This is a genomic window from Bacillus sp. EB106-02-03-XG38, assembly GCF_058792175.1.
This window is the reverse complement of sequence record NZ_JBYTED010000001.1, coordinates 469,157-526,827: the sequence shown is the minus strand read 5'-3', so window position 1 is coordinate 526,827 and position 57,671 is coordinate 469,157. Positions and strand designations below refer to the sequence as shown.

The 57,671-nt window shown below is 34.7% G+C and carries 52 protein-coding genes and 1 pseudogene (2 of these 53 running past the window's edge); 13 read left to right on the top strand and 40 right to left on the bottom strand.

Features of this window, described 5'->3' with window-relative positions; all coding sequences use genetic code 11:
- From sfp to AC3WTI_RS02560, 9 genes are all read right to left on the bottom strand, one after another.
- On the bottom strand, positions 1-505 hold the 5' portion of the coding sequence (gene sfp / locus AC3WTI_RS02600) for a 4'-phosphopantetheinyl transferase Sfp (RefSeq protein WP_087956412.1). The gene continues 245 nt to the left of window position 1, outside the view; the window shows 505 of its 750 coding nt (coding positions 1-505); the start codon lies at positions 503-505; its stop codon lies beyond the left edge, outside the window.
- 33 nt (positions 506-538) lie between these two features.
- Complete coding sequence (locus AC3WTI_RS02595) at positions 539-1,981, bottom strand: MDR family MFS transporter (RefSeq protein WP_097841484.1); 1,443 nt, start codon at positions 1,979-1,981, stop codon at positions 539-541.
- Entirely contained in the window at positions 1,981-2,205 is a 225-nt protein-coding gene (locus tag AC3WTI_RS02590; RefSeq protein WP_087956410.1) for an MbtH family protein, read from the bottom strand. Before AC3WTI_RS02590 ends, AC3WTI_RS02595 begins: the two co-directional genes overlap by 1 nt.
- A complete protein-coding gene (locus tag AC3WTI_RS02585; RefSeq protein ID WP_097841483.1) occupies positions 2,202-9,353 on the bottom strand; it encodes a non-ribosomal peptide synthetase in 7,152 nt (2,383 codons plus the stop codon). The genes AC3WTI_RS02590 and AC3WTI_RS02585 overlap by 4 nt, the downstream gene beginning before the upstream one ends.
- A gap of 33 nt (positions 9,354-9,386) precedes the next feature.
- A complete protein-coding gene (locus tag AC3WTI_RS02580; protein WP_097841482.1) occupies positions 9,387-10,280 on the bottom strand; it encodes an isochorismatase family protein in 894 nt (297 codons plus the stop codon).
- 24 nt (positions 10,281-10,304) lie between these two features.
- Positions 10,305-11,921 carry a (2,3-dihydroxybenzoyl)adenylate synthase gene (locus tag AC3WTI_RS02575; RefSeq protein WP_097841481.1) on the bottom strand — a complete coding sequence of 539 codons (1,617 nt, stop codon included), beginning with the start codon at positions 11,919-11,921 and terminating at the stop codon, positions 10,305-10,307.
- A 12-nt stretch (positions 11,922-11,933) separates the two neighbouring features.
- A complete protein-coding gene (gene dhbC, locus AC3WTI_RS02570; protein WP_097841480.1) occupies positions 11,934-13,133 on the bottom strand; it encodes an isochorismate synthase DhbC in 1,200 nt (399 codons plus the stop codon).
- A gap of 25 nt (positions 13,134-13,158) precedes the next feature.
- Complete coding sequence (gene dhbA / locus AC3WTI_RS02565) at positions 13,159-13,929, bottom strand: 2,3-dihydro-2,3-dihydroxybenzoate dehydrogenase (RefSeq protein ID WP_097841479.1); 771 nt, start codon at positions 13,927-13,929, stop codon at positions 13,159-13,161.
- A gap of 632 nt (positions 13,930-14,561) precedes the next feature.
- Positions 14,562-15,764, bottom strand: coding sequence for an L-lactate MFS transporter (locus tag AC3WTI_RS02560; RefSeq protein ID WP_097841478.1), 1,203 nt, complete (start codon positions 15,762-15,764; stop codon positions 14,562-14,564).
- Between the two features lie 462 nt (positions 15,765-16,226).
- Between AC3WTI_RS02560 and AC3WTI_RS02555 the strand changes: the two genes are divergently transcribed.
- Positions 16,227-16,412: a YkvS family protein gene (locus AC3WTI_RS02555; RefSeq protein WP_097841476.1), complete on the top strand. Its 186-nt coding sequence runs from the start codon at positions 16,227-16,229 to the stop codon at positions 16,410-16,412.
- A 58-nt stretch (positions 16,413-16,470) separates the two neighbouring features.
- Here the strand turns inward: AC3WTI_RS02555 and AC3WTI_RS02550 are convergent, their stop codons facing one another.
- Positions 16,471-16,770 carry an ArsR/SmtB family transcription factor gene (locus AC3WTI_RS02550; RefSeq protein WP_097841475.1) on the bottom strand — a complete coding sequence of 100 codons (300 nt, stop codon included), beginning with the start codon at positions 16,768-16,770 and terminating at the stop codon, positions 16,471-16,473.
- 329 nt (positions 16,771-17,099) lie between these two features.
- Here AC3WTI_RS02550 and AC3WTI_RS02545 point away from each other — a divergent pair, with 329 nt between their 5' ends.
- A complete protein-coding gene (locus AC3WTI_RS02545; protein WP_097841474.1) occupies positions 17,100-17,273 on the top strand; it encodes a hypothetical protein in 174 nt (57 codons plus the stop codon).
- 123 nt (positions 17,274-17,396) lie between these two features.
- Here AC3WTI_RS02545 and AC3WTI_RS02540 read toward each other — a convergent pair whose 3' ends face one another.
- The 4 genes from AC3WTI_RS02540 to AC3WTI_RS02525 form a co-directional block, all read right to left on the bottom strand.
- Entirely contained in the window at positions 17,397-20,486 is a 3,090-nt protein-coding gene (locus AC3WTI_RS02540; protein WP_097841473.1) for an SbcC/MukB-like Walker B domain-containing protein, read from the bottom strand.
- Complete coding sequence (locus tag AC3WTI_RS02535) at positions 20,483-21,640, bottom strand: exonuclease SbcCD subunit D (RefSeq protein WP_097841472.1); 1,158 nt, start codon at positions 21,638-21,640, stop codon at positions 20,483-20,485. Before AC3WTI_RS02535 ends, AC3WTI_RS02540 begins: the two co-directional genes overlap by 4 nt.
- Before the next feature lie 15 nt (positions 21,641-21,655).
- The gene (locus AC3WTI_RS02530; protein WP_097841471.1) at positions 21,656-21,895 is read right to left on the bottom strand and encodes a DUF2584 family protein; all 240 of its coding nucleotides are present in this window, start codon (positions 21,893-21,895) and stop codon (positions 21,656-21,658) included.
- A gap of 183 nt (positions 21,896-22,078) precedes the next feature.
- On the bottom strand, positions 22,079-22,336 hold the full coding sequence (locus AC3WTI_RS02525; RefSeq protein WP_048528963.1) for a hypothetical protein: 258 nt from the start codon (positions 22,334-22,336) through the stop codon (positions 22,079-22,081).
- Positions 22,337-22,650: 314 nt separating this feature from the next.
- Between AC3WTI_RS02525 and AC3WTI_RS02520 the strand changes: the two genes are divergently transcribed.
- Both AC3WTI_RS02520 and AC3WTI_RS02515 read left to right on the top strand, forming a co-directional pair.
- The gene (locus tag AC3WTI_RS02520; RefSeq protein ID WP_097841470.1) at positions 22,651-23,706 is read left to right on the top strand and encodes an enoyl-CoA hydratase/isomerase family protein; all 1,056 of its coding nucleotides are present in this window, start codon (positions 22,651-22,653) and stop codon (positions 23,704-23,706) included.
- A gap of 173 nt (positions 23,707-23,879) precedes the next feature.
- Entirely contained in the window at positions 23,880-24,512 is a 633-nt protein-coding gene (locus AC3WTI_RS02515; RefSeq protein ID WP_087956397.1) for a LysE family translocator, read from the top strand.
- Between the two features lie 76 nt (positions 24,513-24,588).
- Here AC3WTI_RS02515 and AC3WTI_RS02510 read toward each other — a convergent pair whose 3' ends face one another.
- From AC3WTI_RS02510 to AC3WTI_RS02480, 7 genes are all read right to left on the bottom strand, one after another.
- Entirely contained in the window at positions 24,589-26,049 is a 1,461-nt protein-coding gene (locus AC3WTI_RS02510; protein ID WP_000633357.1) for a CoA-acylating methylmalonate-semialdehyde dehydrogenase, read from the bottom strand.
- Positions 26,050-26,085: 36 nt separating this feature from the next.
- Positions 26,086-26,976: an NAD(P)-dependent oxidoreductase gene (locus tag AC3WTI_RS02505; protein ID WP_087956396.1), complete on the bottom strand. Its 891-nt coding sequence runs from the start codon at positions 26,974-26,976 to the stop codon at positions 26,086-26,088.
- Between the two features lie 16 nt (positions 26,977-26,992).
- A complete protein-coding gene (locus tag AC3WTI_RS02500; RefSeq protein ID WP_087956395.1) occupies positions 26,993-28,702 on the bottom strand; it encodes an acyl-CoA dehydrogenase FadE in 1,710 nt (569 codons plus the stop codon).
- A 152-nt stretch (positions 28,703-28,854) separates the two neighbouring features.
- Positions 28,855-29,763, bottom strand: coding sequence for a methylisocitrate lyase (gene prpB, locus AC3WTI_RS02495; RefSeq protein WP_000312630.1), 909 nt, complete (start codon positions 29,761-29,763; stop codon positions 28,855-28,857).
- An 18-nt stretch (positions 29,764-29,781) separates the two neighbouring features.
- A complete protein-coding gene (prpD, locus tag AC3WTI_RS02490; protein WP_087956394.1) occupies positions 29,782-31,218 on the bottom strand; it encodes a 2-methylcitrate dehydratase in 1,437 nt (478 codons plus the stop codon).
- 98 nt (positions 31,219-31,316) lie between these two features.
- Entirely contained in the window at positions 31,317-32,438 is a 1,122-nt protein-coding gene (mmgD, locus tag AC3WTI_RS02485) for a citrate synthase (RefSeq protein ID WP_142286511.1), read from the bottom strand.
- Positions 32,439-33,092: 654 nt separating this feature from the next.
- The gene (locus AC3WTI_RS02480) at positions 33,093-34,238 is read right to left on the bottom strand and encodes an MFS transporter (RefSeq protein ID WP_087956392.1); all 1,146 of its coding nucleotides are present in this window, start codon (positions 34,236-34,238) and stop codon (positions 33,093-33,095) included.
- A 238-nt stretch (positions 34,239-34,476) separates the two neighbouring features.
- On the opposite strand from AC3WTI_RS02480, the gene AC3WTI_RS02475 reads away from it, so the two are divergent.
- Complete coding sequence (locus AC3WTI_RS02475; RefSeq protein ID WP_087956391.1) at positions 34,477-34,758, top strand: hypothetical protein; 282 nt, start codon at positions 34,477-34,479, stop codon at positions 34,756-34,758.
- A 70-nt stretch (positions 34,759-34,828) separates the two neighbouring features.
- Here AC3WTI_RS02475 and AC3WTI_RS02470 read toward each other — a convergent pair whose 3' ends face one another.
- Positions 34,829-37,342, bottom strand: coding sequence for a PBP1A family penicillin-binding protein (locus AC3WTI_RS02470; protein ID WP_087956390.1), 2,514 nt, complete (start codon positions 37,340-37,342; stop codon positions 34,829-34,831).
- Between the two features lie 469 nt (positions 37,343-37,811).
- Here AC3WTI_RS02470 and AC3WTI_RS02465 point away from each other — a divergent pair, with 469 nt between their 5' ends.
- Positions 37,812-38,018, top strand: coding sequence for a KTSC domain-containing protein (locus AC3WTI_RS02465; RefSeq protein ID WP_000423628.1), 207 nt, complete (start codon positions 37,812-37,814; stop codon positions 38,016-38,018).
- Positions 38,019-38,081: 63 nt separating this feature from the next.
- On the opposite strand, the gene AC3WTI_RS02460 is transcribed toward AC3WTI_RS02465, so the two are convergent.
- From AC3WTI_RS02460 to AC3WTI_RS02440, 5 genes are all read right to left on the bottom strand, one after another.
- Positions 38,082-38,294, bottom strand: coding sequence for a YqaE/Pmp3 family membrane protein (locus AC3WTI_RS02460; RefSeq protein WP_087956389.1), 213 nt, complete (start codon positions 38,292-38,294; stop codon positions 38,082-38,084).
- A 201-nt stretch (positions 38,295-38,495) separates the two neighbouring features.
- A complete protein-coding gene (locus AC3WTI_RS02455; protein ID WP_097841469.1) occupies positions 38,496-39,155 on the bottom strand; it encodes a DUF6944 family repetitive protein in 660 nt (219 codons plus the stop codon).
- A 186-nt stretch (positions 39,156-39,341) separates the two neighbouring features.
- The gene (locus AC3WTI_RS02450; RefSeq protein WP_370452597.1) at positions 39,342-40,070 is read right to left on the bottom strand and encodes an SDR family oxidoreductase; all 729 of its coding nucleotides are present in this window, start codon (positions 40,068-40,070) and stop codon (positions 39,342-39,344) included.
- A 111-nt stretch (positions 40,071-40,181) separates the two neighbouring features.
- Positions 40,182-40,382 (bottom strand): hypothetical protein, encoded by a 201-nt coding sequence (locus AC3WTI_RS02445; protein ID WP_097841468.1) that lies wholly within the window; start codon positions 40,380-40,382, stop codon positions 40,182-40,184.
- Positions 40,383-40,423: 41 nt separating this feature from the next.
- The gene (locus AC3WTI_RS02440) at positions 40,424-40,759 is read right to left on the bottom strand and encodes a hypothetical protein (protein ID WP_097841467.1); all 336 of its coding nucleotides are present in this window, start codon (positions 40,757-40,759) and stop codon (positions 40,424-40,426) included.
- Between the two features lie 210 nt (positions 40,760-40,969).
- Here AC3WTI_RS02440 and gerPF point away from each other — a divergent pair, with 210 nt between their 5' ends.
- A complete protein-coding gene (gene gerPF, locus AC3WTI_RS02435; RefSeq protein ID WP_033659688.1) occupies positions 40,970-41,185 on the top strand; it encodes a spore germination protein GerPF in 216 nt (71 codons plus the stop codon).
- A 215-nt stretch (positions 41,186-41,400) separates the two neighbouring features.
- Here gerPF and AC3WTI_RS02430 read toward each other — a convergent pair whose 3' ends face one another.
- The 4 genes from AC3WTI_RS02430 to AC3WTI_RS02415 all read right to left on the bottom strand — a co-directional run bounded on the left by AC3WTI_RS02430 (position 41,401) and on the right by AC3WTI_RS02415 (position 45,014).
- Positions 41,401-41,736 (bottom strand): YolD-like family protein, encoded by a 336-nt coding sequence (locus AC3WTI_RS02430; protein ID WP_097841466.1) that lies wholly within the window; start codon positions 41,734-41,736, stop codon positions 41,401-41,403.
- Positions 41,737-42,240: 504 nt separating this feature from the next.
- Complete coding sequence (locus AC3WTI_RS02425) at positions 42,241-42,462, bottom strand: hypothetical protein (RefSeq protein ID WP_087956383.1); 222 nt, start codon at positions 42,460-42,462, stop codon at positions 42,241-42,243.
- Positions 42,463-42,954: 492 nt separating this feature from the next.
- Complete coding sequence (locus tag AC3WTI_RS02420; protein WP_097841465.1) at positions 42,955-43,806, bottom strand: peptidylprolyl isomerase PrsA; 852 nt, start codon at positions 43,804-43,806, stop codon at positions 42,955-42,957.
- A gap of 194 nt (positions 43,807-44,000) precedes the next feature.
- Positions 44,001-45,014 carry a glycoside hydrolase family 25 protein gene (locus tag AC3WTI_RS02415; RefSeq protein WP_087956381.1) on the bottom strand — a complete coding sequence of 338 codons (1,014 nt, stop codon included), beginning with the start codon at positions 45,012-45,014 and terminating at the stop codon, positions 44,001-44,003.
- A gap of 279 nt (positions 45,015-45,293) precedes the next feature.
- Between AC3WTI_RS02415 and AC3WTI_RS02410 the strand changes: the two genes are divergently transcribed.
- A complete protein-coding gene (locus tag AC3WTI_RS02410) occupies positions 45,294-45,488 on the top strand; it encodes a hypothetical protein (protein ID WP_097841464.1) in 195 nt (64 codons plus the stop codon).
- An 833-nt stretch (positions 45,489-46,321) separates the two neighbouring features.
- Here AC3WTI_RS02410 and AC3WTI_RS02405 read toward each other — a convergent pair.
- The 6 genes from AC3WTI_RS02405 to AC3WTI_RS02380 form a co-directional block, all read right to left on the bottom strand.
- A complete protein-coding gene (locus AC3WTI_RS02405; protein ID WP_087956379.1) occupies positions 46,322-46,903 on the bottom strand; it encodes a complement C1q domain-containing protein in 582 nt (193 codons plus the stop codon).
- Positions 46,904-47,039: 136 nt separating this feature from the next.
- The gene (locus AC3WTI_RS02400; protein WP_087956378.1) at positions 47,040-47,576 is read right to left on the bottom strand and encodes a C1q-like domain-containing protein; all 537 of its coding nucleotides are present in this window, start codon (positions 47,574-47,576) and stop codon (positions 47,040-47,042) included.
- Positions 47,577-47,818: 242 nt separating this feature from the next.
- Positions 47,819-48,130, bottom strand: coding sequence for a hypothetical protein (locus tag AC3WTI_RS02395; protein ID WP_087956376.1), 312 nt, complete (start codon positions 48,128-48,130; stop codon positions 47,819-47,821).
- A complete protein-coding gene (locus tag AC3WTI_RS02390; RefSeq protein WP_097841462.1) occupies positions 48,112-49,134 on the bottom strand; it encodes an anti-sigma factor in 1,023 nt (340 codons plus the stop codon). The genes AC3WTI_RS02395 and AC3WTI_RS02390 overlap by 19 nt, the downstream gene beginning before the upstream one ends.
- Positions 49,124-49,624, bottom strand: a complete 501-nt coding sequence (locus AC3WTI_RS02385; protein ID WP_097841461.1) for a sigma-70 family RNA polymerase sigma factor — start codon at positions 49,622-49,624, stop codon at positions 49,124-49,126. The genes AC3WTI_RS02390 and AC3WTI_RS02385 overlap by 11 nt, the downstream gene beginning before the upstream one ends.
- Positions 49,625-50,221: 597 nt before the next feature.
- Complete coding sequence (locus AC3WTI_RS02380) at positions 50,222-50,473, bottom strand: DUF3947 family protein (RefSeq protein WP_087956641.1); 252 nt, start codon at positions 50,471-50,473, stop codon at positions 50,222-50,224.
- Between the two features lie 374 nt (positions 50,474-50,847).
- On the opposite strand from AC3WTI_RS02380, the gene AC3WTI_RS02375 reads away from it, so the two are divergent.
- Positions 50,848-52,848, top strand: coding sequence for a YVTN family beta-propeller repeat protein (locus AC3WTI_RS02375; protein WP_492304297.1), 2,001 nt, complete (start codon positions 50,848-50,850; stop codon positions 52,846-52,848).
- Between the two features lie 187 nt (positions 52,849-53,035).
- Here AC3WTI_RS02375 and AC3WTI_RS02370 read toward each other — a convergent pair whose 3' ends face one another.
- Both AC3WTI_RS02370 and AC3WTI_RS02365 read right to left on the bottom strand, forming a co-directional pair.
- Positions 53,036-53,389 (bottom strand): hypothetical protein, encoded by a 354-nt coding sequence (locus AC3WTI_RS02370; protein WP_087956372.1) that lies wholly within the window; start codon positions 53,387-53,389, stop codon positions 53,036-53,038.
- Positions 53,390-53,972: 583 nt separating this feature from the next.
- Positions 53,973-54,116, bottom strand: coding sequence for a hypothetical protein (locus tag AC3WTI_RS02365; RefSeq protein ID WP_179192005.1), 144 nt, complete (start codon positions 54,114-54,116; stop codon positions 53,973-53,975).
- A gap of 156 nt (positions 54,117-54,272) precedes the next feature.
- On the opposite strand from AC3WTI_RS02365, the gene AC3WTI_RS02360 reads away from it, so the two are divergent.
- The 4 genes and pseudogenes from AC3WTI_RS02360 to AC3WTI_RS02345 all read left to right on the top strand — a co-directional run bounded on the left by AC3WTI_RS02360 (position 54,273) and on the right by AC3WTI_RS02345 (position 57,272).
- Entirely contained in the window at positions 54,273-54,881 is a 609-nt protein-coding gene (locus AC3WTI_RS02360; RefSeq protein WP_097841460.1) for a hypothetical protein, read from the top strand.
- Between the two features lie 601 nt (positions 54,882-55,482).
- Positions 55,483-55,785, top strand: a pseudogene (locus AC3WTI_RS02355) (hypothetical protein); the annotation flags it as partial.
- Entirely contained in the window at positions 55,782-56,096 is a 315-nt protein-coding gene (locus AC3WTI_RS02350) for a thioredoxin family protein (RefSeq protein WP_000658777.1), read from the top strand. The pseudogene AC3WTI_RS02355 and the gene AC3WTI_RS02350, both read left to right, overlap by 4 nt.
- Before the next feature lie 294 nt (positions 56,097-56,390).
- A complete protein-coding gene (locus AC3WTI_RS02345) occupies positions 56,391-57,272 on the top strand; it encodes a cation diffusion facilitator family transporter (RefSeq protein ID WP_492304296.1) in 882 nt (293 codons plus the stop codon).
- Here the strand turns inward: AC3WTI_RS02345 and AC3WTI_RS02340 are convergent.
- Positions 57,262-57,671, bottom strand: partial view of a phosphatase PAP2 family protein gene (locus tag AC3WTI_RS02340; protein ID WP_000833365.1) — the 3' portion only. Its footprint extends 226 nt past the window's final position; only the last 410 of its 636 coding nucleotides appear in the window; its start codon lies beyond the right edge, outside the window — the gene reads right to left on this strand; its stop codon occupies positions 57,262-57,264. The two genes, AC3WTI_RS02345 and AC3WTI_RS02340, sit on opposite strands and share 11 nt — an antisense overlap.

Below are 57,671 nucleotides of genomic sequence, written 5' to 3'. Positions count from 1 at the left end.
GAGTCCAATATGTTAAAAAACCTTCAATTTTCTGTTCATCTCGTAATTTCATAATTTGCGCTATTTCAATGTCCGTTAATACACCCTCTGCCATTTTCATAACATCTACATTTGGGCTTATTTGTTCAACATCAACGCCTACAGGTGCAGATTTTGTAAATGCAACAACAATCCACTCACCCGAATGAGAAACAGATAACTGCGGCATGCCTTCCGGTAATTGTGGTCTGCCATGTTGTAACTTACATACTGGGCACATTCGGTCAATCGGTACTTGAACTGGCGACATAGAAAGTATCTTTCCAAGAACTAATCTACTAATTACACAACCTATTATAAATCGTGCACGATCTGCCGAATGGTGATATGAATTTGCTTTCTCTCGTTCAACGTCATTTAGTAAATTGTAATGCCATGATTGTAAATCTGAAATTCTTCCCCACCATATTTGACAATCATTCTCATTAAGAGTTGGTATAGAATCTACAACTTTACTTTCTATCATGTAAACTCTCCTTTATGCAACGAATATCCATTGTTATTCATTGACAAGTGCTTTCTGTTTTTTTGATACAGATAACATTTTTTCTTTCTTCTTTGACATTACCTCTTTATCTGAAATCCGTAAAGAAAATAGTAATGCTACAAGTAAAAACATTGCTGATCCAATTAATGCAGCCTGATATGGTAAGAAATCTGAATGAGCATTATTTTGTACACTATTGTTTCCAAAACCGGCTAGTATACTAGCTAAAACAGCGACCCCTATTGCAGATCCTAATCGATTTTGCACATTAAATATAGTAGTCGCTCTCCCCATAGAAGGTGGCGCTATATTGTTAAATGCAGAAAATTGGACTGCTCCAACAGACTGACCTAAGAAAATACCTATGCTAAACAATAATGCCCGTATTTGCCATGGATTCGTATCGTGATTTACAAAACTTAATAAAACGAAGATAATCGCCGTACAAATTAAGCCAATAGAAATTACTTTACGAGCTCCTAATTTCTTATATGACCATGGTACAATTTGTGACGATATCATTAATCCAATCGCCTCCGGGAATGTCGTAAGACCTGATTCTAGTGCGGAAACTCCTATTACATTTTGATACATAAGCGGAAAAATAAATAACATTCCTAGCAAACCAGCGGATGAAAACAATGAAATAAGACTCATTTTTCTAAAGACTGACTCTTTTAATAAGCGTAAATCTAACATCGGTTGCTTTACTCTAAGTTCTACAATGATAAACAATACAACGAATACAATCCCAGCTATCCCAGTACTTATAATTTCTGGGGAAACCCATCCTTTTGATGGTCCTTGACTGAGCGCATAGATAAGCATCGAAAACCCTGGTGCTGAAAGAATAAAACCGAGAGAATCAAAGCGACCAGCTGATTTTTCAATATGCTCTTTTAAAAATAGTAGACCGAATAGTAACACTCCTATTCCAAATGGTACATTAATATAAAATGACCAGCGCCAAGACATTTGATCTACAAAAAAACCACCAATAATTGGTCCTACTGCTGGTGCCACAGCAATTGGTAACACAATAAATCGAGAAATTTTCGGTCTCTCCTCTGGTGAAAATGTTCGAAATAACATCGCCATCCCAACTGGTGTTAAAAGCCCCCCGCCAGCACCTTGCATAATACGAAAAATATTCAATGAAGTAATATCGTTCGCTACTCCGCATAATGCAGACGCAGTTGTAAATACGAAAAGAGCAATTAAAAATACCCTTTTTGTACCGAAGCGATCTCCTAACCAACCGGAAATTGGAAGGAAAACAGCTAGGCTAACTAAATACCCAACATTAACTGTCCCCATTGCGGATGGCGGCACTTGTAGTTCTTTACTTATCGTTTGGAGTGCTACATTCACAATTGTTGCATCCATTGCAGCCATAAACATCGCTGTTATATATACGATGCTTACAACTACTTTTGGATTTATTTTTGCCTTCATTATCGTTTTCCTACTAATATTTTTTCGCCAACTTGATTACTTTTTGGATTCAAATCTTCCCAGTTATTTTCAACATATTGTAAACAATCATTTCTACTAGCCTCTTCATGTACAACATTCCAACCAATAGGTACGTCAAGAAAGACAGGCCAGAGAGAATACTGGCCCTCCTCATTTTTTAATACTCTATATGTGTAATTATCATTTTCAAATGGATTCGTCATACTGTACTTACCCCTTTCTTATCCTGCAAATATTTCGCTAATACTTGTCCAATTTCTGTAAGTGGTCCTGGTTGACATAAATCTTTATGTCTACAATCAATATCGTATTGTACAATTTGCCCATCTAAATAATTTAGCCACGTATTTGGAGAAATAGGATCAAACCAGTCTGGTATAACAGTAGATCTAAAGAATAAAATATCTCCGTTATAAACTTTCGGTACATATTTCCCTAACAATCCTACCGAATTTACATATGTTTCTTTCAAGTTCAAAATAGTCTCTTCTTCAAGACTTGCTAATGCACTTCCATCTTTACGAAGTATTTCTACTGCACTTTCCATCGTAAGTGGTTTACCATCCATGTTATCTGGATCGTATCCCCCTAAAGCAAGTAATGCGATTAATGCTTCTTCTTCAGTAGGTGCTTCCGTATTCGGTAAAAAGTGACCAGGATAAGAATCTAGCATAACGAGTAAGTCTACTTCTTCCCCTTCATTTTGCAGTTGCGCCGCCATTGCATGCACAACATTTCCTCCAAGTGACCAACCGAGTAAACGATATGGTCCGTGAGGCTGTACTTCACGAACGTGTTTTAAATAATCCGCTGCCATTTCCTCTAAACTTTTTGGAAGTTCTTCATTTTTAGCGATACCACGTGCTTGGACACCGTAGATTGGATAATTTGTTCCTAAAGATTTCATAAGTCCTGCATAGCACCAACTTAATCCACCTGCTGGGTGTACACAAAATAGTGGCAATTGTTCTCCGCCCGATCGTAATGGAAGCAACACATCGAGTGCACTTTGACCATTTCCCATCTCAAGTCTCTCAGCTAATCCCGCAACGGTTGGTGCTGCAAATAAAGTGCCAATGTTTAGTTCCACTCCAAGCGCTTCTTTCATGCGGCTCATAAGCTGCACTGCAAGGAGTGAATGGCCACCAAGATCAAAGAATCCGTCATCAATTCCAATTTGAGGTACACTTAGCACTTCTGTAAACAAGTCACATAACATTTCTTCTTGTGGTGTTCTTGGACCACGACTAGAAGATGATGCGATAAATTCTGGAGCTGGCAATGCCTTTCTATCTAATTTACCGTTTGGAGTTAAAGGTAACTCATTTACTACTACAAAAGCGTATGGAATCATATAATCTGGTAAACTACCACTAGCAAACTGACGCATTTCATTCGTATCAATTGCTTCATTATTTGATGAAACGATATAAGAAACTAACCGTTTATCCCCTGGTTGATCTTCACGTACAATAACGGCTACTTGCTCAACTTTAGGGTGCTTCATTATGACCGCTTCTATTTCCCCTAATTCAATTCGGAATCCACGAATTTTTATTTGATGATCTGCACGTCCTATATAATCTAGCGTCCCATCTTGACGCCAACGTGCTAAGTCTCCTGTGCGATACATTCTTGTACCTGGCTTACCAAATGGATCTGCGATAAAGCGCTCAGCCGTTAATCCTGCTCTTCCTAAATAACCACGAGCAAGCCCAGCACCTGCAACATACATTTCTCCCACTACTCCAGGTGGCACTGGTTGTAAATAGTTGTCTAATACGTATACTTTAAGGTCTGGTATACTGCAACCAATTAAACTATTCGCGCGTAAAGAAACAATATTCTCATCTAACTCAATATAACTAACATGTACTGTCGTTTCTGTAATACCGTACATATTAATAAGCTTTGGTGCGTTTTGAGGATGTCGACTATACCAATCTTCTAATCGACTTAACTCAAGTGCTTCTCCTCCAAAAACAACATATCGTAAAGATAATCTTTGACCAATTTCTTCATTTTCACGATCCGCTTGCATCAATTGATAGAACGCTGATGGAGTTTGGTTTAAAACAGTAACCTTTTCCTTAACAAGAAGTTGTAAAAATTCTTTCGGCGAACGACTTACAGTATGTGGTACTATGACTAGACGCCCTCCGTATAATAAAGGTCCCCAAATTTCCCAAACCGAGAAATCAAAAGCATAGGAATGGAACATCGTCCAAACATCATTTCCGTCAAACTGGAACCAATGATCAGTTGCTCCTAAAAGTCTCACTACATTTTGATGAGGTATCATAACGCCTTTCGGTCTGCCCGTTGACCCTGACGTATAAATAACGTAAGCAATATGTGATGGAGATAATGGCTTAATTCGTTCCACTTCATCAATATTGTCTTCACTATATTTCTCAACCTCTGCTATTACTTTTACATTATCAACTAAAACTTTTAGTGCCTCATTACATTCAATTTCCACTTCTGAATTCGTTAAAACACATGATGGTTTCGCATCGTGTAGCATAAATGAAATACGGTCTGCTGGGTAATCTGGATCTAACGGAAGGTATCCAGCACCAGCTTTAAGAACAGCTAATAAGCTTACAACCATATTTAATGATCTTGGCATCGCTAAAGCAACGAGTTGATCAGGACCAATCCCTTTTGCTATTAGGAATCGAGCTATTTTATTTGCTTTTCTATTTAACTCTTCATATGTTAATTTCTTATCTTCAAAGACAACAGCAATAGAATTTGGATTTATATGAGCCTGCTTTTCAAATAATTGTGGCAATGTCATTTCTGGTGCAATTTGAAAACCACCATTCCACTTTTCTAACACTTTATTTTTCTCTGCTAACGTTAATATTTCTAATCTACCAATTGATTGATCCGGATTCTCTGCTACATCATCTAATAACAAAATGTATCGTTCTATTAATTTTTGCACCGTTTCACGTTTATATAAATCAGTACTAAACTCTAATAATCCGTGTAAACCGTTTGGATTACCATCAACGCCGTTACTCTCGCTAATTTCAAATGTTAGATCAAATTTCGCAGAGCCGACGCTTTGAATTTCAAGGTTCGCTTCTATATCAGGAGCATCAAAGGTTGCTTCTGGCGTATTTTGGAAAGCTAACATAATTTGAAACAGCGGATGACTATTTCGAGTACGTACTGGGTTTAACACTTCAACAAGTCGTTCAAATGGAACATCTTGATTTTCATAAGCTGCAAGATTTACTTGCTTCACTCTATTCAATAATTCTTTAAAACTTGGATCTCCTGATGTATTTGTACGCAACACTAATGTATTTACAAATAAACCGACTATGTCAGAGAGTGCATCATCGTTCCTTCCAGCAATCGGACTTCCGATTGGTATGTCAGTACCTGCACCTAATCTTGTAAATAGCGCACTTAGTCCTGCTTGCAATACCATAAACAAACTAACTCCATTTTTCCGTGCAAGCTCTACTAACCTACTATGCATACCTGCATCTATATGAAAATGAATTGTTTCTCCTCGGTAACTCGTTTCAACTGGACGCTGGTAATCTGTAGGTAACTCCAATTGATCAGGTAGTCCCTTTAGCTCTTTCTTCCAAAACTCTAATTGTGTTGAAATGAGACTCTTTTCTGTAGTTTCATCACCTAACAATTGCTGTTGCCAAAGTGCATAATCTGCGTATTGCACTGGAAGTGTTTCCAGCTGTGCTCTTTCACCTTGACATCGAGCTTTATATGACGTTGTAAAATCTCTCGTTAACGGTTGTAATGACCAGCCATCCCCTACAATATGGTGCAATAGAATTAGCAATACATGTTCGTTTTCATTCACTGTAAATAGTTGCAAACGAACTGCTGGTTCAACATCGAGGTTAAAGCTATACCTTACCGCCTCTGCAAGCACATTTTCTAATTCCTCTTTACATGTTTTTGTTTTAATCATTTCTAGATTTAAATTTTCCATATCTAAAATTTTCTGATAGGAACTACCTAATACGTTAGGGAAAATCGTTCTCAGTGTTTCATGTTTCTCGACTACATCATAAAAAGCACCTTGCAATGCTTCCTCGTTCAACTTTCCAGACAAACGAATGACTAACGGAATATTATAAGTAGGGCTTGGACCTTCTAAACAATTTAAGAACCATAACCTACGCTGTGCAAATGAAAGTGGAACTTCATTTGGTCTGCTTACTTTCTTAATAGCTGGTCTTGCGCTTTTTGCTCCATCCAGTTGCTTCGCTAGTTCAGCAACAGTTGGCGATTCGAATAATTTTCCAATTCCTAATTCAACACTTAACGTTTCACGAATTCTTGCCATTAAACGAGATGCAAGAAGCGAATGGCCTCCCATTTCAAAGAAATTATCATCAATGCTAATGCGAGAAACACCAAGTACTTCTGCAAATAAATCACATAATATTTCTTCTTTCGGATTTCTAGCAACTCTCTCCTTGTTCATTTCATTAAAATCAGGAGCTGGTAACTTCTTTCTATCAACCTTTCCATTTGGTGTTAATGGTAATTCTTCTAACAACACAAACGCTGATGGTACCATATAATTCGCTAAACTTTCTGAAATATAAGAACGGATTTCTAAAAAGTTAATAGGATCCTTCTCTTCGGCAACGATATACGCAATGATTCGTTTATCATTTGGGCGATCTTCTCGTACCATTACTACTGCTTGCTTAATATTTTCATGCCTTTGCAATACCATTTCAATTTCAGCTAATTCAATTCGGAAACCACGGATTTTTATTTGATGATCTGCTCGGCTCATGTATTCCAGCACACCATCGTTACGCCATTTCACAAGATCACCCGTGCGGTACATGCGCTTCCCTCGTTCTCCAAAAGGATTTGCAACAAATCGTTCAGCCGTTAACTCTGGTTTTCCTAAATAGCCGTTTGCAAGCCCCTCCCCTGCAATATATAATTCACCAATTACTCCAGGTGGGACTGGTTGTAATCCTGCGTCTAATACATATACATCTGTACTCCAAATCGGTTTTCCAATAGGAGGTATACCACTTTCTCTTTCATCGATGTTCATGACAGTAGACCAAATCGTCGTTTCAGTTGGTCCATATAAGTTTGTAATAGTACAACCTAATTCTTTTAATGTTTTTGCTAAATGAGATGGAAGTGCTTCACCACCAACAAGCACTTTTAGTCCTTGTAGCTTCTCTGGATATTCCGTTAATAACGCCTGCCAAAGCGTCGGTGTAGCTTGCATAATTGTCGCTCTTTCTTCTTGCAACAATGCCGTTAACGCAGAAGGTTCTTGAATTACTTCTTTTTGTGCGATTGTTAAACTTGCCCCACTAATAAGAGGCAAATAAATTTCGAGAGCTGAAATATCAAACGCAAATGTTGTAACTGCTACTAAATGATCGTTTTCATGTAATGAAAACATATCGTCCATGGCCAATAAAAAATTACTTAAAGCTTTCATAGGAACAATTACACCTTTTGGATTGCCAGTTGAGCCTGAAGTGTAAATTGTATAAGCTGGGTTTAAAAGTGATTCATCATTTCTAAATGGTAGATCCATATGAGAATATGCTTTTAATACTATTTTTGTTTCTTCGCTATCTAATTCGATTTTTTTCATATCATTTTCTATAACTAATGCAGATGAATGTGTGATGATACACACTGGTTTTGCATCATTTACAATATAATTGATTCGTTCAGCTGGATATTCAGGATCTATCGGTAAATACGCTGCACCAGCCTTTAAAACTGCTAGCATACTAACTACCATTTCTATTGATCTTGGAAATACTAAAGCTACAAACTGATTTGGACCTATTCCTTCTTCTACTAAATAGTGTGCTAGTTTATTTGCTCGTTCATTTAGCTCATTATACGTAAAGTCTAATCCGTTACACGTAACCGCTATTTTACTTGGATTTTTTTGTACTTGTTTTTCAAATAATATAGGTAAAGGGATTAACTCTTCAGCTTCTTTAGTTTCATTCCATTCGAATAAAACTTTTTGATTTTCTTCAGGAAGAGTAATGTTTATGCTTCCAATCGACGCATCTTTTTCATAATCATTTATCACTAATTCTAATACATTCATAAATCTTTCTTTATGCAATGCTAGTTCCGCGCCATTATATACTTCCGGATTCGCATCAAAATGAATCATTAACTCATTTTCATCGAAACGTTTATAAACATTTATCGATAAATCATCGACAGGTCCTGCTGATAAATTATGTGTAATACCACGATTCCCAGCAAAGTTAAGCCCATAATCAAAAGGCATAACATTCACTAACGGCCCGAATAACCTTTGATTTTCACCTAGTAACTTTAAGTCTCTTCTTAATTCCTCATGACGGTATTTATGATGACGACGTACGTCTCGAATTTCTTTAGAAACTTGCTGTAATAAATCCGCAACAGTTATATTTGGTGTTACAGTGAGACGAAGTGGTACTAAATTCATTACCATACTCGGTGTATAAATAGATGCAGAACCTAGGCGCCCCATCATCGGTAAACCTAAAACAATATCATTTGCACCTGTTAATTTATGCATATATATACTTGTTACAGCGACAATAAATTCTGGCCAACTTGTTAGCGAAATATTAATATCGTCTAGTAAAGTTTTCGTGCTAGAACTGGATAAATAAGCTGTTTCTCGTAAAAATCCATTTGATGTTCTCGGTGCTCGTTCTGCTAAGCTTACAACTTCTGGTTCATCTGCAAACTTTTCTAGCCAAAAAGCGCGGTCTTCCAGAAATTGTTTAGAATCACGATACTCAATATCTTCTTGTACAATCTTTGAGAGAGAACCAAATGGCTTCTCTTTCTTATTTGTTTCTTCTATAAGTGTTGTATACTCTTTCGCTACTTTTTGGCTAAGAAGTGAAAATCCATAGCCATCCATCACAATGTGATGGATGCGCTGATACCAAAAGAAACGATTATTTTCAACTTGAATAAGTGCTTCAGTAAATAATGTATCTGTTTTCAAATCGACTGGCATAGATAAATCATTTTTCATCCATACTTTAGCAGCTTCTTCAGGATTTCCTTCTTTACGAACGTCAATAAAATGCATATGGAAATTTGACGATTTCTCAATAACTTGCCATGGGCCAATTTCATCCTCTTCGAAGCGAACATGAAGTGCTTCTGTTTCCATTACAACTTTACGTACAGCTAATTCAAAAATGTCTTGATGAATATTTCCGTTTATTTCTACATATTCCCCAGTATTATAAATTGGATTAAGCGGATCTAATTGTTGCGCAAACCACATACCAGACTGCGCAGATGATAACGAATGACGAATCTTTTGACTGTTAGGCATTCTTTACTACCCCTTTATTATGTAGTCTATTTGTTACAGCACCTGTGCTGTTTGTGAAGATAGTAAACTGTACCAACCTGCAACAGTTGGATGTTCTGCTAAATCTGCAAAAGTAATTTCTTTCCCTTCACGACGCCACTTCTCTACTAAACTCATAATTCTGACCGAATCAAGCCCTCTATTTAATAAGTCCTCATCAATATCAATACTCTCTACTGGCTCACGAAGTAGTTGTGCAACTAGTTCATGCACTTCCTGTATAGTGATTCCTTCACTCTCATCATCTTTTACACTTTGTAAATCGTTTAACAGTAGGTTTGTTGATGTCGTTACTGCACATCTATTAGATGCATACTCCAATGCTTGTTTATGATGCTCTAGTGAAAAATCAGCAACTGCATCTGCTACAAAGAACGGCTCTATACCATCCATAAATGCTTCACAAGCTGTTAAAAGACAGCCAATATGCGCATAAATACCGCAAATAATGAGTTGATCTCTTCCTTGTTCATTTAAAATTTCTAATAGATTTGTCTTTTTAAATGCACTATATCTCCATTTTGTTAGGAATATATCATCCTCATCAGGAGTAAGTTCATCAACAATTTTCTTTTTATCTGGTCCAGCAGGTATACCGTCACCCCAAAAGTCTTGTAATAAACCTCGTTGTTCTAACGTTTGCCCACCAGGTTGTGCTGTATAAACAACTGGTATACCAAGTTCCTTACATTTTTCTCTTATTACCTTAATATTTGAAATGAGTTCTACTTTTGGCGATTCTTTATCGCTATATGCATCAAGAAAATATTCTTGCATGTCATGGATTAAAAGAACCGCACGTTTTGGATCTGGCGTCCAGTTCACTTTATTTTTTGGTAGTTCGGATTCAACTGGCATTTTGTATACTGAAATAGATGGGATAGCCATCTAATCACTTCCTTCCGATTTTTATTATTGTTTTACTGTAATAAGTTTTTCAGCAATGACTTTACGTAGTTCTTTTTTGCTGACTTTTCCGACTCCTGTTTGCGGGAATGATTCAATAAATTCAATTCGATCTGGAATTTTATAAGCCGCTATACCACGTTCTCTTAAAAACATTTTTAATTCACTTACTGCCGGAACTTGTCCGCGAGCTATAACAAAAGCACAGGTGCGTTCACCTAAATAATCGTCAGGCATAGATACGATTGCTACGTCATGGATCGCATCGTGTGCTAATAGATGATTTTCAACTTCTTCCGCAGCAACTTTCTCACCACCACGGTTAATTTGATCTTTATCTCTTCCTTCTACAATGATGTATCCTTGTTCATTTACTTTTACAAGATCACCTGTGCGATAAAACCCATCCTTTGTAAATGATCGTGCATTATGCTCTTCGGCTTTATAGTAACCACGAATTGTATATGGACCTCGTGTTAATAAACTACCTACTTCGCCCGGTTGTACATCGTTGTCATTTTCATCAACAACTCGTACTTCATCGAGTGCAGACATTGGTCTACCTTGTGTATGAATAATAATTTCTTCCGGATCGTCTAATCTTGTATAGTTCACTAATCCTTCCGCCATACCGAATACTTGCTGTAACGTACATCCAAATGTAGGGCGTATACGTCTTGCAACCTCAGCGCTAAACTTAGCACCACCTACTTGAATAACCTCTAAGCTCGATAAATCGGCATTACGAGAAGATGCAGCATCAAGCCAAATCATTGCTAATGGCGGAACAAGCGCTGTAATTGTAACTTTTTCTTTTTCAATAAGAGCAAAGGCCTCATCTGGACTACCACCAGTTGCCAATACCACTTTTCCACCCGCATAGAAAGTTCCAAATGTCCCTGGAGAACTCATTGGGTAATTGTGTGCTACTGGAAGAACTGCCATATAGACGCTTTCTGCATTCAAATTACAAATTTTAGCGCTAACACGTAAACTATAAATATAGTCATCATGTGTTCTAGGAATTAATTTAGAAAGACCTGTTGTGCCTCCTGATAATTGGAGAAATGCAACATCACTTGGCTGAACTTCTGGTAATGAGACGGGATCCATATACAGATCATTTATGTTCACAAACTCTTCTTCTTCTCCCACTACAATTACATGTTGTAAATTTGGCACTTTCTCTTTCACTTCTCTTGCTAGTTTTCGATAATCAAAACCGAGAGCCTTATCTGAAATAACGTAAGCGCTCGCCTCGCCAAACTCACAAAAATAACTAATTTCACTGCTTCGATGTGACGGCAGTGCAAAGACAGGAAGCGCTCCAATTCGAAATAGTGCAAAACATATTTCGAAAAACTCGATAATGTTAGGTAACTGGATTACAACTCTGTCCTCTTTCTTTATTCCTAAATTCAGTAAACCTGCTGCTAAACGATCTACCTTTTTATTAAGTTCACTATATGTTATATGCTTCTTACCACTTACAACCGCGATTTGATCTCCATATTTCTCAGCCCGCTCTCTTAACACTCCTCCAAATGTTTCACCAAGCCAACATCCTTCTTCTCGGTAACGATCGGCAAATTCTTTTGGCCATTCTGTATAACCTACTAGCATTCTTTCTTCCCCCTATTTTTCATTCAGTGAACTATCTCTTAACCCTAAAGCTTTTAGCATTGTTTGGAACTTAGCTGATGTTTCTGCTAACTCATCTTCTGGTTTTGACTCAGCAACAACTCCAGCTCCTGCATATAAACGAAGTGTATTTTCTTGTACTTCAGCACAACGAATTGTAACAATCCATTCTCCATCTCCATTTAAATCGCTCCATCCTAGCATTCCTGTAAAGAACTCGCGATCAAATGGCTCAATATGCTGTATAGCCTCTCTTGCTTTTTCCATCGGCGTTCCGCAAACTGCTGGAGTAGGATGAAGGGCAATTGCTAATTGTAAAGAAGAAGTATTTGGATCCTTAAGTTCACCTTTCACTTCTGTAGACAAATGCCACATCGCTTCACTATGAATAACTGATGGCTTTTCTGGAACATGTAATGTATGACAATACGGACGAAGTGCAGCGGCAACCGCTTCCACTACTACCGCATGTTCATGTAAATCTTTTGGCGAAGAAAGTAATTCCTCTGCTCTTCTTTTATCTTCTACTGGATCCTCACTACGTGGCCTTGAACCAGCTAACGGGTTAGAAATAACTTGCATACCATTACGTGAAACAAGTAATTCAGGACTTGCTCCAATTAGCGTCTTACTGTTCTCTTTTTCATCTTTTGGTAAATTCACAGCAAATATATAACCGTGCTTATTATGCTCTGCTAATTCTCGCAGAAGTTTTTGCTTATCAATCTTTGCGGAAGATTCAACATCTAACGATCTGGATAGAACGATTTTCTTTAAATCACCATCCTGTATTTTTTCAATTCCTTGCTTCACACCATTCATATAAACTTCAGGGTCTGGCATTGGCGTCATTTCAAATGTTGCGTTCTCATTTGTTTCAAGCTGATTTGTTGTATCCAATTGTAAACGCTCAGAAATTCTACTATATTCTGGTACGATAAGTTGGACTTCTTTTCTACGATCAAATGGCAAAGCACCCACAACGATAGGATTTGGATTTCCAGCTTGTTTCGCATTACTTAATGTCGCTTGCACAAGCTCTGAGAAGCTTTCAATTTCACGATGCTTTACTGTAGTAAACTCTCCTTCTGCTAATATCGTTCGAGTTGGTGAAGCAAAAAAGAATGAAGATTCAGTCTTATAATCTTCTAAAAGTTTTTCTGACAATTCCTTTACAGCTGTATGTTCATTCATAGTATAATAACCTCCTGAATTTTTATTAAACTCCTAACGTAGCACCGCCATCGACACATAAATTGTGCATTGTAATATGACTTGCTCTATCTGAAGCTAAAAATAACACTGCTTCAGCAACTTCTGAAGGTTGTGCAATTTTTTGTAATGGAATTCCGAGTCTATATGTATTTTGAGAACCAGCAATTATATTTTTAGCTCCATTCTCATCAGCCCATAGTAATCTTTGCATCTCAGTTTCAGTAGAACCTGGAGAAACTAAGTTGCAGCGTATATTGTATGCCGCAAGCTCTAGTCCTAAACATTTCATAAACATCGTCGTTGCAGCTTTTGATGCAGCATACGCAGCCATCTCGACTCTCGGGGTATTTGCTGCATTTGAACCAACTGTAACAATTGCCCCTGACTTTCTTTGCATCATACGTTTACTTACTGCTCGGGACATATAGAAAACGCCTGTAGAATTTACAGAGAATGTTTTATTCCAATCTTCATCACTTAAAGAGTGAATCGCTCCCATACGTAAAACCCCTGCAACATTTACTAATATATCTATTGGTGCTATTTCATTTTCAATATCATTTACCATCTGTTCAACTGCGGTACTATCACTCACATCTAAACGAAACGTTTTCATATGTGTTTCATTTAAGAGTTCGTTTAATCCCTCTTCATTTAGATCAACCGCAATAACTGTAGCTCCTCTTTCTAAAAACATTTTTGCAACAACACTACCTATACCTTGGGCTGCACCTGTTACTAAAACCGTTTTTCCATCAAATTCCCCTAAGTTCATTTCCTCTATCCTTTCCTTTAAAAATTAATCTAATTAAGCAAATAATGATAATGATTATCATTATCGATGTAAAAAATAATACACTTACTAAACTAATAGGTCAAGTGTACTTTTCATCAAATTAATATTTATTGATAATGTTTTTCATTTAATGTTGTTACACCGAAATGATAATCTTTCTCAATATACTTGTCAACCTATTTTTATTTTTCAGATAAAATATTTTACTACTTCTCCATACAATTACATCTAAAAGCATTTCTAAGTACTTACATTAAAAATTTAATTCATACTCCTCTTTTTAAAATTGAAAAGGATTAAGTGTAGATGCCTTCAAGTATAAAGCCTTACCAAAAATTCAAATATATATTTTCTCAACATTTTTCTGAAAATACCGAGAAAATATATCTTACAATTACCGATTCATGACGCGTTTATAATTTAAGATTTAATACGTATTTCAAATATAATATATCACCTTTAATATTCCAATATAATCCAAACAGCTATTCCACTCATTTTTACACCTCAAAGATTCCAAAGAAAATATATCCTCCTTAAAATAATTCATAAAAAAAGCACCCTATTTAGCAGGATGCTTTTTCGTACTTATAGTCAGAAGATTCGTTCACTTATGCTACGCTGCGATACTCTTCTTCTTGTTCTTTTTTCTGTTTAGGTGCTTGAATTAATATTGCGATAATAAATGATATGACACATAATACGCCGATCACCATGAATGTTGGTTTGAATCCACCTAAAAGTGCACCGATAAAGGAACCTGCAAGTGCTCCAAATCCAAATCCTTGATACACAATTCCGTAGTTCTTACTATGGTTTTTCATACCGAAGAAATCACCAACAATGGCTGGGAAAATTGTGATATTTCCACCAAAGCAAAACGCTACACTTGCTACACATACGAAGTAAATACCGTAATTTAAATCTACGAAACTTAGAACTAAGACTGAACTCGCCATAACAACAAAAGTACCAGTAACGATTTTTAAACGACCGATTTTATCTGATAACGGTCCTAGAATAATACGACCTAATGTATTGAAGATTGCAACCATAGCCACCGCATTAGCTGCCGTTGCTGCGCTAAGTCCTACAAGTTGAACACCAATATCTTTTACCATACCAATTAAGTATAAGCCACTCATACATGATGTAAATAACATAATAAATAATAAGTATACTTGTTTTGTGCCTAACATTTCTTTCGTTGTATATTCATGAGTTTTTGTTTCATGAACTGCACCTTGATCAGCAGCTTGATGGATTAAACAAGCTCCAAGGACAATCATAGCTGTAACAATTAAACCCCAGTATATAAATGCTTGTGATACACCAACTGATTCAATTAACTGTGCGTTAACATATTTAAAGATTAAGCTACCTGAACCATACGCCGAGACAGAAATACCAGCTATTAAACCTTTACGCCCTGGAAACCACTTTATTAAATTGGATAATGAAGTAATATATGCTGTACCATCTGCATAACCTACAACAACTCCTGCTAGTACATACAGCAATATTAATGAAGAAGCTTGTGAACTAAGTACTAATCCAAGTCCTAATGCTAATCCAGCTATCATAATAAGTTTACGAAGTCCCCATTTTTCTTGTAATTTACTCGCAAATAAAGTTGAAAATGCTAAGGATAGACTCGTAATTGAGAAAGTTATAGCAACTGCGTTAAGACTCCAACCGTATTTGCTAACTAAAGGCTGATTGAATAAACTCCACGTATATATTGTTCCAAGCCCCATTTGTACGATGACTGTACCGAGGACAACAAGCCATGGATTAACATTTGATTTTTTCATACCTTTCCGCCTCCTCTTTCTATTTCAATGCTTTTCGCTAAATTATGTTTTTTCATGTTCATTTTGGTCACCTCTTTTGATTTAACACCTTCATTGTATAAGATGTTTCCGCTTATGTAAGCACTTACAAGACAGAGCGTCAAAAACATGGAATCAGTTACAGAAAACGAAGGACGAAATACAAAAAACTACTTATAAAATACAAAAGTAGCCTTTATAATATTTTGTTCAATACGACTTACAATTGTTATTTCATCTTTTTTTATAAAAATTATGTCTCACATTATACAATTTTTATATTTTAATTTTCCTATAAAAATATTTTTACACTACGATGTACTTTATTTTTTATAAAATAAAAAATATTTTATTGATAAACAAAACTAAATATTCACTAATATATCTATAAGTGGTTTAATATATATAATAAAAAAATATTTCTGTCTTTAATGAGGAGGTACTATGAAAGCAAACGTAGGGGATACTATACTTTTTCAACGAAATAATTTAAAGATTACAGGATCTGTACTAAAACTTTATACTGAATCGGTCTTAGTTGAAATTACAAATGTAAGCGGTGGTACTTTTGAGTTTGAACGAACAATTGTAAATCACAAAAACTATAAAATTTTAAATGCGAATACATAAAACAACACAAAATAGCCCCTGCTCATAAGCAGCGGCTATTTTATATGAAAATACTTCATTAATTTATATATCCTAAAACACTTACAATCTTACTCGCTTTTAAATTATTAATGTGGTAATAAATTTCTAACCCTCTTCGCTCAGCTCGTAACACTTTACCTTTCATTTTTGATAAATGTTGCGAAACAGTCGATTGTGGAATATTCAGTAATTCTGTTAATTGTGTTACATTACAAGTTTTTCTCGTGCTTAATTCATTTACAATTTGTAAGCGGATTGGGTGCGCCATAATTTTTAAAATATCTACATCTTCTTCTGAAACTAAAGTTTTTCTCATCTCACTCGTATATGTTGTCATAAGACATTCCCCTTTTATATGAATTCCTATTATTTTTATCTATTTCCAAAATTTTTAAAACTCTGATGTGAAACCTTTATATAAAAATAATAGAATTTTAAATTTTTGAAAACAGAACGAAATACAATTCATTTTATTTATTTGGTACATATACATAATACAATGTTAATATGTGCTCTATGTGAAGTTAGCATAAATTTATAATGAAGATTTTTCAAATAATTCACATCTAACTATATACTTCTTCATAACACTATCCAGTGATTTTAACATATTTTAGGCATTTGTATATACTATCTAAAAAATAATGTTGATTAGGGGGAGTTCAAATGCCAACAAATCTACAAGAAGAAGTTGAAGAAGCGCGCGACACATATGTCAGCCGTATTATATTAGTTAGTGGATCAGCTTTATTTTTAGTAGGTGGAGTTATATCGGCAATTTCGGCATTTAAAACCTATAATCGTCTGGAGAATACACCGCCTTCTACAGATAACTCGTAGGTGCATTGCCTCATTCTGAATAACAAACAAATGCCGTCTCTATAAAGAGGCGGCATTTGTTTTATCATAAATTCTATACTAGAAACTCGTAAACAATTCTTTAAATATGAATTACAATTAAACTTACTTCACCACAAACCTCGTCTGACTACACCCATCCTTCTGCTTCGTTACTTCTAATACAGCTGGCATTGCGTTTTTCAGCTCTTGAACGTGTGAGATGACACCGATAAATCGGCCTGACTTTTGTAAGTCTATTAAGGCGTCAACAGCTTTTGTTAATGATTCCTCGTCTAATGAACCAAAGCCTTCGTCGATAAACATCGTTTCGATGGAAATACCGCCTTCATATGCTTGAATGACGTCTGCCATTCCGAGCGCTAAGCAAAGCGATGCATTAAATTTCTCACCGCCAGATAATGTTTTTACATCACGTGTTTGGCCAGTGTATGCGTCGTATACATCTAATCCTAATCCACTTTGACGATTTCTCTTTTCAACTCGCTCACTTCGTTTTAAATAAAATTGTCCATTTGATAATTTACGTAATCGTTCGTTTGCAATTTGAACAATTTGTTCTAAATACTCAATTAAGATGTAACGTTCAAATGATATACGGCTTTCATTATCACCTTTCATTACTTCATATAAATCAACGAGTTCTTGGTAAGCTTTTTCTTCCTCATGAATTTGCTCATCGATACGTCTAATATTTTCATGTAAATCAGAAATATATGTTACCGCATTTTGCGCACGTTGACGTTTTTCTTTAATGATATCAAGATTAATTTCTAAATCTTTTATATGTTCACCTAAAGCAGAAATATCCATATACTCTTTATCTTTTAATTCAGCTTGTAACTCTTCAATTTGTTTTGCAAGTACTTCAAGAGATGAGTAATAGCTTTGAATTTCTTTTTGTAACATATCCATCTCGGCATCACTTAATTTGGCCTCTTTATACGTGGATTGATCTGTAAACCCGCACTGCTCAAGCTCTTTCATAAAGCGCGCGAAGGTCTCTTCTTTCTTCAATTTTGCACTTTCGAATTGATTTGAAGCACCTTCTTGTTCTGCTTGAATACGTATATTTTCATTTTGCCAATGTTGATACGCTTCCTGCACTTTCTTCCATTCGTCTTCCATTAATTTGAGTTCATGCATAGCTTGGTCAAACTGGATTTTCCAAGCTTGTACTGTTTGTAAGCTTTCAGGAATATTTTTCTTATCATGTTCATATGACGTACGAAGCTGCATACATTCCATTTCTATACGGTGCTGCTCTATTTCTATCTCACGCTTTTGCTTCTGAATTGCATCTACTTTTTCTTCTACGCTTTTTAAATTCACAGCTGTTTGCTTACGCGTTTCTTCGCTTGCTTTTAACGTATTCACTTCAGTTGCTAATTGTTTTCCCTTTTGAACAAGCGCGCTATATGTTTCAGCTAATTCTTCTGAACGATAGCCTCGCTTCTTAACCTCTTCTATTACTTGCTCATATTGAAGATGATAGAAATTCAATTTCTCCTCTAATTGTACATGTAATTTTTCAGTGATATTCTTCCCGTCTCTTAAATCATTTAACTCCTTTTCGTCAATCGCATCACTTTGCTCTGTAGCTTTTTTCGGATGGTCCGTGCTACCACATACTGGACAAGATTCACCATCATGTAAATGAAGAGCTAATATACCAGCTTGTTCACTTAACCAGCGACGCTCCACATTTTCATATGCGTTCACTGCCGCTTGCATGTTATTATATGCCGCTTCTTTTTCTTTCTCGAATTTTTGTTTTTCTTGCCAAACATCATATGCTTGCTTTAATACTTTAGCATCTTCTCTCATATTCGTTAGTTCTTCTACTTTATCTACATATTGCTCAAGTGCTCGTTCTAATTGTTGCAATTCACTAGACATTAACTGCTTTTGATTTGTATGCACCTCTAATTGTTGCTCTAAGTTTTGCATACTTTCTTTTAATTTCCCTACTTGAACTTCTGCATTTTGTAAATTCAATTGTTTCTCAGCTAATGATGCAATAATCGGTTGTAACTCTTCTAATCTTTGAATGAGTTTTTTTGCATTTTCTCTCTCAAGTTCTTTATTCTTTACCTCTTCATATTTCTCCTGAGCAAGTTCGAAGCTCTTCGTTATATTTTCTTTTTTGGCGATTATTTGTTTTAACAAACTTTCAACCTTCTGCTCATTTTGCATTGCCTCTTCGTACCACTGCTCAAATGGTAATAAGCGCTTAGCTTGTTCCGCACGTATAAAAGATGTTTCTTTCATTTCAATCACTGTACGGTTTTCTTGTAAAGTATTATATTTCTCATTCTTTTGTTGTAAATCTATAAATTTCTCATTTACAGATTTCGCTGCATGAAAACGTGTTTCAGCATCCTTTAATTGTTTCGTTTGAACATCTTGTTCTACTTGTAATTGCTCCACCTCTGCCTTATACGCAGCTGTCTCTTGTTGTAATGCCTCTACTACTTGATGCGTATTTACATGGTCTTGTTCGACTAATGTCTCTAATAATGATCCATCACGAATTGGTAATTTAAAAACATTACGGAAATATAACTCTCGCTCTTTCTGTTTTTCTTGTAAGACGTCTTTCCATTGTTTTCGTTTTTGATCAAGTAACTCACGCATTAACTTATAACGATCTGTTTTAAAAATACGACGCAAAATTTCTTCTTTGTTTTCTGTCTCAGAAGTTAATAATTTTCGAAATTCCCCTTGCGGTAACATTACAATTTGGCTAAATTGATGTTTGCTTAAACCAATTAAATCTTCCACTTTTTTATTTACATCCGTTACATGGAAACGATCAACAGCTGGAACCTGCTCATCATCAATCACTTCATATAATTCTACTGCATGTCCCGTAATCGTCTTGTTCCCTTGTTTTTTATGCCCAAGTTGGCGTTTTATTTCATAACGCTTTTCTTTTAGCTGAAAGGTTAGTTCTACACTTGTATACGTATTGTCATCAGCAAATTGACTGCGAAGCATGCTCGTATCACTACGTTCTTCTCCGCTTGCCTCACCGTATAACACATAACAAATCGCATCAAAAATCGTTGTCTTTCCCGCCCCTGTATTCCCAGAAATGGCGAAAATACGATGATCTCCAAGATCGTCAAAATCAATTACTTCTTTCTGTTTATATGGGCCAAATGCCGTCATAATTAGCTGAATCGGTCTCATCCTCGTTCACCTTCCCGTTCTTGCACTGTTTGTAATACTTCTACAAATAGACGTTCTTTCTCTTCTGATAAATCTAAGCCTTTCATTTCTTTATAAAAAGCCTTTAATAGAGATAAATCATCCGTTTTATGTCTTGACACAGTTACTTCGTTTGACTCTGTGAACTCTCGTCTTTGAATAGATCTTTCAACATGCATTGCATTTGGATAAACAGAACGTATTTTTTCCATTGGTTGCAAGACAGGATTTTCATCTAATAATTTTACAAACACGTAATCTTCACTTACTGGATGTTGTAACAATTCATCTATTTTCGCTTCTACTGTTCGCATTTTACGGCGTGGTGTAAGTAACCTTTTTTCAACTGTTACTTCACCCTGCCCGTCCAGTTCCACAATGTAATATCCTTTTTTATGTTTTTCTTCAGAAATAGAATATGCAAGTGGTGAACCTGAATATCGAATTGTCTCATTACGTACGAAATGCGCTTGATGTAAATGCCCAAGCGCTGTGTAATGAAACTTATCAAAATAATGACTATTTACGTATTCAGCACCACCAATTGAAAGTGGTCGTTCTGCGTCACTTGTATTCTCCTCTGCTTCGCCCGCAGAAGTTACAAATGCATGACCAACAAATACGTGTCTTGCTTCTTGATCCATCGTTTCAGAAAGTTCATTCATAAAAATACGCATTGCATCATCATGAGAACGTACGTCTTCATTTTTCAATACATGTCTAACTATGCTTGGATCCGCATATGGAATGAGGTGGAAGTGAACCTCTCCATGTTCATCATTTAATATAATTGGCTCATATGGAAATTGAAATTGACCTACAATAAATAATCCTTGTTTCTTCATTAAACTACTTCCAAAATGAATACGATCTGGACTATCATGGTTTCCTGCAACTGCAATAACTGGCGTTTGTAAATCAATCACAATTTTTTGTAAAACATCATTTAATAAGTCTACTGCTTCTGTAGGTGGAATTGCTCGGTCGTATAAGTCCCCTGCAATAATTACAGCATCTGGTTTTTCTTCCTCAACAGCTTGTACAAATTGATCTAATACAATCTTTTGATCTTCAGTCATATACACGCCATGAACAAGTTTTCCTAAATGCCAATCCGCTGTATGAAATAACTTCATATTTTCTTTCTCCTTTTAATTTACTGATTTAAGTGATACGAGTTGATAGTTTATTGTCGTTTTTCCATTCTCCCACTCTAACTTTTGTATCATTGCACTACCAATTCTTTCTTCATTTGATTTATATAAAGGTAATATTTCTTGCACTGTAAATAAGTGATAACCATCCAATGTTAATTGAAATATGTTTTCTTCTATATGTACTCTTACTTCTTTTTCATTTGAAATAATTTTTGTGTGCATCTCAAATTTCATGTTAGATACAACCCCTTTTTCTAATCTCTACATTATTAATAGTATATTGGCTATGCAAGATTGACAAGTAAATACACGATGAAGTGCTTACTTTTCTATTGTTATATGTTTGCTATTTTTACATACAATACGGTATGTGAAATTTTATTAGTTTCAAAAATAAAAATGTCTCATGGGACATCTTTATTTTTGTATAAAGTCTTTCATTACATAATATAAAACTGTAATTAAAACGATGGCTACAAAAAATGAAAATACTGCGACAATGTACCCATCTTTATTTAATAGAATGCAAAAAGAAATAGATATGATAAAAATCGGAAATACAAGCCGTACTTTATCCTTCACTTCCTCTGTCGTATCTGTATGATGAAAATACTGAGTTATTCCTATCATTAAAGAAGACAAAATAATCACCGACAATAGTAAAGGTACTGGCATTCCGATTTCTCCTTTCTCTATTTCTAATGAAAAGCAATTTTTTTACATTATTATCACTTCAAATACTCTTTCTGAAGTGATTTTGTACAATTACACTTATATAATAGCTTGTTTATCATGGTAACTTCAAATAATTACAATTACAGTAATGTTGTAATATTCATTTTCAACCTCCAAAATCCTGCAAATATAACTCGTCAAAATATGCAGTGTCGAAATGAACACGTACCGCCAACTTTAGACAAAATTTATAAAGGACATTTCAGTACGTATCAAGAATTAAGAATAAGAAGATATGTAAGGGAGGATGAATTATGACTGAACACGTTTTATTTTCTGTTAGTAAAAACGGCGTTGCATCAATTACTTTAAACCGCCCAAAAGCACTTAATTCTTTATCTTATGACATGTTGCAACCAATTGGGCAAAAACTGAAAGAGTGGGAACATGATGAGCAAATTGCGCTTATCGTAGTAAAAGGCGCTGGCACAAAAGGTTTTTGTGCAGGTGGCGACATTAAAACTCTTTATGAAGCACATTCAAATGAAGCTGCATTGCAGCATGCGGAACGTTTCTTTGAAGAAGAGTATGAAATTGATACATATATTTATCAATATAAAAAACCGATTATCGCTTGTTTAGATGGAATTGTAATGGGCGGTGGTGTCGGTCTTACAAATGGTGCGAAATATCGAATTGTAACTGAGCGTACGAAATGGGCAATGCCCGAGATGAATATCGGCTTCTTCCCAGATGTCGGTGCTGCTTATTTCTTAAATAAAGCTCCAGGGTTTGCTGGCCGATATGTTGCTTTAACAGCATCTATTTTAAAAGCTGCTGACGTACTATTTATAAACGCTGCTGATTATTTTATGACATCTGATTCAATACCAAATTTCCTTACTGAACTTGAAAGTGTAAATTGGCATAAAGAAGATGATGTACATACTAGTTTAAAAGAAGTTATTCGTACATTTGCAACTGTTCCAAACTTAGAAAGCGAGCTTGCTCCTTCATTAGAAGAAATGAATGCTCATTTTGCTTTCGATACAATTGAAGAAATCATCCATTCATTGGAGAAAGACGAAAGTTCCTTTGCTTTAAAAACGAAAGAAACACTATTATCCAAATCCCCTGTTTCATTAAAAGTAACATTAAAACAGTTTATCGATGGACAAGGTAAGTCCGTTGAAGAATGTTTCGCTACCGACCTTGTACTTGCTAAAAATTTCATGAGACATGCAGATTTCTTCGAAGGAGTACGCTCTGTTGTTGTTGATAAAGATCAAAACCCAAATTATAAATATAAGCAGTTAAGTGATGTTTCAGAAGAAGATGTAAATCGATTCTTTAACTTACTTAATGCATAACCACTCGCCCGTTCATTTGGGATAAACCTGAGGCTATATAGTCGTGTAATTACATGACTATATAGCCTCTTTTCTATTTAATATTTTTTAATAAAATTTAATTTTATTAAATCGAAATATGTGCTACACTATTTTTAATCAAATATTCTAAAAATAAAAAAGGAGGAGCGACTATGATTGAAAATTTTTTTCTTTTCATCATTATGTCTATTTGTCTAATTATTTTACCTGGTCCAGATACAGCAATGGCCACGAAAAACACATTAGTTGCCGGTAAGGTGGGCGGAGTAAAAACAGTGTTCGGTACATGTATTGCACTTTTAATTCATACGTTAGCTGCAGTAATCGGATTATCCGCACTTATTGTAAAGTCAGCTCTTTTATTCTCTATTTTCAAGTACGTTGGAGCTCTATATTTAATTTATATTGGTATTAAAGCCCTTTTAGCAGTAAGAAATAAAGAAGGTGTTGATACGAACGATTTACCTTTGAATAATGAAGATGAACACACTTCTTGCTTTCGCCAAGGATTTCTTACAAATTTATTAAATCCTAAAGTTGCAGTTTTCTTTTTAACATTTTTACCGCAATTTTTAAATCCAAATCATAATACATTTATTCAACTTCTTGTAATGGGCCTTACTTACCTCGTTTTAACAGTCATTTGGTTTGCATTTTATATATTTTTAATTGATAAAATTAGTGCTTTTATGAAAAAACCAAAGACGCAACGTTATATTCAAGGGCTAACAGGAGTCGTCCTAATTGGATTTGGTATTAAACTAGCTTTTGAAAAAAATAATTAACAAGATGAAAACCACCACCACTATTAATAGTGGTGGTGGTTTTCATTTAATAGCTGATTTGACTGTTTACTCTTTATTAAAACCAGCGCTCAGTTACAACTTTTTTACGTGTATAGAATTGAACCCCATCTGTACCATTTGTACCTAAATCACCAAAGAATGAAGCTTTATTTCCTGCAAATGCGAAGAATGCCATTGGTGCTGGAACGTTTACGTTTACACCGATCATACCAGCATCGATGTTATCACGGAACGTTTGTGCATGCTTACCATTTGACGTATAAATTACCGCACCATTTGCAAATTTAGATTGATTTGTTAGTTTAATACCTTCTTCTAAATCTTTAACACGTACAATGCTTAATACTGGAGCAAAAATCTCATCTTGCCAAATTTTCATTTCTTGATTTACACCATCAAAGATTGTCGCACCTACAAAGTAACCTTCTCCAACTTCTTCTTTAATTTTACGGCCATCTACTAATAAAGTAGCTCCATCTGCTACACCGCTATTAATATAGCCTAATACACGCTCTTTATGAGATTCACGAATTAATGGTCCAACATAGTTATCTTCGTGGAAACCATCACCTACTTTTAATTTCTTCGTCTCTGCTACTAGTACGTCGATGAATTCATCAGCAATTTCATCAACTACTGCTACTACTGAACATGCCATGCAGCGCTCTCCACTACTTGCGAATGCAGACCCAATTACACCTTGCACTGTTTTCTCAAGATTGCAATCTGGCATTACAATCGCATGGTTTTTCGCACCAGCTAACGCTTGTACACGTTTCCCATGTTTCGTACCTGTTTCATATACGTAACGAGCTACTGGCTCAGATCCAACGAACGAAACAGCTTGAATATCTTTATTTTCTAAAATACTATTTACAACATCTTTTCCGCCTTGTACTAAATTTAATACTCCTTTTGGAAAACCCGCTTCATAGAATAACTCTACAAGTCGCTCTGCTAAAAGTGGAGTTCTTTCAGATGTTTTTAATACGAACGTATTACCGCATGCAATTGCAAGTGGGAACATCCATAATGGAATCATCATTGGGAAGTTAAACGGTGTAATACCAGCAACAACTCCAATTGGATAGCGCCAAATCGATCCATCAATGCCGCTAGCAATATTCGGTAGAGCTTGTCCCATCATTAAATTTGGCGTAGATGTTGCAAGTTCCACTGCTTCAATACCTCGCTGTACTTCACCAGTTGCATCCGTTAATGTTTTACCATTTTCAAGCGTAATGATTTTAGCAAGCTCTTCTTTGTTTTCTTGTAAAAGCTGTAAATATTTATACAATTGTCTTGAACGATTCGGAACTGGTACTTTAGACCATGTTTCGTATGCTGCTTTTGCCGCTTCAACTGCTTTTTCAACATCTTCTTTCGGAGATAGTGGAACGTATGCGATAATTTTTCCAGTCGCCGGATTTGGAACTGCTTCTACTTCTGTACCAGTAGATTCTACCCACTCACCATTAATATGATTTTTTACTCGTTTAATTTCAGTTGTAATCATTATACTCTCTCCTTTTTTATGATGTTTATAAGTCTATTATTTTTGATTAGAAATTAATTGTTCGCTAACTTTCTTATATAAAGCAGCCATATCGTTTTCACCATACCCAGCTTCACTTGCTTCTTCATATACATTTAATAGCATTTCGCTTACTGGTAAGTGAAGTTCGCTTTCTTTCGCTAAATCTACTGCAAACCCCAAATCTTTCTTTAATAAATTCACAGTAAAGCCTGGATCGTAGTTTTCTGATGCAATGAAACTTTTATAATTGCGCTCATAAATTCTACTTTGACCGTAACTTACATTTAAAATATCAAACATTTTATCTAAATCCATATTGTTCTTTTTCGCTAATGTTAGAGCTTCACTCACACCAGCTGTATAAAAACCAATTAATAAATTATTAATTAATTTAACAGTTGTACCACTATCAATCTGCTCACTAACATGGAAAATATTCGCGCCTAGTACGCCCATGATAGATTCCGTTTTCTCATATACCTCTTTTGATCCACCAACCATAAACGTTAATGTACGATTTTCGGCTCCAATTACACCGCCGCTCACAGGTGCTGCTAAAAAGTTTACTTTCTTTTCCTTTGCAGCTTCCTCTAATTGTTTGTTTAACTGCGGCGATACCGTACTTGTATCAATGAAAACTACATTCGAGTGACCATTTTCAAATAATCCTTCTGCTCCAAAATATACCGCTTCAACAGCGCGAGGTGAAGGTAAACTTGTAAAAACTACATCACATGTTTCTGCTAGTTTTGAGATTGATAGACCGATAATTCCGCCTTCTTTTTCAAAGGACGCTTCTGCCTCTTTATTTAAGTCCACGCCATATACTGTGTAACCTGATTTAGCTAGATTTTTTGACATCGGAAGACCCATGTTACCTAAACCGATAAAACCAATCTTTTTCATATCGCTTTCCTCCTATTTACACAATATATTTCCCGCGATTTATAATAGCTTTCGCAATTTCTCTCTTCTTCGTAAATACGTTCGTGTATAAAGGCACTAATAATTGACGAATTTCAGTTAAAATCACTTGTCTATGTTGTTCTTCTGTAACAGCCGCTGAAAGTATAGAATTCGCCGCTTCTTCTACTTTGCGATAGCCTTCTTCACAAATAACGTCAGTTATCATTTGTTTCGTACGCTCTTTCTCTTCACCATTTTTACTAATGGCTTTACTCGTACGTAAAAATGCTGATTCCATGACGTACACGTCCGTTAACATATTTGATAATACACGTGAATATTCTTGCTCTTGATCAATTTTTAAACCCGGAGTTTTAGAGAGCGTTTTCAAAGATTGTTTCAACAATTTTTTCGCTAATAAAATGTAACGATGGTTTCTTTCGACATTTGCTACATCACTTTCTACTTCAGTATCTTCTAATTGTTCGATTTGCTTCATTAACATTTTGGCAACTGTTAATCTATTAATTTCATTCGTTCCTTCAAAAATACGACTAATTCTAGCATCACGATATAATCGTTCTACCTCATACTCTTGCATATAACCGTAACCACCATGAATTTGTACAGCTTCATCTACGATATAAGCAAGTGTTTCAGAAGCGTTCACTTTATTAAGTGCACATTCAATTGCAAATTGGGACATTTTCTTCATAAGATCTTCATCGCTCTCATGAATTGCTTCATCGATTACACCTGCTGTACGATAAGCTGCACTTTCTGCTCCATATGTAGCAATGATCATATTTGCAATTTTCTCTTGAATCATCGTAAAGTCTACTAATTCCGTTTGGAACTGTTTTCGCTCTTTTCCATATTGAACCGACAAACCAATTGCTTGTTTTGCTGTTCCAATATTTCCAAAAGCAAGTTTAAGTCTAGCAAAGTTAAGAATATTAAGGGCTACGTGATGCCCTTTCCCAACTTCCCCTAAAACATTTTCAGCAGGGATGACAACATCTTCTAAAATAAGAGTCGCTGTTGAAGAACCTTTAATCCCCATTTTCTTTTCTTCTAATCCAATAGATACACCTTCACATGTTCTTTCGACAATAAACGCTGTCATTCCTTTATTTGTCTTCGCAAAAACAACGTATACATCTGCCATATGAGCATTTGTAATCCATTGCTTCTCACCATTTAACTTCCAAGCTGTTCCCTCTTCATTCAATACGGCGCTTGTTTTTGCACTTAATGCATCCGAACCAGCATTTGGCTCAGTTAAAGCATAAGCCCCAATCCATTCTCCCGATGCGATTTTCGGTAAATATTTTTCTTTCTGTTCTTTCGTTCCGTAATATATGTAAGGCAATGTACCGACACCAGCGTGTATATTAAAAGAAACGCTAAACGCACCAGCGTAACCCATTTTCTCTGCTACAAGACCTGAGACAGCCTTTCCTAACTCGAACCCGCCATAATCTTCTGGTACCTCAATGCCTAATAATCCAAGTTCCCCAGCTTTCTCAAATAATTGACGAGAAACTTTATAGTTATGTCGTTCAATATTCTCCATTTGTGGAACAATTTCTTGTTTAACGAATTGTTCTGTCGTTTTTGCGATTAAATCTTCATCACCTGAAAAATCTTCTGGTGTAAAGTAAGTATGATTTATATCTTTATTGAGTGAAAAAAATTCATCCCATGGTAACTTCGTTTTCTCCATATATATCCCCCTATCATTCGGCTTTCATAGCTTTTTGCTTATGCTCGTCTACGATGAGTGGAATATCTTTTTTGAAAATAGAAGGCGATGATTTTTCACATCAAGCATTTTATTTTGCCAAAGATGTATTTTCATCGCCTTCGCTGCTTTATCTATTGATCCTCTGATAATACTGTTTTTGCAATTCCAGTATCTAGTTCTTCAAAATCATGATATGAAATTGTTTCATATAACTCACTTCTCGTTTGCATATTAGAAAGTGCATCTTTTTGAGAACCAGTTTCCTTAATTAAAGTAAACACATTCTCATACGCTTTCGCTGCTACGCGAAGTGAAGTTACAGGATAAATAACCATTTGGAAGCCCATATTGGCAAATTCTTCTGCACTATAATACGGTGTTTTTCCGAATTCAGTCATATTCGCTAATAAAGGTGCATTTACCTTGCTATTAAATAGACGGAATTCCTCTTCTGATTGTAGCGCTTCTGGGAAAATTGCGTCTGCACCTGCTTTTACATATGCATTCGCTCTTTCAATTGCTTCATCTAATCCTTCTACACCACGAGCATCTGTGCGTGCTACAATATATAAGCTCGGCGCAACTTCTTTAATCGCTTTAATTTTTTGAACTAATTCTTCTGTCGTAACGAGTTTCTTACCATTTAAATGGCCACATTTCTTTGGTAATTGCTGATCTTCAATTTGGACAGCTGCTACTTTCGCTTCCACCATTTCTACAGCAGTTCTCGCTACATTTAATACACCACCAAACCCTGTATCAATGTCAACAAGAACAGGTAAATCTGTAGCTCTTACTAAATCTCTTGCTCTCTCTGCTACTTCAGTAGACGTTACGATTCCTAAATCCGGTAGCCCTTTACTTGCAGTATAAGCAGCTCCCGATAAATAAAGAGCTGAAAAACCTGTATTTTTCGCAACAAGAGCTGCCATTGCATCATGAGCACCTGGAATTTGTAAAATTTCATTTGCTTCTACTAAAGCTCGGAAGCGATTCGCAAGCTCTTCTTGTGTTGACTGTTTATCCACAACCCAAGCCATTCTAGATTCCCCCTATTATTAAATTAAGAATAGATCTACAAATTCGTTTACATTCATATTTTCTAGTTTTTCTTCATTTAAACAAACTTCATGAATTTGTTCTTGTTGCTTATTAGAATAATGACCTGCCATATTTGCAGTGAATTTTTGAACAACTTTTGGAATTGCTTCGTCTCTACGGAAACGGTGACCAAGTGGATATTCACATTCCACGTTTTCTGTTACAGTGCCATCTTTGAAATGAACTTGAACAGCGTTGGCGATTGAGCGCTTGTTCGGGTCAAGATAGTCTAAACTGTACTGCTTGTTTTCAACAACAACCATCTTATTACGTAATTCATCTACACGTGGATCATTTGCTACTGCATCCTCATAATCGTCCGCTACGATATCTCCTTTTAATAAACCAATTGCCGTAATGTATTGTAAGCAATGATCACGATCAGCTGGGTTATTTAATGGACCTTCTTTATCAATAATACGAATTGCTGATTCATGAGTTGTAATTGTAATACGGTCAATTTCATCTAATCTTTCTTTAATTTCTGGATGTAATTTCACAGCACATTCTGCAGCAGTTTGTGCATGGAATTCTGCTGGATATGAAACTTTAAATAATACATTTTCCATTACATAAGACTCTAATGGTCTAGCTAATTTTAATTCTTGTTTATTGAATAATACATCTTGGAATCCCCATCCTGGTGCAGATAATGCTGTTGGATAACCCATTTCACCTTTTAGAGCGGTCATTGCAAGATGAACACCGCGACTCGTTGCATCACCTGCTGCCCAAGATTTACGTGAGCCTGTGTTTGGAGCATGACGATATGTACGAAGACTAGAATTATCAATCCACGCATGTGATAATGCATTAAAGATTTCTTCACGTGTTCCGCCAAGCATTTTTGCAACTACAGCAGTTGTTGCTACTTTTACATATAATACATGGTCAAGACCAACGCGGTTTAAGCTGTTTTCTAAAGCAAGTACACCTTGAATTTCATGTGCTTTAATCATCATTTCTAATACTTCACGCACTTTTAACGGTTCTTTTCCTTCTGAAATACGAACACGGCTAATATAATCTGCCACTGCTAAAATGCCGCCTAAGTTATCAGATGGATGTCCCCACTCTGCTGCAAGCCAAGTATCGTTATAGTCTAACCAACGGATCATACATCCGATATTAAATGCACCCTTCACTGGATCAAGTACATAAGACGTACCTGGTACACGTGTACCATTTGGCACAACCGTTCCTGGTACAACTGGACCTAATAATTTCGTACACTCTGGATATTGTAGTGCTAAAATTCCGCATCCAAGTGTATCTAATAATACATAGCGAGCAGTACTAAATGCTTCTGCACTAGTTACCTCTTTATTTAATACATAATCCGTAATCTCTTCTAATAATGCATCTTTTTGTTTAATTTCATTTGTTTTAATCATGCTATCCTTCCCTTTCTGTCGAAAATTCGTTATTATTAATGATGGGTGTCGGTCAAACACCCATCTGGCGGGCGGCGCTAACAACTCCCCAGTTGTTCTTACTTGCTAAGTACATGTCGCTCGCCAATATAATTTACACGTGGACGGAACAATCGATTGTTCGTATGCTGCTCAATTACGTGCGCACATAGTCCCACTGTTCTAGAGCTAAAGAAGATTGGTGTATACAATTGAATTGGAATACCAAGCATCCAATATACTGGAGCAGCGTAATAATCAAGATTTGGATAAATTCCTTTTTCTTTCTCCATAATCTTTTCTCCAGCTTCACACATTTCATATAGTGTATAATCACCTTTTACATCACATAACTGCTTTAAAGCTTCCTTCATCATCAGTGCCCTTGGATCCATTTTCTTCATATACACACGATGTCCAAAGCCCATAATTTTTTCTTTGTTATATAGTTTCTTCTGTAACAACTCTTCAAACTTCTCAACATTACCAGCTTCTAAAAGCATGTACATAACTGCTTCGTTCGCACCGCCGTGTAAACTGCCTTTTAAAGATGCAACCGCACCTGTTAAAGCACCATATAAGTCGGATTGTGTAGATGCGATAACGCGCGCTGTAAATGTAGAGTTTGGCATTTCATGTTCACTATATAAAACAAGGGAACGATCAAAGATCTTTTCCTCAAGTTCAGTTGGTTTTTTACCTGTTAACATATAGAAGAAATTCGCGCTATATGTTAATTCTTTAAGTGGTTCAATTGGCTCTTCATTATTTAAAATATGATAGCTATTTGCTACAATGTTTGGCACTTTACTCAATAATTTGTACCCGCGATCTTTGTTTACTTCTAACGAGCGGTTTTCAATATCATTATCGTAACCAGCTAATGCGGAAACACCTGTACGCAATCCATCCATAGGGTGCGTTTCTTTCGGTAACGCCTTTAATACGTTGAATACACCTTCAGGTACCGCGTATTCTTCTTTTAATTTCTTTTCAAGTGTTGCTTTTTCATCCTCATTCGGTAGATGTTCTTCCAATAAAAGGTGCACAATGTCTAAATACTCTTTTGTTTTTGAGAGTTCGATTAAATCATACCCTTGAATTACAATTTCACCTTTCACTGTGTCAAGAAACGAAATCTTCGTCTCCGCTGCCACTATACCATCTAATCCCGGGGAAAATTTTTCTTCAGCTTTCATCATTATTTCCTCCAATCCTAATAGATCTTCGTGCACATAACTGTAAGCCTTTACAATATTGTGAAACTACATTTCTATTTCAATGTATCAGAGTTTTTAGAAGATTTCAATTTATTTTATAATGATAAGTTTCCTATACTTTTTCGAATGTAACAATACAATTTTTTAAAAATAATTTTCATATTTTATCAAGAAAGGACAGACTTCTTTTTATTTTTTATTAAAACAAAATATAAGGATGGTTCAAAAAATCCCTTTAAATATATCATTTCTCCATTTTTTTTAAGAAAATAAAAAAAACGAGTTGTATACATATACAACTCGTTTCTACATGATATTTATTTCACTATCTCTTCAATATAATTTTCATATAAAACTTATTTATTTTTAAAAAAGTTATTATTTTACGTAATTAAATTAAATTCTTCCGTTGCCTTATAGTAGCATTCAACTAAATGATAGTTTTTAAAGTACCAAAGATTATAAACATCCCCAAAAATAGAATGTCTTCTTTCTCAACTGATACGATTTTCCCATCTGCTTTCTCAGAAAAAATCCCTAAAGATTAGTCCAGCTGAATTGAACTATTACTATGTTATCCTTTAACCATTTCAAATTCGTAAGTTCTATTGAAATTTTCATCTTTATTCCTCTAGTTTACGCAAATTCTTTTTTACCTAATCGCTGTTTTACAAAAAAGACAAAAATAATGAAAGCAAGTAATCCTGAAATTGCACTACCTGCAAATAAAATGCGGTAACCAAACATTTGCGAAACGACTCCAAGTAAAATCGCACCTAGTCCAATCCCTAAATCAAATGCGGTAAAAAATGAAGCGTTGGCAACCCCTCTCTTACTCGGATCAACAATTGTAAGCATCGCTGCTTGCAATGCTGGCTGTGCTGAACCGAATCCAACACCGTATAATGTAGCTGCGATAATTACACCCATTAAACTATTTGAAAGTGTTAATACAACTATTGCGATAATTGTAATGAATAGTGCTGGGAGTATGATAAATATTTCTCCATACTTATCTAATAATTTCCCTGAAATTGGCCTTACAATTGTTAAAGCAACTGCATATACAAGAAAGAATGTCCCAGGATTCACATCAATTGACGATGCAAATAGCGGTAAAAACGTCGTAATCCCTCCATATGCGAATGATAAAAAGAAAACAACAATCGTAATGGATAAAACGGACTTTTCAAACAGTTGTATTTTCCCTTTTTCTTTTTGGGGTGTAAATGGCATTTTCGTCATGAGTGATAATAAGACTGCCATAAAGGATAAAATAGTTGCTAACAAGAATAGACCATGAAATGAATAATGTTGTACAACCGATAATCCAATCATTGGACCGATTGCCATCGCAATTGTCATAGCCATCCCGTACCATCCCATACCTTCACCGCGGCGCGAATCTGGAATAATATCAGTTATAACTGTTCCAACAGCTGTTGTAGAAACAGCCCATGTTACTCCGTGAATCACACGTAAAACAGCTAAAAGAATAATAGATGACGCTAAATTATAAGAATACATCGTTATCCCGAAAAAGATGAGTCCGAAAATAATAAAAGATCTTCTACCGTATTGATCTAACATTCCTCCAATAATCGGTCGTATTACAACTGCTGCTATTGTAAACATCCCCATCATAAATCCAACTTGTGATTCATTACCACCTATCTCTTTAATAAAGAGAGGAAGCGTTGGTACAAGTAAATAAAATCCTGTAAATAAAAATAACATTGCGAAAGTCATTTGAATAAATGATTTCGTCCATAATCGTTCCATTAAAATTCCTCCATAAACACATAAGTTATTGCAATTAACACCTCCATTTTACATTTTCTAATTTCCTTTTCCCTCCGTAAATAGACGTATCTTTTTATATTAAATGGTCCACCATCCATTTAAATTGGTCTTACAACTTTATATGTATACCTTAGCCTAAAGTCCTATCTATATGTACCTTTATGTATTTGAAAAGAATATACTACTTTATTATCACAATTTAGGAGTGATTATTCTTATGTGGGTATCTTCAAGAATAGCCGCCGTAGTTCCTTCGACTCCTGGGATACACATTCCAGCCGTTCATACGGCTAGTTCCGATGTAGGAATTGAACTTCCCGCAACTTGGCAACAATATCAAATTCCTGGTCAAGTTACTCCTTCATTTTGGCATCATGGCGCACATCCAAGTAGTACCACCTTTCAAAGCCACAGTTATCCTCCACTACCTCAGGCTCAAGTTTTTTATCATTTCCCTTCTATATATTTTCAAAATTTCTATGGTACTTTTAACATTTAAACGAAAAAAGCACTTAAGAATGTAATGTTTACAAATCTTAAGTGCTTTTTAACATTTTTATAAAATTTTCTTATTGTCCATTATTTGTAGGGACTTCTCCTGCATTTCCGCCAGTATCTGGTTGCGTGGTCGCTGGAGGTGTCGTATTTCCTTGGCCTCCCCCATTATTTGCTGGAGGTGTCGTATTTCCTTGACCTCCTCCATTATTTGCTGGAGGTGTCGTATTTCCTTGGCCTCCTCCGTTATTCGCTGGAGGTGTTGTATTTCCTTGGCCTCCTCCGTTATTTGCTGGAGGTGTTGTATTTCCTTGGCCTCCTCCGTTATTTGCTGGAGGTGTCGTATTTCCTTGGCCATTTCCATTATTTTGTTCATTTTGTTTCTTTTCTTCTTCTAGTTTCTTTTGCTCTTCTAGTTTCTTAAGTTCTTCTTGCTTCTTAAGTTCTTCTTGTTTCTTTTCTTCTTCTTGTTTTTTAAGTTCTTCTTGTTTCTTTAATTCTTCTTGCTTTTTCTCATCTTCAGTTTTTTGCTGTTGATCTTGTTTAGGTTGTTCTGTTGTATCCTGTACGCTCGTATTTGGAGAAGAATCTCGTTTTTCACCTTTTATACGTAACTCACTACCTTCTTGAATAACAGTACTTGGCATTTTAAAGCGTGATTTGTCAGTAGCAAACTGACTCATCATTTCTTTAAAGATCAACTGTGCAATTTTCGTATTTTTACTACTAATATACTCGTCTTTACCATCTTTCATATATCCAGTCCATACCGCCATCGTATATTGCGGCGTATAACCTGCAAACCAGCTATCTCTGGTTGCACTTTCTGGAATGTTATATTTCGCTAGTTGTTTTGAATCATAGTTTGTTGTACCTGTTTTACCAGCTACATCTAAAGAACTTATATTTGCTGCTGTACCAGTACCTGATGTTACTACTGAACGGAGCATATCAGTAATCATATATGCTGTAGAGTCAGCTATAACTTGTTTTGGCTTTTGCTCAAAACTTTGTGATTTGCCGTCTGGATAAACTATTTTCTTAACAAAATGCGGTTTTGCATACTTTCCACCATTACCAAATGTCGCATAAGCACCCGCTATTTCAGTTGGTGATACTTCGTTTGTACCAATAGCTGTAGATTCCATCGGTGTTTTATTAAATGTAATACCTAATTTCTCAGAGAATTCCTTCGATTTATTCAGTCCTACTTCTTTTGCAGTTTTAACTGCTGGAACGTTACGCGACATTTTTAACGCTTCACGCATAGTAATTGGACCTAAATGACTTCTGTCCGCATTTCGAAGTTCTTGTCCACTTGAATATTTAAATGGAGAATCATCAATTTGATGATACGTAGCCCATTTTAAGTATTCAATTGCAGGACCGTAATCAAAGATTGGCTTCATCGTTGAACCAGCTGCACGATCTAGTTCAATTGCCATATTATGCCCTTTAAATACTGCTTTATTTTCACCGCGACCACTACCTATAGCACGAACCTCACCTGTTTTCGTATCCATAAATGTGAAAGCACCTTGGAATTTATCATTTGGATAATTAATAATATTTTCATTTAAAATCTTATCAGCAAATCGCTGTGCTTTCGGGTCTAATGTTGTATAGATTTCTAAACCATCTGATCCAATATTAACATCTGGTATTTCCTTTTCTACCTCTTTAACTACTGCATCCATAAATGCAGTATGTGGCATTGCTTGAAGTTCCGTTGCTGTCTTAAGTCCCTTTGTCACTTCAACTTTCGAAGCCTCTTCCATTTCTGCTTTCGTAATATAACCATGTCGATTCATTAATTTAAGTACAACATCTCTTCTTTCTGTTGCTCTTTGAATATTTTCTGTTTTCGTTGGATCATAGTTATTCGGTGCTTTCGGTAAACCTGCAAGCATCGCAACTTCTGGTAATGTTAAATCTTTCAATTCTTTACCATAGTAGTTTTGTGCTGCTGTTGCGATTCCATATGAACGGTTTCCTAAGTTAATTTTATTTAAATACATTTCTAAAATTTCATGTTTTGAATACTGTTGTTCTAGCTTATACGCTAAATATATTTCCTGAACCTTACGTTTTGATGTTTTTTCCATCGATAAGAAGTAGTTTTTAATAACCTGCTGCGTTATCGTACTTCCACCTTGTGAACCGTAATCTCCTTTAAGACTCACCAAAACAGCACGGGTAGTACCTTTAAAGTCTACTCCACTATGCTCATAAAAACGTGCATCTTCTGTTGCTAAAAATGCATTTTCTACCAATTTAGGAATTTGATCATACGTAACATTCGTCCGTTTCTCTTTCCCGTATTCATATACCAAATCGCCATTTTTATCATAAATTTTTGAGGATAACGGATTAACAAGTTTTGCTTTCTCAAGTTTAGGTGCGTCCTTAATCATTACGAAGAAGGTAGCAACCCCCGCCACTAAACCAACAATACCAAGTAATAAACAAGTAATTAAAAACTTACGAAAGAACGATGTTTTACCTTTTGGTTTTTGTGTTTTAGAAGCTGGCTGTTTTTTCTTTTTAACTTGTCGTCGCTCCTCTCGAGAACGATAATTTTCTGACATGTTACTTTCTCCTGCCTTTCAATTCTCCCGTTGATTTACTAAAAAATATTGAGGTCACTTTCTAAACTGTAATTAATTAAGAAAGTGTATTGACCTGGAGCATTCAATATTTTCCTAATTCACAGATTATAATTTTTAGAATACTTCTTATACAAACTATTTTCACTTCTATTTTTCCTAATAATGCTGCCCCTTTAAGCATAGAATGTAAAAAGTGAATTTTTAATACCTCGTATAAATAATATACCTTTTTTTCAAATGGTCAATATTTTCTTATTTATAAATCAAAGGTGAAATAAAAATAGCACAACAATATGTACTTCGTGTGAACTTCCTTATAATTACGTATAACGAACATTTAATATATTGCATATAAGTATAATACCTCTTTATTTATAAGAATTTCAACACTACAACCTCAACACCTACAAGAAATTATTAAAAATGAAAAGTGAGGAGTTGCATAATAATGGAGCTATCTCCCGTGATTTCAAAAAGTTTAGTTGCTGTTGGTTATAATCCATTTTCTATGATTTTACGTATTCAATTAAAGAATGGAATGTATGATTTCTTTAACGTGCCAGAAAACATTTACACCGGTTTATTAAACGCACACTCTAAAACTAATTATCACAATACTTATATTAAAAATTCTTTCCGCTATACTAAAATTTAAACTTAAACAAAACGAAAAAAGAAAGGAGGTAATCCCCCTTTCTTTTTTCATTTCACGACTCAACTATCTTCTATTTCTCTTATTCATTTCATCATATGCTTGAATTTGTTTTCTTAATCGTCGATCTGCTTTTTTATCATGTACAACTAATATCGCATGGATAACGCCTGGAACCCAAAAAATTAATGTTAATATGAAGTTAATTATTGCTTGAAATGGTTTTCCACAAAATAATACAGCTACAGGCGGAAGAAGAATTGCCAACAAATACATCATCTCTTGAAAACTCCTTGCTTTGTATTTTTAATCACTCTTCACTTCATACGCAAATAAAACCAATTTTTTATACTTTCTATATTTACCACTACTATCTTTTCTACTGCTATATATTCTATTCTAATACTAAAAAACCTACCACTTCAACTTTTCTACTTATGTAAAATTGAAATTTTACACATCTCCTTTATATAAACAATTTCATATAATTATTTTATCTAACCTTTCTTCTTTCTCTATTAAAGTTAGTCCAATCGCAGAAATAGCCGTTCCTATCGCTTGTATCCAAACACCAATGAGTGCTACTATTCTCTCATTTTTCTTATCAATCACACTGTCCTCCTTTTCAATTTCGTTATTTAATATATTAATAATACCTTGATATGCTTGAAGTCCAGCACCTAAACTTTGCAGAGAATTACCTAATATTATAATTCTCTGTACTGCTTTCATCTCAAGCAAAGCCGCTTCCACTCCTAAAAATGCACCAATCGATTGTAAACTGTTCCCGACAATAATAAGATAATCATTCTCTTTCAATTGTTTATTTATATTAATATATGTTCCTATTACATTTGATATATTCCCTAATGCTAATAACTCAATGCCCATTTTATCAAGCATTTCACTTTTATTTTTCAAACACGTATTTTGATTTTCTCTTTCACCTTCATCTTTAGTTTCATTACTCGCTATAATTTGCAATATATATCCGAGGGCTTGTAATGAGCTTCCTACAATTACAAGATCTGATTCAACTTTCTCTTCTCCGATAAATCCTCTTGTCGTCCCAATTGCCGCTGTAAAATTTCCCCCTACTTGAAACCATGCTCCTGTTACTTTTAAACCGCTTGGATTCATTTTTATCACCCATTTAAAAATTTTCTACTACTTTCGAAATACATAAATGCTATCCTTTAACTCATATTTATTTTCTATATGTAATTTTGTGCATTCTATAATGTGCTAATCATACAAAAAAGCACCTTAAAGGTACTTTTTTAGACAAAGTGTATTGTACTAAAAATATGACAATTCAATATATATTTACGTACATTCTGGACATGTCAATGAAGCTCCATTTTTATCTATTGTTATCTTTAATATATATGGAATCGCATGATGTGACCACATTTCAGGTGTGGGTGATTCATTTACATACTGTGGTGCACATGAATATAGCATCGGGGTGCTAATACTTCCGCCCGGATCTAAAGCAACAACAGCCATACCATAAGGCAATTCCAGTGCCAAAGATTTCGTGATGCCTTCAATTGCAAACTTTGAGGCACAATATGGGGCAAGCTCAGCTTCTCCTTCTCTTCCCCAACCAGAACTCATATTAATAATCATTCCTTCTTTCCTAGCTATCATTGCTGGGACAAATGCTCTAATTACATTTACTACACCGTTTACGTTTACATTCATTACATTTTCGAATTCTTGAGCAGTTACTTTCCAGAGTGGCGCATTTTTATTAACAATCGATGCATTATTTATTAACAAATCAGGTGCTCTATTTCTATGTAGTATATAATTTGCCCAATCACTTACTTGCTGAGAATCTGAAACATCAATTATTTGAAAATCATGTGTATTACCGTAATATTTTTTCAATTCTTCAATTTTATCTTTTGAACGTCCACACCCATATATATTCCATCCCAATTCATGAAATCGATCAACCATTGCTCGACCTAACCCTTGCGTCACTCCTGTAATAATTACACTTTTCCCACTGTTATTTCGTTTCAAGCCTCTCTCCTCCTTTACAATATTTTATTATCTTCTTTTTTATTCAGCTAATTACTAAAGTATCAACTCATTTCATACTTTAGAAGGAGTTTTTATATAAGCAAAAAGAGTAACGATAACGGTTACTCTTTTTTATGTATCAAAAAAATCATTATTTATTTCGTTATTGTTTTTAAATTTCAGCTTCTCTTTCCCGCATTTCTTACACCGATACACATAAGCTACACCTAGCTTACCACTTTTAAAATCTTCATTATCCTGCATCTTAATAAAAATATATTTATGTTTACAGTGATTTTCATTCAAAAAATTTTCAAACCATTTTTTCAACATAGAACAGTTCACCTCTATGAAAGAATCTTCATCTAGTCTGATTACATACTTTTCTTTAAATTCTCAATCTCATGCTGCAACTTTTTAAATTGCTCAAAATGCATAGTAATAGATTGACTGTTACCATACTCAACACTATGCTTCACAAATAAAACACCAGTGTCATGAAAAATTGCTTCCAGTTCTTTTCTAATGGATACTTTCATTATATGTGCTGTTTTAATGGCAGATAAAATTGCAATTTCATTAAACTTTAATTTTATTTCATTTGGACAAAATGCTTCTTCAACCAATATAACTTCATTGCTATAAATAAGTGCAACAAGATTACTTGATTTTGCATCTGTTAAATCTACTTTTTTTATAACATTATTCATTACATTTTGCCTCCTTTGATTTCGTATATATTAATTATACAATTGTTATTTTTAATTACTCAACCTTACATTAATTTTAACATACTTTTATTGTAGGATTAAACTACACTTCAAACGATTTACTATTCCACAATTTTTGTTACATGAACCATTTGGACTATACGGACATATAGTAGTGTTAACAAATGATTGTAAAGCGGGTGAAAATGTATGCCATCAATTGTAGGAAATTTAGTTGTACAAAACAGTAACGGATCATTTAACTTAGGTGATTTCTACAACGTTTCTCCGAAAGAAAATACGAAGGCTTATAATGGTTCCGGTGCTTCAAACGTCGGTTTTGTTGTTAATACTTTTAATGGCGTGAGCGCGACTAATACGTTTGATTCTGACCTTGCAGATCAAAACCAAGTGGGTACAGCCTAATCCTATTTTTTATCGTTCTGGTTTAGAAATTTTGAATTTGTCTATACTATAATCAGGCTGTTACACAGCTATTATTGATTTTTGGAGTACCCTATCTTTTTCTCCCTTTCCCTGGGGCTTAGCAGCTAGTCTGAAGCTAGCTGCTTTTTCGTTTCATTATTTCTATCCCTCATCTAACAAAAATAAAAAAGCTAAAACTTAAATTTCAGCTTCCTTTATGTTATTTCAATAATATCCCCAGTATTAAATACGTATGTTTTATAAAAAGCGTCAGTACATATTACAATGCGCTTTAGCGGGTTTATATGTACAACTGTCATATAGCTTGTTAGTATGTATCCATCTTCAAAATATGTCACTAATATTTCTTTCTCAGACAATAACGACGTTAATAATTTATCTGAAATGTTCTCTTTCGCTTCGTTTGTTAAAAGCGGTTTTTGTACTTTAAACTTTTCCCCAACAACCTTTCGCATACTTAACAACTGTTCCGACATGACTGTAAATGGAACCCATTCTCTTTCTTCTTTTTGCACTTTTACAATATTCATTTCTTAATCTCCTTGATCATTTATCCATTTGATTTCATACATGTTGTTCTTCGATTATTCTTTCATAATTGCTTGACTCATATTTATCCCACATGAATAGACAATAAAGCTCATACCTCAATATGCGTTACAGGCGAGGAAAGTAAATTGAAAATTAACTGTCCGTAAATAATGTTTCGCGTTCTTTCTAAATCGTATACTATCCACACAACAAGAACATTCGTTCTAATTATACACGAACCTACGTTCTTTTGAGAAGAGATTTATTTATATTTTTATAATTTAAATCATTTATTTTTTCTTCATCAAATGAGCCTTTCACTTCTTATTTAATAGGACGTTCACAAATCAACAAAAAAGTTTTAATTTTCGAGTTTATTAACCATCTATAAACGAAAGCATATATTATACAGAACGAACTCACAAAATTTCTATGAAAAAAGAGTAGTTTAAGCACTCTCTTTTCGTACATACTGTATATGACTTATAAATAATTACTTCTAATTATTCAATATATTTTGGTTGTACTATTATATGTAACTCCCTCTCTGTTACTGCTTTTTTAGGGTTACGAAAATACTCTAATTCGTACTTTAATACTTCATACTCAACCATCCCGATCTTAATCCCTTTCGTTTCTTTTAAAATCGCTAATAAGTTACTTACATCCTCATCATGCGATTCAAAAATTTTCCCTGCGCCTTCTCTTTGAAAGATTACTTTCACATGTTCTCCTCCTACGTAATATATTTATCTATTCAAAAATCAATGTAACAATGTTCATTCTTCCTCTGAAAATTCCATACTAAAAAGAACATCCATTTTAATAGAATGCTCTACTTTCCCCTTCATTTAGCATCAATATTATTGTATGTTTTATTCTGCAAATTATGTTTATCAACATCTGTAAAGTAAAACTTAAATCAATTCAAGTTTTGTTTATTCCGACTAATAATTAGCCCACGCAAATGATACTGCCTACAAATAGTGGGATAAGGTTAATAAATTTGCTTTATATTTAATAAAATTAATCAAACAAAACATTATAATATCAATATTCTATAAAGTAATGATTATTTCACTTTTTAAAAATACATAAATTCCCATTGTAATTCTTAATATTTATATGTAATATTGTATTGTCTTACTATCTATTTATAACTCACACACTAACTAGAAAAGGGAACCTATATAGGTTCCCTTTTCTAATTACAGTCATTATTTCTTTTCTAGAAATTCAAATGTATTTTTAAATTCTTTATCATTCACCTTAATATCAGCATCTTTCAATAAATCATTGACTACTTGTTGCTTCCATTTACCTGTCGTGTCCTGTAGTCTTTGCTGTTCTAAATCTTTACGAATATCATCTTTCACTTCATTAAATGGCTTCAATTCTTTTTTATCTGTCACTTTAATAATATGGTAACCGTAAGTTGTTTTTACCGGATCACTTACTTGTCCTGCATCTAATTTATATGCAGCTTCCTCAAATTCTTTCACCGTTTGCCCTGGAGCAAAACCAGTTATTTCTCCGCCTTGTTCTTTTGAACCAGTGTCCTCTGAGTATTGCTTCGCTAAAGCCGCAAAGTCTTCACCTTTATTTACTTTCTCTTTCACTTCTTTAGCAGTCTTTTCATCTTTCACTAAAATGTGACTTACTTTCAGTTCTGGTTTATAGTTATCTTTGACATCTTTTTCTGTGACAGTAGCTTTAATCGCTTTTTCAAATGCAATTTCTGGCTTCATTTTTTCTTTTAATTCATCTTCATTTTTCAATCCAACTTGCTCTAGAGTCGATTTGAAGTTGTCGCCCATTTTATCTTTTGCTTCTTCTACTTGTTTTTTTGCTTCTTCATCTGAAACTTTATATTTATCTAGCAATGCCTTACTTAACACCATTTGATATAAAGTATTTTCCCCATATTTTTGTCTTAACTCTTTGCTTAACTCTTTCTCTGTAACATTTCCTACTTTTGATGTTACTACGTTGCCTGAGGAACCACATGCAGATAATGCCAATACTACGCATGAAATAATTGTTCCTAAAAATAACTTTTTCTTTTTCAATTCAAAATACCTCGCTTTTATTATTATATAAGAATAACTATACAGTGTTGTTGTGTAAACAATGTGTTTTCTACATGTAATTCATTTCATTTGAATAAACTATGTATCATGTACTTTTTGTTCAAATATTAAAGGTCATCTTACTATGTATCTGTAATATGACCCTTTACGTATTCTTAAAAACATGCAATTATTTATAGTAAATTAATAGTTACATGTTCTTCAAGTATCCAATTATTTTGCCCGATATCTATCGCATTTTTCACTCTCCCCCACACACGAAAAGGTTTCGATCCATCTATACTTCCTTTATTATTTATACATTCAGGCTCTGCATAATAGTTAACTCCATACCCAACGGGATATTTTGAAGAGGCATAAAACCATTTCACATCAAAATTTTTTACATATACCCATTGTTTATCATTGCCTAAGCAAATCATATCTTCATCTGCGCCTCCCCAATAACCATGTAAGACTACATATGGAATTTTTGAAGTGATTATACCTGTAAACTGGGGATTTACAGGATTTTCATATACGTTTATACCATATCCATCAGGATATTTTGAAACTGCAATACCTATTCCATTTGATTGCTGTTTATCCTCTTTGCCGGATTGAATAGATTGATTTATTTGATCCAAACCTATAAACCAGGAAAGCGACTTATTTCCTATTAATTGGTTTAAATCACATTTCCCAATACCCGGAACATTTCCCGAATCAGTATATTGCCAAATATCACACGGATATGCTGGCTTATTCCCTCCATAACGAGGAATCCATAGAAAGTCTACTTCAATATTACGCGCTCCAAATGATACATACGTATGATGCCCCACATATAACCCTATTTTTTTCGCACCTAGACGGCGTAATTCGTCTATATATGCTTGTGTCCCTCCTTGCATATCCATCATTGTTTGAATTTCTACGTCCACCACCCAAAACTTAGCAGATTTATCACCACGATTCCAAAAATCTTGTGCCTCTTTCCTTGCATCAGCAATAGATATAAAGCGACAAAATGCATAATTACCAAATGGGATACTATGTTTCTTCATTTCATTCACATAATGTTGATACATATAATCTACTGTATTCGAACCATCTTGAACTCTAGCGATAACTAAATCTAGCTGAGATGCCGCAGTATCCCAATTAATCGTTCCATTCCATTTTGAAATATCGATAATATACCCCAATACAATTCATCTCCTTTTTATTATTATATTCAAAGCTAGTTTTGGCGAAAGCTCCTTATGCCTAACTAGCTATCTATAATATAAATAAGAGAGTATCTATATTTTTTTAAAAATATACAATCTTTTAATTGCATTTCTACTAATTTTTCATAATCTAATCACACCATAAAACTCCATATCATTATCAACTCAATTAAAAATTTCATATTATATATTCATACGCCTTTACAAACTAAACAAAAACGCAGTATACAATACTGCGTCTTAGGAGCTGATTTCATGGAAAAAAAACCTATCGTGGTCAAAGTTCCACCAAATTCAAAACTAAAAATTACATTTTTCGGCCCTTTTAACGAGGTAATTACAAATGTTTCTATAATTAATCAACTTTCCACACCTAAGTGTCAAACTATTACGCAATATCCAGACTATAAGAAATACAAAACGGAAGTACAATCACTATCTGGTTGTTAAACTGTACTATTCATAATCCTAACTATTTAGTTAGCTAAACAACTTCGGTAAAGACCACAATTACTCATTTCATGATATTCCATTGATAATCTATTGATTTCTCACACGTTTTTATTAACTGAACATATATTATCGTATGGAGATTATCCACTCATAAAACCTATCTTTCTTTAGAGCGTACTGTTTATGTATGCTCTTTTTTTATTTATCCCTCATCTTGTGCATATAAGCCTGTTTATTTTTATATTTCAAAAGTAATCCCCTCCTGCTTACTTACAAACAATTTAATCAATGTGAACTCAATAATACTTCATTATTTATTATATATACTCCTCTGTTACATTAGTGTATTCATTCAAACTTTATATTTATCTAATATATTTCCCTTCTAAATTGACTATAGATGTATTAAAATCTTTATATACTCAAGGAGGTCAAACATGTTCAAGTTGCATCCAATACTACTCATCTTAGGATTTATTTTATTTTTATATATTGTAATTTCCTTACTATTTTTCCTTTCCATACAATAACAGTACCTACACAACCCTACGTTAAATATGTAATTTCTATATAGTAAAGAAAACACGTAAAATAACTAGTAAATGTAATCATCATGTTACTAATTTCGTTATACTCTTTTATTATCTGTAAAAAATTTAATACTCAAAATAAGATAGCTCTCTCACCCTTACTTCCTATCATCCGAAATGCTCCTGAAATAAACTACATTTAACCTGTTTACTTATATATTTTAGAAAAACAATAATAATCCCCTACCATTTGGTAAAGGGGATTCACTAAACCTACTGAAAAGTATTTTATTCTCTTCATTATTTAATTGGAGATGGAAATCTTGCCGCTTCAAAATGAACCGTATTCAAACCATTCACATTTTGAACAATTACTCCAGCAACACTACTCTCAGCAAAAACTTCAACTGAATCTCCTGCTTCTAATTGAAGAATAGAGGTTACTGAAACATCATTATTAAAAAACACCCCAGTCCCAAAGAAATCATTATCTATTGCTATTGCTGGATTTCCATTCACACGAATCTCAACTCTAGCTCTGTAATTTACATTAAAATCATTTGGAGAAAATGTTATATTCCCTAATACACTATATACCCCTTTCGTCTTCGGAATAAAAATAGACGTTGCTGGGTTATATTCATTTGCTAGATCAAACTGTTCATTTTGAAATAATACTTTAACTGGCGTATTTTCAGTAACAGGTTGATTCATTGTATTAACAGCTCTAAATGCTGATGCCCTAACAAGTTTTTCTTTCTTATCATCACAACAATTCACTTTTACATACTTTCTATCACACTGACTATTTTTTCTAAAACAAACATGATTTTTCTCTTTGTAATCTTTACAATACTTACAGTAATAATAAGACGTAGTAATTCCCCCTTTAAACTTATTATTACATACTATGTAACATAGTTAAGAATTGTTTGGACAAACTATTACTATTTTCAATATAATCAAATATCCCCACCATTTTGGTGAGGATTATTCTTTATCTTCTCTATACTCGACTTTATTTTATTGGAGAAGGGAATCTTGCCGCTTCAAAATGTGCACCGTCTTCTAAAGGACTTAAAAATCCGTCTATGCTACTTTGCGCATAAATCTCAACTTGATCTCCTTCATTCAATTGAATGATTGTCGAAACACTTACTACATTTCCAAAACTTATTGGACCGAAAAAGTCATTATCTATAGCTATTGCCGCATTTCCATTCACACGAATTTCTACACGAGCTCTATAATTTAAGCTAGGATCGTTTGGAAAAAAGCCAATCGTTCCAATAATAGAATAAACGCCTTTCGTCTTCGGAATAAAAATAGACGTTGCTGCATCGTACTCATTTGCTAAATCAAATTGTTCATTTTGGAACAATACCTTTACAAAAGTATTGGCAGGAACCGCTTGATCCACCGTATTTCTAGCTCTAAATGCTGATGCCCTAACAAGCTTTTCCTTGTTGTCATTACACTTACTCGTGTTCTTACAACAATCATGCTGTTTCTTTTTATACTCTTTACAATACTTACAATAGTTATAGCAAGACATACTAGTTCCCCTTTCATGTTTATTACTACATATTATGTAAGAGGGATTCGCAATGTTTGGACGAGCTATTATTTTAGCACTATACTTGTCGCCTATTCATATACGAGTAAGCGAAAATATGTTAATAAAACCACAATCTAGATGTATAGTGCATTCTATTCAAATTTGATAGATTCTTCTCTTATGAATTTTACTTCCAATACATAAAAAAAGCGAATCTACATTCGCTCTTTCCCGCATATTTATGGCCCAAAGCTTATCATCCAACCGAATATAAATCCAAATAAAGCAAACAGCAGCATAAAAATAAATAAACTACATGCCCACAATGCATATTTTCGACTTTTGCTTTTTGTGATCATACCTACAACTGAGCACACCACTCCAATACCCACTATTTGTAGAAAACCTTTATCTATGAATGTTTCTTGAATAAGCAATATAATGTTCAAATACAATAACACTAGAAAGGCAATAATTAATGAAATAGTCCCCATCCACGTTTCCTGTTTATAAATATGTTTCTTTCTTTTTTTTAAGAATGCCAATTCCATAACCTCACTTCACCTACTCTCAAGTTTCTAACTTTTTCGTGGCTCATCAATTTTTGAATTTCTACTTTAGGCCCAGTTACAACTGCGCCGTATGTTTTCACCCCATTTTTTTCAAGGAAAGAAATACGCTTTGACAACTCTAATACTTTCGCTCTAGATAGCTTCACTGCTAAATTCTCATGCTTCTGTAATGACTTTAAAACATCAATGAATTGTTCCTCATGAGGTGAATCACTTACAAAAGCACCACTTGGCCTTGAAATCATATCTGATGGAAAACCAATCGGGGCTACATACATCCCCTCATCATTCATTTGCTTCTCCTCTAATCCTGTATTAACGGCATACCACACAATATCAATAGTAGGAAACATTTCTGTTACCTCTTGTACACTTAATAATTCCCTAAAAGATACAAATGCTTCTACAACAGATTCTTGTGGAAGGCCTTTTAATACTTGTGCTTCATCGCTACTATTGTACGACGTATTATAGTTTTTAGGGTGAGACAATACCTCGTTATCTACATATGGGATTTCTGGAATTTTTTCATCTGTTGTATATTCACGACTTACTTTTGTCGCCCTATTAAATACATAATCTGTTTTCTCTTCCCCTATTCGAATATCTTTCTTGCCTACTCTTTTATACAAATCAAAATGCAATTGCAAACTAAGCGGTAACAATGTTTGCTCCATATCCCTATCTTTCAAAAAAACATTTGGTTCTGTTACACTTAACGTTTGATTTACTACATTTCGTATCTCCATTGCGTTTGTAGGTGCCAATGTATAATATAAAAGTGTAGATATATATAGAATAGGTTGAATAAGCAATAAAAATGTAAATACAATTAAAACGTTCGTAATACGTGCTCTTTTTTTACCTATTTTCAACACTTGCTCCTGTTTTTCATCAGGAAGGGAATCCGGTCTTTGATGAAGAGCTTCTTGTAACAATTCTTTATAATCATCTTGTTCAGAATGAAATTTATCATTTGTCATTTTGACTCTTTTCCTCCTTTAACAATTCTTTTAATCTCTTTCTCCCACGAAATATGTGACTTTTATACGTATTTAACTTTAAATCTAATACAGAAGCACCCTCTTCGTACGTTAATTGATGTACGTCACATAATAAAATAGCTTGTGCCTCCACCACCGGCAAAGAATGAATAATCTGAATTAATTTTTCATAACTATTTTTTGCGACTACATACTCTTCTGTAGATTCCCCAGTTTGTATTGTCTCTAATTCCACTGTTCCTACAAAAGTTACTTTTTTCTCTTTCCTAACAAAATCAATAAACGTATGATATGCCACTTTAAAAAGCCATGATTTTACCTTTTGATTTTCATAGTCTTCTAAATAAAGATACGCTCGATAAAAAGTCTCTTGCATCAAGTCCTCCGCTACGTGATGGCTGCGAGAAAGGGAAAATAAATACCGATACACATCGTTTATATAAACCTTATATATTTCTTCAATCTCCATCCCCCTCCTCCTTTCATATATAACACGAATAAGCAAAATAAAAAGTTGCATTATTTTTCCTTTTTTATAAAAAAAGAAACATCATTCATACATTTCAATAACTACTTACAATTATAAACAAAATATATGATGTTATGACTGTATATATCCTTCAAAATCAGTGAAAAAACATTTCTGATATTTGGCTGTTCTTGTAGTTAAATAATCATAGAATAATCGTACTGCATGATATACTTCATTGTTGCGTCTCGACCTGATTCGCGTAAGTAAATGTTCGTTTACCCTTTCATACAAAGCTATTAACCATCATTTGTCATGATAATATAATTCACATTCTTTTTTAATCGGTAGCTTCTCATCAAAAAACTCCACTTATAGTATGTACGGAGATTATCACATTGGTTATTTGCAATTAGTAGGTGGGGAATATTTGACGCCTGCATATACACTTCGCCATTTACGAGTAATAAGACCCTTCAAAAAAAATTTGGCACATGCGAGAAAATTAGGTAGGAGCCGGATTACCCATATATGTCCAATTGATGAAGACTAATAATCAATTTAGGATATCTGCCCCCTACTGATTAAACTTTCAATTTATAGATTAAATACAGTTCCATATGGGATAGTAAGAAAAGAACTTCCATACGGTGTGATTTGATGCACTGGGTAAAAATACTCCATGGATGAATAATACGGCTGGATACCTTGTTGCTGCATTTGCATTTGTTGTTGCATTTGTAACGCTTGTTGAACAGCTTGAACTGTACTTTGTGCTCCGCTAAATGTTATTGATGTACCATACGCAGGTCGCATACCAGCTGGAGTAGCAAAATATGAATAAAACATTATTTTCAACTCGCTTCCATATAAGCTATTACAAACCATAGTATGATTCTTTTTTTAGGAAGTGCTGAAAACTAGTACACTTGCTTTTAGTAACATTCCATTATTTCACTTACTCGTTTCAATTATTAAATAACCTTACGTAAAATTCTATATGGAATTGTATTAGATCCTAATTCAATTAAACTTATAATTATCATCAAATCTTTACAATACTACTAGTCTCATAAGAACACCTTTATTTTGTTTACATATACTTTTACAAAACATTCCTGGGTATATCACATATAACTTATACTCATAAGCACTTTACATCTAGAAACAAATATTGATTATCACATGTACTTACTATTTAAATTTTTTAAAAGGAGGTAATTATGAAAAATAATCAAAACTCAAACGATCCTTGCGAAAAATTCCAATTCCCCTGTTTTATTTCTATATCCTCTTGCGATCAAAGTAATTGTTGTACACCTGTTTTTTTCTCATTTTCTCAGCAACAAGAATTATTGTCCCTAATTAACCAATTAAACCAAGCTATCCTTTCTTTCTTTACCACGCCAAATCCGACAACTATACAAATACTCCAATCTGCATTGCAGGCATTAAATGATTTAATCATTACAGTGCAACCAAATACTCCAAATAGAAATTTAGTTATACGAACTATAACTCAATTAATCAATTCCTTACCTACTGCATCTCTTACTCAAATCTCTGCGTTATTCCAATTTCTATTCCAAAATTTATCTTCGCTCATTAGTTGTTCCAATATATCGGACCCATTGTTACAACAAACATTCAACTTAATTTTGCAAGGTATATTGAATAGTTCTCTATTAAACATTACCGGAACACCCGGTCCTACTGGAGCGACTGGGCCTAGAGGGTTTCCAGGGCCTAAAGGAGCGACTGGACCTCAAGGTGTGCAAGGTATTCAAGGGCCAGAAGGACCAGAAGGAGCGACTGGGCCTCAAGGTGTGCAAGGGCTTCAAGGACCGGAAGGACTTGCAGGACCGACTGGGCCTCAAGGCGTGGAAGGGCTTCAAGGACCAGAGGGACCGGAAGGGCCGACTGGACCTCAAGGTGTGCAAGGCATTCAAGGACCGCCTGGGCCACCAGGACCCACTGGTTCTGGAACTGGAATGGGAGTTCCTGGACCACCAGGGCCGACTGGACCTCAGGGTATACAAGGCATTCAATGGCCGGAAGGACCAGAAGGAGCGACTGGACCTCAAGGTGTGCAAGGGCTTCAAGGGCCAGAAGGAATCGAAGGGCCGACTGGACCTCAAGGTGTGCAAGGCATTCAAGGACCGGAAGGACCGGAAGGGCCGACTGGACCTCAAGGTGTGCAAGGGCTTCAAGGACCAGAAGGACCACCAGGACCGACTGGAGATTGTGAATGTCCACCGGGACCGACTGGGCCAACTGGGCCAACTGGGCCAACCGGACCAACTGGACCTGCATGTAATTTCCTTGTTTATGTTACAAACGCAGGAGCTATAGATGACCCTACAAATGATACAGTATCTGTAATTAACACCGGAACAAATACAGTGGTTGATACAATTACTGTAGGTAATGCACCTCTTGAAGTAACAGTTTCACCAAATGGTGCTCGTGCTTATGTTACCAACATTTTTTCTGATACAGTTTCTGTAATTGATACTGCTACGAATACTGTTATTGCTACCATTCCTGTTGGGGCTGATCCAATTGGCGTAGCTGTTTCTCCAAATAACACAACTGTATATGTTGGAAACCACGCGAGTGATGATGTTTCTGTTATTAATGCCGCTACTAACACAGTTATTGATACCATCCCTGTTGGTAACGATCCGCAAGGAATCACGGTTTCACCAAATGGAACCCTTGCATATGTTGCAAACGAATTAAGCAACAATATTTCTGTTATTAATACTGCTACAAATACAGTTAGCTCTACCATTCCAGTTGGCATTCGCCCTAGAATAATCGTCTTTACACTAGATGGTACTCGTGCGTATGTAACAAATCAAAACAGCAATACTGTTTCTGTTATTAACACCGCTACTAATACTGTTATTGATACAATTAGCGTAGGTTCTGAACCGGTTGGTATAGATATTACACCGGATGGCACTCGTATTTACGTTGTAAATAAAGTTAGTAATAATGTCTCGGTAATAAGTGTGGCGACTAATACTGTTATTGATACAATTCCTGTTGCTTCATCCCCGGATCAAGTAACCATCATACCAGATGGCACTCTCGCCTACGTTACAAACCAAGGTAGCAATACTGTTTCTGTTATCAATACTGCTACAAATGCGGTTATAGATACGGTTCCAGTAGGAGTTGCTCCAACTGGTATAGCAACTGGAACTATTTGTGAATAAAAAAAACAGAGAGACAAAAAATATGTCTCTCTGTTTTTTTTTATGTTCCTTAAAAATTTTATATTCATAGCGGTCCCCCTTATTACCTATATCACGGTCTAATCTTATTTTTCTAACCTCCTATTCATTACCTATTAAATTCCTTTGCAAAATAAAAAAGCAGCTATTAAGCTACTTTTTATTCTTCTTACCCCCAAGAGAAATGATATATATATTCTCCCGTCACACTTTGATTAATCCCAATAATTCTGGCAAACCTCATTAAGTCAGCCCCCTGTAGAAAATACATCGCAAGCGTGACTGGCACTTGTGACCACATAAATTGATAAAACTCCTCGATTCTCTGATTTGTTGAAACAATTAAATCATTTACAGGCCCTTGATTCCATACAGAAGTTCTAACTGAATTAAACGGAAGATCTCTCCCATTAACCACAATCCGTGCCATACTTTGAGTTATGTCCACAACCATTCCCTCCATCATTACAAAAATTGGACCTGTGTATTTACTCCTTTTTTTATACATATTCTTAACTTTCATAAATGACTAAGGCAAATCTCTATTTTTCGATTCTATTCAAATGAATTTATTTATTACAGTAAAAAGCAAACGAATTTCCATAATTCACCTCCTCAACTTTCGTAACATTTATATATTTTATAACCTTGTTCACTTTAAAAAGTCCGATATGCACAATTACATATCTTATTATCTCAATATCATTTTATTTACTGCAATCCAATAGAAATTCATTCTAATCACTTGATAAATCAACGTTTGTAATTTAATTCCATATTTTAAATTCCAATATAATTATTCTTTAACACTATATTCGAATAATTATATTGGAATTTATTGTTGTATACACATCTATCTTTTTCAGGTATTATATACGAGAAGAGTAAGGTAAGAGTTACTCTTTGCCATTTTAGGAAAGGTCCTGTTGGAAACAACAGGACCTTTTTTCGTATAATTACATTTTTTATTTCCGCCTTATAACCATTTTATTATGCATCAAAAAGACTATGCTCGCGTAACACCCATCTGTAAATCAATAAATATGCATGCGCTTTATAAAGAAAATAAAAAAGCACGTTATTCCTCAATTTAACGATAGTGCGCTTCACTCATCTTCATTATTTTGTTTCTTTGGTTTTTCGCCCTCTTCTTCCAAGGCTTTATCCACTGCTTTTAACAAACTATCCAATGCTTCTTGCGTATTATTATCATCTAGTGGGTGCAGATTGTTTAGTCGTTTTGAACCCATTGCAAGTTACCTCCCTTTAGAAAATATTCCATGATTACACATATCTTTAAGGAATCGTTTGAAAATCGGTTTCTCTAGCATCTAGTTCACGGTCTTAAAGATGCAGGATTTCCATTTCCAATATCGAATTGGTAATGTTTAGAAAGGGGGTGTAACATGGCGGAAATTAAAGTGGGACTTACACAATTTTTAGATTTCACACTAAAAAGTAGTGCAGCTAAAACGAATTTTGTAAAGAATCTAAAATCTCAACCTGAATATCAACCAGTTTTTGATTACTGGAAACAATTACGAGAAACTATTATTAAATTTCATAAAAATGAACTACCTTTTGACTGTTTTGAAACATTAGTACAAACTGTTGATCAGAAGAAAAAGCAAAACTACATTGATGTTATAAAGCAGTACAAAAAATTTATTAAAAACAAAGACGTTTCTTGGTTTGATCCAGGTAAATCACATTGGTTATCAGATAGTTTAATCGTCCGCTCGTCACCTGAACTCGGTTTGCTCATTAATGATGAGCCGCATCTTATTAAACTATTTTTCAAAGGGAAAAAAGAGCGCATTGATAAGTATAACATCAACTCAACACTGACATTATTAAATGAATCAACATTTTCAAATGAATATAAAGATGTGAATTATACAGTCCTTAACATCCAAAAGAACAGAATGTATACGAATAACTCTATTAATAATGATCATTTAATAGCTCTTGAATCAGAAGCCCACCAACTTTCTTATTTATGGAATAAGGTGTAAAAGAGTATAGGTATCTCTTTCACTACCTTGTTCCTGCGTAACCTGGGGCACAATTTTCACAAATTCAATTCGTTTCTTTTAAGTGAAGCTCACCTTCTTGTTTCTCACAAACAATGCAGGGTGGGCGTTTTTTGAACATAATTTCTTTATCCATTTCACCATTCTAATTCTCCCCTCTGAAAGAATAATATAATGGTCTTTTTCTACCACATCTGCATCCCCATCCTGTTAGTCACACTCCTTTCGCCAACGTTACTTTATTTGGTTGTGATTATTGCCGGAACTCAGCTAACACCACCCTAATTTCTTCTCTCACAACTTCACAAATAAGTTCTTATAACGATTCCTCTAATATTATATATGCATTCCTTACATCTTTTTTGAATTTCCTGTTTGTTGTTTTATTACTTATAAAATTTATGAGTAATGATCATCCACCGTTTACCTCCTCTAAGTACCGGAAAGAGATTGCTTGTTTTATCTGACTTTACATTTCAGTCGTTTCATAAACATCTCATATAAATATGTGAGGAAAAGAAAGTTATGGCGATGGCTATCATGAATACAACTTGATTTACCCTACTTATAAAGGTAACCCAAGCAATTCAGAAGTTTGACACAGCTCATGAAAAAGCTTATAAAGAAAAGTGAGGTCCCTAATATTCGTTTTTAGTATCTAAGTTGTACATTCAAAGATCACAAGCGGACTTTAGGACTAAACAGAGTAGGTATCAAATTGGATAATTACTTCCATGTTGTACCAGAACTTCAAGAAACTGCGGTGGATCAATTTGCAAACGAATTATTGGGAAAGAAGGCTCTCGTTAGAAGTTTTCGTTTCACAGCAAATACACCAACTAAACAACCAAAAATATTGATAGTGAAAAAGGAGAACCAAACATGAAAGAAATCAAATCAGAACAGGAATTTAAAGACATCATCGCAAGCGAGGAGCCAGTAGTTGTTAAGTTCTTTACTACATGGTGCCCAGATTGTGTACGTATGGACAACTTTATCGGAGATGTAATGGAAGAATTCAATAAGTTTGAATGGTATTCTATTAATAAAGATGAGTTCCCAAGTATCGCTGAAGAGTATCAAGTAATGGGTATTCCAAGTTTACTTGTATATCAAAATGGCGAGAAGCTAGGCCACTTACATAGTGCTAACGCAAAAACTGAAGAGCAAGTTACTGAGTTTTTAGAAGCATACTAAGATGAAAACCCTCTGAAAAATATTTTCTAGAGGGTTTTTATTTTGCCCAATCATCTTTCAGCAGTGTAGTATACTGATTCATCATAATACATGTACCCTTTCACCTATCTCTCGATCAAAATCGCGTTTACACTCTAACTTTGCACTTTACAACATATTTTTCCTTCACGAAACTTTGTTATCCCCTTCTTAAAAAGCTAAAAAACGTCAACAATGTTTGTATAGACCCACACGAGTTTCATTTGATACTCTATTTATAGAAAGAAATTCCTTGTAGAAAGGTGAGTGATTAAAATGGATACTCTTTCTCATAAAGAAGCTGATAAAGGTGCAATTGTCAGCATTATGGCCTACATATTTTTATCCTCTATGAAAATCATCATCAGTTATATTACCCTCTCTAGCGCATTACGTGCTGACGGTTTAAATAACTTAACGGATATCGGTGCTTCTTTAGCGATATTAATTGGTCTAAAAATCTCTCGTAAACCTCGTGATCCAGATCATCCTTATGGACATTCGCGCGCAGAACAAATCGCATCACTTGTTGCTTCTTTTATTATGGCAACGGTAGGATTAGAGGTTGTTATTAGTGCCATTCAATCTTTTTTAAATCCGAAACAAACAGCGCCTAATGTGCTTGCTGCATGGGTAGCCTTATTTTCTGCTGTCGTTATGTACTGTGTGTATTTGTATACGAAAAAGATTGCAGCACGAACAAAAAGTAAATCATTAGAAGCCGCTGCAAAGGATAATTTATCAGATGCTCTCGTAAGTATTGGTACAGTAGTAGGTATTGTCGGTTCACAGTTCCAAATGTCTATTTTAGACCCTATTGCCGCTTTAATTGTCGGTCTTATTATTTGTAAAACTGCATGGGAGATTTTCGTAGAATCTTCACATATGTTAACGGATGGAATCGATCCAGATAAGATGGAAGAGTACGCTGATGCGATTGAAGATATTGGCGGCGTGGAAAACATCGTAGATATTCGCGCTCGTATGTATGGGAATCAAACGTACGTTGATATTACAATTGAGGTAGATGCTCGTATGGATGTTGTTGAAAGTCATTGTATTACTGACAACATCGAAGCTATGCTTCGCAAAAAGTTTGGCATTTACCATGCACACATTCATGTTGAACCAATGGAAAAAGAACCTATTATGACATAGGTTCTTTTTTAATGAACGTTTTATGAAATATAACACATAAAACGAGCCAGCTACCGCCAGCTGCCCATCCTGCTAATATGTCAGATGGATAGTGAACGCCAAGATATATTCGGCTAACTGAAATAGATAATACAACAAAGCTCGCTATAAAAATAATCAACAATTTTTTATGCAATGTAATACGTTCTTCTGTAATTGTAACGTATGCAATAAATCCTAAAAAAGCAGTAGCATTCATCGTATGACCGCTCGGAAAACTATAACCAGTTGCCGTAACAAGCTGCGTTACATCCGGTCTTGCTCGTTCGTACCATAGTTTAAGCATACTATTTAAATAACGAGATCCATAATAATTAATTGTTAGAAGTAATGCACTAAGCAACTTTTTTCTAACGAGAA

Bases quoted from the DNA above. Each gene is read 5' to 3' on its own strand.
- AC3WTI_RS02595 (WP_097841484.1), bottom strand. From the start codon at position 1,981: ATGAAGGCAAAAATAAATCCAAAAGTAGTTGTAAGCATCGTATATATA.
- AC3WTI_RS02590 (WP_087956410.1), bottom strand. From the start codon at position 2,205: ATGACGAATCCATTTGAAAATGATAATTACACATATAGAGTATTAAAA.
- AC3WTI_RS02585 (WP_097841483.1), bottom strand. From the start codon at position 9,353: ATGCCTAACAGTCAAAAGATTCGTCATTCGTTATCATCTGCGCAGTCT.
- AC3WTI_RS02580 (WP_097841482.1), bottom strand. From the start codon at position 10,280: ATGGCTATCCCATCTATTTCAGTATACAAAATGCCAGTTGAATCCGAA.
- AC3WTI_RS02575 (WP_097841481.1), bottom strand. From the start codon at position 11,921: ATGCTAGTAGGTTATACAGAATGGCCAAAAGAATTTGCCGATCGTTAC.
- dhbC (WP_097841480.1), bottom strand. From the start codon at position 13,133: ATGAATGAACATACAGCTGTAAAGGAATTGTCAGAAAAACTTTTAGAA.
- dhbA (WP_097841479.1), bottom strand. From the start codon at position 13,929: ATGAACTTAGGGGAATTTGATGGAAAAACGGTTTTAGTAACAGGTGCA.
- AC3WTI_RS02560 (WP_097841478.1), bottom strand. From the start codon at position 15,764: ATGAAAAAATCAAATGTTAATCCATGGCTTGTTGTCCTCGGTACAGTC.
- AC3WTI_RS02555 (WP_097841476.1), top strand. From the start codon at position 16,227: ATGAAAGCAAACGTAGGGGATACTATACTTTTTCAACGAAATAATTTA.
- AC3WTI_RS02550 (WP_097841475.1), bottom strand. From the start codon at position 16,770: ATGACAACATATACGAGTGAGATGAGAAAAACTTTAGTTTCAGAAGAA.
- AC3WTI_RS02545 (WP_097841474.1), top strand. From the start codon at position 17,100: ATGCCAACAAATCTACAAGAAGAAGTTGAAGAAGCGCGCGACACATAT.
- AC3WTI_RS02540 (WP_097841473.1), bottom strand. From the start codon at position 20,486: ATGAGACCGATTCAGCTAATTATGACGGCATTTGGCCCATATAAACAG.
- AC3WTI_RS02535 (WP_097841472.1), bottom strand. From the start codon at position 21,640: ATGAAGTTATTTCATACAGCGGATTGGCATTTAGGAAAACTTGTTCAT.
- AC3WTI_RS02530 (WP_097841471.1), bottom strand. From the start codon at position 21,895: ATGAAATTTGAGATGCACACAAAAATTATTTCAAATGAAAAAGAAGTA.
- AC3WTI_RS02525 (WP_048528963.1), bottom strand. From the start codon at position 22,336: ATGCCAGTACCTTTACTATTGTCGGTGATTATTTTGTCTTCTTTAATG.
- AC3WTI_RS02520 (WP_097841470.1), top strand. From the start codon at position 22,651: ATGACTGAACACGTTTTATTTTCTGTTAGTAAAAACGGCGTTGCATCA.
- AC3WTI_RS02515 (WP_087956397.1), top strand. From the start codon at position 23,880: ATGATTGAAAATTTTTTTCTTTTCATCATTATGTCTATTTGTCTAATT.
- AC3WTI_RS02510 (WP_000633357.1), bottom strand. From the start codon at position 26,049: ATGATTACAACTGAAATTAAACGAGTAAAAAATCATATTAATGGTGAG.
- AC3WTI_RS02505 (WP_087956396.1), bottom strand. From the start codon at position 26,976: ATGAAAAAGATTGGTTTTATCGGTTTAGGTAACATGGGTCTTCCGATG.
- AC3WTI_RS02500 (WP_087956395.1), bottom strand. From the start codon at position 28,702: ATGGAGAAAACGAAGTTACCATGGGATGAATTTTTTTCACTCAATAAA.
- prpB (WP_000312630.1), bottom strand. From the start codon at position 29,763: ATGGCTTGGGTTGTGGATAAACAGTCAACACAAGAAGAGCTTGCGAAT.
- prpD (WP_087956394.1), bottom strand. From the start codon at position 31,218: ATGATTAAAACAAATGAAATTAAACAAAAAGATGCATTATTAGAAGAG.
- mmgD (WP_142286511.1), bottom strand. From the start codon at position 32,438: ATGATGAAAGCTGAAGAAAAATTTTCCCCGGGATTAGATGGTATAGTG.
- AC3WTI_RS02480 (WP_087956392.1), bottom strand. From the start codon at position 34,238: ATGGAACGATTATGGACGAAATCATTTATTCAAATGACTTTCGCAATG.
- AC3WTI_RS02475 (WP_087956391.1), top strand. From the start codon at position 34,477: ATGTGGGTATCTTCAAGAATAGCCGCCGTAGTTCCTTCGACTCCTGGG.
- AC3WTI_RS02470 (WP_087956390.1), bottom strand. From the start codon at position 37,342: ATGTCAGAAAATTATCGTTCTCGAGAGGAGCGACGACAAGTTAAAAAG.
- AC3WTI_RS02465 (WP_000423628.1), top strand. From the start codon at position 37,812: ATGGAGCTATCTCCCGTGATTTCAAAAAGTTTAGTTGCTGTTGGTTAT.
- AC3WTI_RS02460 (WP_087956389.1), bottom strand. From the start codon at position 38,294: ATGATGTATTTGTTGGCAATTCTTCTTCCGCCTGTAGCTGTATTATTT.
- AC3WTI_RS02455 (WP_097841469.1), bottom strand. From the start codon at position 39,155: ATGAATCCAAGCGGTTTAAAAGTAACAGGAGCATGGTTTCAAGTAGGG.
- AC3WTI_RS02445 (WP_097841468.1), bottom strand. From the start codon at position 40,382: ATGTTGAAAAAATGGTTTGAAAATTTTTTGAATGAAAATCACTGTAAA.
- AC3WTI_RS02440 (WP_097841467.1), bottom strand. From the start codon at position 40,759: ATGAATAATGTTATAAAAAAAGTAGATTTAACAGATGCAAAATCAAGT.
- gerPF (WP_033659688.1), top strand. From the start codon at position 40,970: ATGCCATCAATTGTAGGAAATTTAGTTGTACAAAACAGTAACGGATCA.
- AC3WTI_RS02430 (WP_097841466.1), bottom strand. From the start codon at position 41,736: ATGAATATTGTAAAAGTGCAAAAAGAAGAAAGAGAATGGGTTCCATTT.
- AC3WTI_RS02410 (WP_097841464.1), top strand. From the start codon at position 45,294: ATGGAAAAAAAACCTATCGTGGTCAAAGTTCCACCAAATTCAAAACTA.
- AC3WTI_RS02400 (WP_087956378.1), bottom strand. From the start codon at position 47,576: ATGTCTTGCTATAACTATTGTAAGTATTGTAAAGAGTATAAAAAGAAA.
- AC3WTI_RS02395 (WP_087956376.1), bottom strand. From the start codon at position 48,130: ATGGAATTGGCATTCTTAAAAAAAAGAAAGAAACATATTTATAAACAG.
- AC3WTI_RS02390 (WP_097841462.1), bottom strand. From the start codon at position 49,134: ATGACAAATGATAAATTTCATTCTGAACAAGATGATTATAAAGAATTG.
- AC3WTI_RS02385 (WP_097841461.1), bottom strand. From the start codon at position 49,624: ATGGAGATTGAAGAAATATATAAGGTTTATATAAACGATGTGTATCGG.
- AC3WTI_RS02380 (WP_087956641.1), bottom strand. From the start codon at position 50,473: ATGTTTTATTCATATTTTGCTACTCCAGCTGGTATGCGACCTGCGTAT.
- AC3WTI_RS02375 (WP_492304297.1), top strand. From the start codon at position 50,848: ATGAAAAATAATCAAAACTCAAACGATCCTTGCGAAAAATTCCAATTC.
- AC3WTI_RS02370 (WP_087956372.1), bottom strand. From the start codon at position 53,389: ATGAAAGTTAAGAATATGTATAAAAAAAGGAGTAAATACACAGGTCCA.
- AC3WTI_RS02365 (WP_179192005.1), bottom strand. From the start codon at position 54,116: ATGGGTTCAAAACGACTAAACAATCTGCACCCACTAGATGATAATAAT.
- AC3WTI_RS02360 (WP_097841460.1), top strand. From the start codon at position 54,273: ATGGCGGAAATTAAAGTGGGACTTACACAATTTTTAGATTTCACACTA.
- AC3WTI_RS02350 (WP_000658777.1), top strand. From the start codon at position 55,782: ATGAAAGAAATCAAATCAGAACAGGAATTTAAAGACATCATCGCAAGC.
- AC3WTI_RS02345 (WP_492304296.1), top strand. From the start codon at position 56,391: ATGGATACTCTTTCTCATAAAGAAGCTGATAAAGGTGCAATTGTCAGC.